This window comes from Isoptericola sp. NPDC055881, assembly GCF_053615895.1.
On sequence record NZ_JBSHCR010000023.1, the window covers coordinates 1 to 55,205 of the forward strand.

The window sequence follows — 55,205 nt, forward strand, 5'->3', positions numbered from 1 at the left end:
GGGCGGGAATCCGAGGCCGGATTCCCGCCCTTTTCGTACCCACAACAGGGCCGGGTCTGGTGGCGGGCCGGTACGGTGTCGCCATGACCGACGTCACACCTGCCTCGTTCGCGCCCGGCCTCACCCCCGACGACCTCGTGGGGACGGTGCCGGACCCGCGCACGGCGCCCGCCGTGCGCTGGGGCGTGCTCGGCGCCGGCAACATCGCCGGGTCGTTCTCCGACGGCGTCCGCGAGCACACGGCTTCGGCCGTCGTCGCCGTCGGGTCGCGCGACGTGACGAAGGCCGAGGCGTTCGCCGCCGCGCACGCGCCGGGCGCCCGGACGCACGGCGGCTACGAGGAGCTCGTGACCGACCCCGAGGTCGACGTCGTGTACGTCGCGACGCCGCACAGCCACCACCACGAGCACGCCCTGCTCGCGGTGCGCGCCGGGAAGCACGTGCTGGTGGAGAAGGCGTTCACGCAGGACGCCGCCCAGGCGCGCGAGGTCCTCGGCGCCGCCCGCGAGGCCGGCGTCTTCGTCATGGAGGCGATGTGGACGCGCTTCCTGCCGCACGTGGCGGCGCTGCGCGGCGTCCTCGCCCGAGGCGAGATCGGGCGTGTGGTCAGCGTGATCGCGGACCACGGCCAGCACTTCCCGTTCGCCCCCGAGCACCGGCTGTACGCCCCCGGCCTCGCGGGCGGCGCGCTTCTGGACCTCGGTGTGTACCCGGTGTCGTTCGCCCACGACCTGCTCGGCGCGCCCGAGTCCGTCACCGCCGTCGGGGCGCTCACCGAGACCGGCGTGGACGGGCAGGTCGGCATGGTGCTCGGCTACCCGGAGGGCGTGCAGGCCACCCTCTCGACCACCCTCTGGTCGCGGACCGCCAACACGGCCGTGATCTCCGGGACGGAAGGCCGCATCGAGGTGGCGCGCACCTTCTACGCGCCCACGTCGTTCACCGTCGAGCGGCACGACGGCGCCACGTGGTCCTACGACGGCTTCCGCGGCGAGGGCAAGCAGTTCCAGGCCGCCGAGGTCGCGCGGCGCGTCGCGGCGGGGGAGCAGCAGTCCCCCCGCATGTCGTGGGACGGCACGCTGGAGGTCATGGACACGCTCGACGCCGTGCGGCGCCAGGTGGGCGTCGTCTACCCGGGGGAGTGAGGCCGGCGGGCCGCCCGCGCGTCAGCGGGTGAGCCGTCGCCCGCTGACGTCGGACGGGGTGATGCTCACCCAGACGTTCTTGCCGTCGTCCTGGAAGCTCGTCAGGCCGGTGGCACCGGCTGCGGCGAGCTCCGCGTCGGTCTCCAGGATCCGCGCGGTGCCCTTCACGACGACGCTCGTCGCTACGGCCTCGCCCCACTCGTCGGCCTCGAACGCCACCCGCGAGTTCACCGTGAGCTCGACCAGCTTGGTGCCCGGGCGGGTGCGGAAGTACACGACCCCGTCCGCGGCGGCGAAGTTGACGGGGAAGATCTCCGCCTCCCCGCCCACCGCCGTGGCGAGCCGGCCGACGGACTGCGTGCTCAGGAACTCCCAGCAGGCGTCCTCCGTGAGCAGGGTGACGGACGGCGTGGACGACGACTCGGCAGGCATGCGACCTCCAGGGGCGACGGGCGGTGTCCCTCCCATCGTCACGCCGCCGGGCGCCTACCGCGCGTCGGGCCGGGGTGGGGCTGGTCACGCAGCGGCACCGCGGAGCAGGAGTGCCGCCGGGCGCACGCTCCCGGCACTGCGCGGCCGGGTGTCGCCGCCACCGACTACCGTGTCTGCGTGAGCAGCGCACCTGGGTACTTCGTCTCGTTCGAGGGCGGCGACGGCGTCGGCAAGACGACGCACGTGCGCCTGCTGGGCGACTGGCTGCACGAGGTGACCGGGCGCGAGGTGGTCGTGACGCGCGAGCCGGGTGGCACCCCCCTGGGTGCCGAGCTGCGGCGTCTCGTCCTGCACGGCGACCACATGGACGCCCGCACCGAGGCGCTGCTCTACGCGGCCGACCGCGCCCACCACGTGGCGACGGTCGTGCGGCCGGCGCTGGAGCGCGGCGCGGTGGTCCTCACGGACCGCTACCTGGACTCCTCGGTGGCGTACCAGGCCGGGGGGCGCGAGCTGTCCGAGGAGGAGATCGAGGCGCTGTCGTCGTGGGCCACCCGCGACCTGCTCCCCGACGTGACGGTGCTGCTCGACCTCGACCCCGTCGTGGGTGCCGCCCGCCTGTCCGGGGAGCCGGACCGGCTGGAGCAGGCGGGCGACGAGTTCCACCGCCGCACGCGCGACACGTTCCTGCGGCGCGCCGCCGCCGAGCCGGAGCGCTGGATGGTGGTGGACGCGTCCGCGCCGCTCGACGACGTGCAGGCCCAGGTGCGGGTGGACGTCGCCGCCCGCCTCGACCTGACGCCGGTGGTCGAGGAGGCGGTGTCCGAGCCCGTCGCAGAGGCCGACGAGGACTCCCCGGCGGTTGCGCAGGACCGGACCGGCGGGGGGCGGCCATGAGCGTGTGGGACGACGTCGTCGGGCAGCCGGACGCTGTCGCGCTGCTGCGCCGGGCCGCGACCGACCCGGCCGCGATGACGCACGCGTGGCTGCTCACGGGACCGCCGGGCTCGGGCCGGTCCGTCGCCGCGCGCGCCTTCGCGGCAGCGCTGCAGTGCACGGGCACGGACGGCGAGACCGGCGGTTGCGGGCGGTGCCACGCGTGCACGACGACCCTCGCGGGCACGCACCCGGACCTCACCGTGGTGGCCACGGACAAGGTGGTCATCACCATCGACGAGGTGCGCGACCTCATCATGACCGGCGCGCGCACGCCGTCCTCGGGCCGCTTCCGCGTGATCGTCGTCGAGGACGCCGACCGCATGGCCGAGCGCACCACGAACGTGCTGCTCAAGGCCATCGAGGAGCCGCCGCCGCACACCGTGTGGGTGCTCTGCGCCCCGAGCGCGCAGGACGTGCTGCCCACCATCCGGTCCCGCTGCCGCGGCGTGGTGCTGCGGGTGCCGCCGCCCCAGGACGTCGCGGACCTGCTGGTGCGCCGCGACGGCGTGGACCCCGGCGTGGCGCTGACCGCGGCCCGCGCCGCGCAGTCCCACGTCGGGCTGGCGCGCCGCCTCGCGCGCGACGACGACGCACGACGGCGGCGCGACGCGGTGCTGGAGATCGCACGCCGCATCCGCGGGGTGGGCGACGCCGTCCTCGCGGCGGGCGAGCTCGTGGACGTCGCCAAGGCGGAGGCCGTGGCGACGACGGCCGAGCGCGACGCCGTCGAGAAGGCGGAGCTGCTGCGTGCCCTCGGCGTGCACGAGGGCGACACGCTGCCCCCGCGGCTGCGCTCGCAGCTCAAACAGCTCGAGGACGACCAGAAGCGCCGTGCCACGCGCCGCCAGCGCGACGTCCTGGACCGGTCGATGGTGGACCTGCTGTCCCTCTACCGCGACGTGCTCGTGGTGCAGCTCGGCGCCACCGTCGACCTCGTCAACGCGGAGCACGACGCGACCGTGCGGGCGCTGGCCGCCGACTCGACACCGGAGCAGACGATCCGCCGGATGGACGCGATCGGCACGGCGCGCGAGCGGCTCGAGGGCAACGTCGCGCCCCTGCTGGCGCTCGAGGCCATGACGGTCGCGCTGCGCCCGCAGGGCTGACCTGCGCGGCGACGACTCCGGGCGACAGTTGCCTGATGACCCCTTCATGCGGTGAGGTGTTCCGCGGCGGGGGCCACGGGGGCCCCGTGCCTGACTGGGGGTTGGCATGAGGATCCTGCTGCTCGTCTCGGCGTTCAACGGCCTGACGCAGCGCGTGTGGGGGCATCTGGTGGACCGGGGGCACGACGTCGGCGTCGAGCTGGCTCCCGCGTTCGGGTCGCCGGAAGAGCTCACCGCGCGCGTCGAGGAGATCGGTCCGGACCTGATCCTGGCGCCGTTCCTCAAGCACCGTGTGCCCGAGGACGTGTGGCGGCGCTGGACGACCGTCGTCGTGCACCCCGGGCCGGTCGGAGACCGGGGGCCGTCGTCGCTGGACCACGCGATCCTCGACGGGCGCGAGCGCTGGGGCGTGACCGCGCTGTCCACGGTGGAGGAGATGGACGCCGGCCCGGTGTGGGCGACGTCGACCTTCGCGATGCCGTCGCCGCCGGTCGCCAAGAGCGCCCTGTACAACGGGCTCGTCGCGGACGCCGCGATGGAGTGCGTCGACGAGGTGCTGCGGAAGCTGGCGGACGGCGAGGAGCCGGTCCCGGCGGACGCGGCGGAGCGCGAGGTGCCGGGCACGGGCGAGCTGCCGCTGCTGCGCCGGGTCGCGTTCGAGCTCGACCTGTCCCGGCCGGCGGCCGAGCTGGCGCGCATCGTCGCCGCGGCGGACGGCGCACCCGGGGCCCCCGCGACGGTGGGGGGGGCGCTGGTCTGCCTGTTCGACGCCGTGGCGACGGCCGGCTCGCTCGTCGCGGACGCCGCGCCCGGCACGGTGGTGGGCCGCGACGAGGACGCGGTGGCGCTCGCGACCGGGGACGGGACGCTCTGGGTGGGGTACGCCGCCACGCTGGCCGACAAGCGGGGCACCAAGCTGCCCGCGGCGTGGGTGCTCGACGTGGCCGGCGTGCCGTTCCATCCCGCGCCGCAGGAGCTCGCCGAGTCCGTCTACGAGCGCGACGGCGACGTCGGTTACCTGACGATCCGCTCGTACAGCGGGGCGATGCACACCGAGCAGTGCCGCCGTCTGACCACCGCCGTCGAGAAGGCGCTGACGGAGGACACGAGGGTGCTCGTGGTGCGCGGCACCGAGCACGCGTTCTCGAACGGCATCCACCTGGGCGCGATCGAGGCCGCCGACGACCCGGCCGCGGAGGCGTGGGCCAACATCCAGGCCATCGACGACCTGTGCGAGGCGATCGCGCGCGCCGACCAGCTCACCGTCGCCGCCTTCACGGCGAACGCGGGTGCGGGCGGCGTGATGACGGGCCTGTGCGCCGACGTCGTGCTCGCCCGGGACGGCGTGGTCCTCAACCCGTACTACGACATGGGCATCTTCGGGTCCGAGCTGCACACGTGGACGGTGGCGTCCCGGCTCGGCGAGGTCGACGCCGACCGGCTGCTGGGTGCGAAGCTGCCCGTGTCGGTGGCGGAGGCCGCCCGCCTCGGGCTGGTGGACGCCGTCGGGCCGCGCGACCCGCAGCAGTTCGCCGCGTGGCTGGCCGACCGCGCCGCCGCGCTGACGTCCGGGGAGGAGCGGGAGGAGGCCGTCGCCGCTGCTCGCGTGCGAGCGCCGCGCCGCCCGTTGTCCTACTACCGCACCGTCGAGCTGGCGGAGATGGCGCGCGACCTGTTCGACGACCGGCGGGGGTTCGCCGCCAAGCGCCGCGACTTCCTGCGCAAGGCCGCACCTGCCGCGACGCCGGAGCGGTTGCGGTTCGCGGACCTCCGCGAGACCGTCGCCGGGTGACCGTCCCTGTGCCTCGCGGCGCCCGTCGGCTCCTGCTGGCGGGCGTCCTGGGCGTGCTCGCCCTGGGTGTGACGGCGGCGTGCGCGTCCGGCACGCCGGGCGGCGGCGCGACGTCCGGCTCGCCGTCGGCCCCGTCCTCGGGGACGGGGGAGGAGCCGGCCGCCCCGGAGCCGGGCGAGCACGTACGCGGTCTGCCCGAGGGCGTCCAGGGCACGATGGACAGCCCTGCGGGTGCCGCCTGGTCGCCCACGCCCGGCGTGCTGCTGGTGGTGACCTACGGGTCGAGCTCGTGCCCGCTCGTCGCGGAGCCGGAGGGGCGGTGGGACTCGTCCGGCGGCACGGTGGTCGTGCCGTTCGAGGACCGGTCCGACGGGCCGTGCACGATGGACTACACGCCCACGACCAGCGCCGTCGCCCTGCCGGCTGCCGCCGACTCGGGCGAGCCGGTGTCCGTGCGGCTCGGCGACCAGGGCACGGTCGACGTCGCGCCGCGGGCCGCGGACGGCCGGACCGGGCCGGTCTCCTGGGTGGCGCGCAACGGCTGACCGGTCCCTGGACGTACCACGTGGGGGGCGACGGTAGGTTGGGCGGGTGAACTTCGACGAGCGCCGCCCGACCGCCCGCCGCACGACCACTCTTCGCCGCACCTCTCGCCGTCCGGCCGCGGTGCGCGCGTCCGCCGCCCTCGTCGCCGGGCTGCTGCTGCTCGCCGGGTGCACGACGACCCCCGCGAAGGAGCAGGCGCCCGCGGGGTCTGCGTCGGGACCGGCCGCGTCGCAGGCGCCGGACGGGTTCGAGAAGTTCTACGGGCAGACGCTGGAGTGGACCGACTGCAAGGACGGTCTGCAGTGCGCGACCGCCGCGGCGCCGCTGTCGTGGCAGGACGCGGGGGCGGGCAGCATCGAGCTCGCGCTGGTCCGCAACCCCGCCGACGGCAAGGACCCGCAGGGTTCCCTGCTGGTGAACCCGGGCGGGCCGGGGGCTTCCGGCGTCGACTTCGTGCGCAGCGACGCCTCGAACAACGGCTCGACGTTCGGCAAGAAGCTTCGCGACGCGTTCGACATCGTCGGCTTCGACCCCCGCGGCGTGCAGGACTCGACGGCGGTGAAGTGCTTCGACGACGCGCGCAAGGACGAGTCGCTCGCGAAGGACTTCGACCCGAGCACCGACGACGGGCTGGCCGCCATGGAGGCGGAGTCCCGCGCCTGGGGCGAGGCGTGCGCGAAGAACAGCGGCGACGTGCTCGGGCACGTCGACACGCAGAGCGCCGCCCGTGACATGGACATGCTGCGCGCCGTCCTCGGCGACGACCAGCTGCACTACCTCGGGTACTCCTACGGCACCCAGCTCGGGGCGACGTACGCGGGCCTGTTCCCGGACCGTGCGGGGCGTCTGGTGCTGGACGGCGCCATCGACACGACGCTCTCGTCGGACGAGATCTCCGCCGGGCAGGCGGTCGGCTTCGAGAACGCCCTGCGCGCGTACGTCGCGGACTGCCAGGCCGGGCAGGACTGCCCGCTGCCCGGGTCGGTGGACGACGGCATGCAGCGGATCCATGCGCTGTTCGACCAGACGCACGAGCGGCCCCTGCCGACGTCGGACCAGGACCGCCCCCTGACGAGCACGCTCGCGTTCTACGGCGTCGCGCTCACGCTGTACAACCAGGCGAACTGGCCGGTGCTCACGCAGGCGCTCGACGAGGCGATCAACAGCGGCACGGGCGACACCCTGCTCTACCTGGCCGACACGTACAACGACCGGAACGCGGACGGCTCGTACTCGACGAACTCGTCCGAGGCGTTCCGGGCGGTCGGCTGCCTGGACGACCGTGGCACGACCGACCCGGACGAGATGCGCGCCGAGGCGGCCGAGATCGAGAAGCAGGCGCCGACGGTGGGGGAGTTCTTCGCGTACGGGGGCACGTCGTGCGCCGACTGGCCCGTCCCGATGGCGAAGAAGGAGTACGACGTGCACGCGAAGGGCGCGGCGCCCATCGTCGTCGTCGGCACCACCAACGACCCGGCGACCCCGTACAAGTGGGCCGAGGGGCTGGCCAAGACGCTCGACTCCGGCGTGCTCGTCACCTACGAGGGCGAGGGGCACACCGCGTACTCGCCGTCGCGCCCGTGCGTGGCGGACGTCGTCGAGTCCTACCTCGTGGACGGTGACGTGCCGAAGGAGGGCACGACCTGCTGACCTCGCCCGCGGGCGGTGTCAGGCGAGCTGCTCGACCGGACGGCGCGCGCGGGACCAGTGCCGCAGGGCCAGGACGCCGAGCACGGAGATGACGGCGAGCCCCACCACGTAGAACACGGTGGACCAGGTCGACGCGTTGTCGGACGTGGCGGGCAGCAGCTGCCCGTACGCGAGCACGTAGTGCAGACCGCCGGTGACCTTGACGGCCAGCCACGCGGAGAGGAAGCCCATCGAGTCCCACAGGGCGTGCAGGCCGACGACGGTCAGGTAGGCGAGCAGCACGCCGCCGGTGAACCGGTACTTGCCGGCGGCCGAGGCGGCGCCGAAGATCGCGGCGCCCAGGATCGCCGTCCACAGCACGTGGCCGACGGGGGTGAGCAGGCCGCGCACGGCCTCAGTCTGGAGCAGCGAGTTCAGGTCGATCTGGCCGAGGCGGGTCAGGCTGGCGTTGAACGCGTAGCCGGCCGACTCGAACGCCGCGAACCCGGCGCCGACCACCGCGCCGAGCAGCGCGCCCTTGAGCCCCGTCTTCTCGGCGACGCGCGCCCCGACGACGAGGAACACGACCGCCTTGACGAGCTCCTCGATCGCGCCGACGCCCACGTAGATCCACCACGACGGCGACAGGTGCGACTCGAGGATGGACGCGCCCAGCACGCCGAAGATGCCGCCGAAGAAGAACGCCGCCAGCAGCAGCATGATGTCGATCGACCCGTAGGCCCGCTCGACGACGAACAGCACCACCGTGAACGGCACCAGGAAGCTGCCGAGCAGGATCACCGTGGGGATGAGGTTCGAGTTCTGCGTGCCGAACGTGACCGCCGCCGTGATGACCCACAGCAGCACACCGATGATGAGCGACTTCCACCACCAGCCCCGGCCTGTCGGCACGGGGACCGCCTGCGGCGCGGGGGTGGGGTGCATGGTCGTCCTCCAGACGGTTCGGCCGGGTGCCCGGCGTACGGCGGTGCGCGTGCTGGGCACGAGTATGCGGAGGTCAGCGCACGATGTCGCGTCGAAGCGGGCGTCGTGCCCGTCGTCGGTTTGGAACCCGCCGCGCACGTCAGGTACTGTGGGCGCGCTCGTTGATCCGGCAGCAGCCGGTCAGGAGCGCGCCGCCTTAGCTCAGTCGGTAGAGCGATTCACTCGTAATGAATAGGTCATCAGTTCGATTCTGATAGGCGGCTCCGACACAGAGGCCCCGGATTCTCAACGATCCGGGGCCTTCGTCATGCTCGGCGTCTGGGCCCCAGCGGGGTGCAGGTGGAACAAGTGGTGGAACATCTGCGCCGGGCGCGCCGGACCCCCACGATCTGACGGGACCTCCGGTCGGGCGTCGGGGAGCGAGTCGACAGATCCTGTAGGTCGTACAGGTCCTTGAGCGCCATCACGCGGACTTTTCACGGGTCGGGGGGAGGGTCTCGACGTGCGCGCGCAGGGTCACGACCAGATCCTAAGCGGCTCCACCGGCCGACCAGTTTCACCCAGCGGGCCGCTCGCCGGCGGTTCTAGCCTGCGACTTATGACCGACGTCGGGTTCAGCTTCCGACTCCGCTTCCGCCTGGCTGCGCCGGCGTTCGCTTATGACACAAGGTCGTTCGACCTTGGGGAGGCCCTCGGGCTAGAGGCAGGTCAGCTCGTGGTCGAGACGCTCGGGCATGGCACCAAGTTGTCGCTCGCCCGCGACCTTGTGCTGATAGGGCACGGCTACGTTGACGAGGCCGAGGCCGGGGCCGCAGGGGAGGCCTGGGCCGACACGCTGCTGGTGGCTCTGGCGTCACTCGGACTGGGCGCAGATCTTGGCGCGCGAACGACACCGATGAGCGGCGGCCTCACACGCGAGGGGTACAAGATTCTCGCGCCGCACTTCGGCTACGAGTATGACCCGGACACTCCGATCGAGGCCGAGCACCTTGGCGTGCACACGTTCAGGTCCGCCAGCCGGCCGCGGTACACGTCCGGGTCGGCAACCGCATACGTTCCGACCACGATCGAGGCGCTCGCCGAGTCGGTAGCGGCGGCCAGGCCGCCGTCGCAGAGCATCGACGACGAGATCCGAACGTCGTACGCGATGTTCTCGGCGGCAGCGACTATCGAGGACCTTGACGCTCGGCTGCTGATGCTCTCATCGGCGTTCGAGGTCCTCGTGACCCGGGCCCCTCGCTCTCCCGAGACTGTCGCCTACCTGGAAAAGTTGATCGACCAGACCCGCAAAGCAGAACTCGACCCTGAGGAGCGGGCGCTCCTGATGAGTGGTCTGAGCAGCCTCAAGACGCAGTCGATCAACCGCGCGGGGCAAGACCTGGCAGCCACACTTCGCGAGAGCGACGACGAGCGCGAGCTGGTGCGCAGGTCGTTTAAGGATGCCTACGGTGTCCGCAGCAAGCTCACGCACGGGAGCGGCACCACACGGGACCAGGTTGCAGGGGCTTGTGCTGTGCTCGAGGGCCTCCTTCGCGAGTTGCTCGGTGACCGTCTCTCCCACAAGTCGGAGGTCTAGGCCCGGCCGCGACGAACTCGTGTCACATGCGCTCCACGTCCGCTGGCAGCAGCCATGCGCCGCCGACGCCGAACCGCCGCGAGTCCACCTCGACGAGCACGAGCCGCGGCGTCCACGCGAACGCGAGCGTCTCCCTGGTCTCCTCGCCGTCGAACTCCCACACGACTCACGCGCGCACCCGGACGTGGCAGTCGCGCTGCAGGCCGCGCCGGGGGATGGGGTGCGCGTTGAGGATGCGCTGCAGTGGGTGGTCCCAGTGTTGGGCGTCCCGCCGCGCGAGGTCGCGCTCAAGGTCGTACCCGGGTTCGGTGCTCGAGGCCGTGCATGCGGCCAGCATCGCGCGAGGGCCGACAGGCGTCTGGGCTGCCGTGTGGAGAGTCGCCTGGGCCGCGGCGTTCGACCGCCCAGTTACCGGACCGGCTCCTGGTACGAGTGACGGCAGTCTGGGTTGGTGCATTCGAAGTGCATGGTCCCGACCCTGCCCGGGTCCACCAGTCGCTGGTCGTTGAGGAACGTCTTCCGCATCGGGCGACCGCAATTCGGGGGGCGCCGTAGCACCGGACCGCCGAGCCATGCCGCGGCGTACCCCAAACTACCTTGGGATTGGAGACCCATATCACATTGCAGATGTCGTACGCGGGCCCGGCGCACGGTGCAGGGTCTTGTCGCGTCGGGGATGATCTGAGATTGCACCCCGGGCCGGTGTTTACCAGGCGCGTTGTTACCAAGGACCTTTGAGGAGAATGCATTGAGGGGCCAGACCGCACTTCAACCAGCGAAGACGATCAGGGCGTCCCAGGTGACGCTCTACCTCGCAGCGGCGGGGGCGTTGGTTGCAGCGATGAACCATTTCGGCGTTGCGCACGGGTACGCCGACGGGGCTCGAAGCCTGGAGGATCTCGCGCTGGCGCTGGCAAACCAGTCGATCGGGCTTCGGTGGGCCGCTTTTTCTGGCACGCTTGCCCTCGTTTCCGCTGCTCTCGGAAAGTGGCCGATGCGAGGATCGAAGAGGAGTTGAGCTGCGCATGAGTAAAGTGATCAATCGTCACTACACCCCGATCCTTGCGGGAATGATGTCGGCAGCGTTGATAGCGGCTACCCCGGTCGCGAGCGTGGCGGCAGCCGAGGGGCATAACGGGCACCGGGGCGCCGCAACTTCGGCCGAGGTTGCGCTCGGGCAGGCGCCTGCGCATTCGGGTGACCGCATCATTGGCGGGACGACGCAGTCTACCGATCCCACCCGGGACGACTATGTGGGATCACCCGAGGTCGCATCCCCTCAGGACGGGATGCTCGGCTCGGCATACGGAAAAGGACTTACGGGGAAGTTCTCTTTCAACCTGGGCGGGATCACTTGGAGGGTCCCGACCGGCCTGATCGCACATTCAATTAAGGGTTCCGGATGCCGCATAACCCGCGAATCGGCGCGCTGGGAGCCGGTAGGCGGTATCGTCTTCGGCATGTGTAACTGGCGGATCACTTTTCAGAACCGGTATGGCTCGAAGATCTATTCGACAGTGCGGTCAAAGGTCCATGACGGATGCTCGTACATCAGGCGACCCTACTTCGCGTACGAGCCGAACAGGACGGTCAAGCGAGGGCTTCAGTGTGCACGGCTTTACGTGAACGGCTACTTTCGCGGCGAACAGTGCCACTCGATGAGCAAGTAAGGCGTCTGCACCTGCGCACTAGGCTCTCATGCGCCGGGCCTCGGCAAGGTTCATTCCCGGTCGGACCCTCCGCCAGGGGTGGCGCCCTTGTCGGTCCGCGGGCAAAGTGCGTCAGGTGAGCGGTTCCAAGGCTGGCATGCCCCGGTACCGGCGCGCCATCATCTCGGGCTTCGCGGGGGTCGTGGCGCTGTGCGTGGTCCAGTGGGACTCCCAGGACGTCGTGGCGTCCATCCGCACCATGGTGGTCTGCGCGGTGGGTGGAATCGTGGGAGTCGCGCTCGTCGTCAGCGTCATCTACATCTTCGATCGTCGCGCCGAAACACACGGGTTCCGTCGCAGCAAGCGCCTTTGAGGTACCTGTCATGAGGGTGATGAGTCTCGGCGGCACCGCGCTCCTGACCTGCTGCCGCTCACCCTGGGGGTGACGGAACGGCGATCCTCTGCTCTGGTGATGGGGTTCTTCGTGGAGGCGGCCGTTGGATTCTTCTTCTCGCCGCTGTGGGCACCCGCCCCGTACCGGCGTCAGCCGCCGATCCGACAGACGAGTGAGTTCTGCGCCGCCCTCTCTCACGCACGCATCTCGACCAGGGCGGCGGACCGTTCCCACAGCTCTCGCGCGACCCGGACGTCCCCGACCTCTCGGCTGACCTTCGTCGCGACCTTGCGGGACTCGTAGTAGGCGCCGGGCAGGAAGTCGGTGCCGGGTGCTCCTTCGGAGAGCCAGACGAGCTGGTCGGCACCCTGGTCGGCGGTAATGGTGAAGAGCCGCTTGAGGGGCCCGTGGTAGAGGTACCGCATGGCGTGGGTGGTGTCGCTGGCGAAGCCGCTCGCCACGACACCGGGGTGGAACGCGACGGCGCTGATGCCCTGGTCGCCGTACCGGCGCTGCAGCTCCTCGGTGAAGAGGATGTTGGCGAGCTTGCCGTTCCCGTAGGCCCGCAGCGGCGAGTAGCCGTGCGCGTTCTGGAGGTCGTCGAGGTCGAACCTGGCGAACCGCTTCGCCGCCACGCTCGCGGTCTGGATGACTGTCGCGCGGCTCGCGACGAGGGTCGGCACGAGCAGCGTGGTCAGCAGGAACGGTGCGAGATGGTTGACCTGGAAGGTCTTCTCGTGGCCGTCGACCGTGAGGGCGCGGTCGCCCATCATCCCGCCGGCGTTGTTGGCCAGCACGTCGATCCTCGGATGGTCGGCGGAGAGCCGGGCGGCGAGCTCGCGGACCTGTGCCAGGTCCGCGAAGTCGGCCACGAGGTGCGGTGCGCCCAGCTCGTCCGCGACGGCCCTGGTCTTGGTCGCGTTCCGCCCGACGATCACGACCTCGTGGCCGTCGCGATACAGCTGGCGCGCAGCAGCCGCGCCGATACCGTCGCTGGCTCCCGTGATGACGATGGTCTTCCGCATGGGTGTTCTCCGTCAGCCCGTTCCGGGCAAGGTCGTCGGGGTCAGGCCAGGTCGTGCCGGGGCCGGTGTCGTGCCGGTGCCGGTGCCGGTGGGGAGCCTCAGCGGAGGCGGTGAACGCCTCCACGGGAGTCGATGGCGAATTGCCCCGACCGCCGCCAGTTCAGCGTCCGGTCGCTCGCGACGACCTCCCACGGCGTCCATCCGTCGTTGTCCCGCCGACGCACGACGGCACCCGACCTGAGGCCGGCAAGCGCGATCTCCGACAAGCCCATGACGCGGTCGGGCCTGAGGCCGTTCCTGAACTGCGACTTGCGGACGCCGGCCTCGCGCAGCCGCCCCACGGCCGCCGCCTTGTCGGGGGCGACCACACCGAGCTCGGCGCGCCAGCAGGCTGCGTCCGCGTCCTCGACCGCGAAGACGAAGATCTGGTCCATCGCCGGAGTCTGCCACGCGCAGGTGAGCGACCACGAGCGCCCCACTGTCCGGGACAGGAAGTGGGGCGCTCGCGCCTCGACTGGGTGTGATCGAGGTGACCGGCCCGGGTGGCGCTGGTCCGCGACGACGACGGGCTGGCCGCCGGTACTGGGGTGAGCCGCACCGGCTCGACCACGGTAGCCCCGCAGACGACGCTCGCCGGGCTGCGTGCAGATTCTGCACGGCGGGCCGCGCACCGCGCCTCGACGTTGCCCATTGACAGCCCGCGGCGCCGGTCCCAGAATGGCGAAACTGCTTTCACAACGGTCGTGGAAGTCACTTCGGAAGTGGGTTCAAGGATGTCTGCCATCGACGTGAAGCTCGTCGCCCAGTGCCTGGCGAGCCTGCGCGACCTGGAGCGGGCGACCATCGCGGACCTCGCCGAGAGCACCGGGCTGTCGCGACCGACGGTCACCGCGGCGCTGGGCGAGCTGATGGAGTCCGGGCTGGCGGTCGAGCACGAGGCGCGGGTCGCGTCGGGCCGCCCGGCCCGCACGTTCTCGCCCGTGGCGGGCTCTCCGGTGGTCGTGGGCATCGACCTCACCCGCAGCGCGGTGCGCATCGTCGTCGCCGACCGCACCGGACGCGTGCTGGGTCGGCAGGACTCCGCGGTCGCCCCGCCCACCACCGCGCAGCCGTCGCTCGCCCCCGTCCGCGCCCTGCTGCAGCAGACCTTGGAACGGGCCGGCCACCGCCAGTCGAACGTCGCCGCCATCGGCGTCGCCATCGCCGGCCTGATCGACGAGGACGGCATCCTCGTCTCCGCCCCGCAGATCACCGAGTGGAACGGCCGCAACCTCGCCGCGATGCTCACCGAGTACTTCGGCGCGCCGGTCGTGGTGGACAACGACCTGTCCCTCGCGGCCGAGGCCGAGTCCCGCGGCGGCGCCCTCACCGACGCGGAGACCGGCGTGTACGCGCTCACCTGGCACCACGTGTCCGCGCGGGTCACGGCGGACGGCCACGTCGTGCGCGGGCGCCGGGGCCGCGCCGGGGAGGTCGGCCTGCTCCGCGCCTTCAGCGACGTGGAGGTGCCGGCCGGCCCCATCCTCGAGGCCGCGCCGAAGGTGGGCGCCGAGCTGCGCAAGCTCCGCGACGACCCGGCCGACCTGTCCGGCCTCACGGCGCTGGAGGGCCTCAGTGCCGCGATGGCGCCCGCCCTGGCCGCGCTGCTGCTCACCGTCGACCCCGACGTCATCGTCCTCGGCGGCGAGCTCGGCGAGTTCGCCGACCTCGTTGCCGGGCCGCTCGCCGACAACATCCGCACCGCCGTCACGGGCGTGCAGCCCGGCCCCCGGCTGATCCGCGGCGGCGAGCTCGGCGCGGACGCGACCGTCCTCGGCGCCCTCGGCCTGGCCTTCACCAAGCACTCCACCCGCATCTACGGGGTGCCGGACGTCCCGGCACCCGTCGTCACCATCGATCCGGAGAACGAACAGATGAGCACCGACAGCGTCGCCGAGACGACACCGTTCCGAGCCGCCGCGATCGGCATCGGCGCCCGCGCCGGCGTCGCGCTGCACGTGCAGGAGGCGGGCGGCAGCGTCGTCGCCGCCGTCGACCCCGACCCGCGCACCCACGCGCGGGCCGCGCGCCTGTTCGGGGACGTCCCCGTGTTCGCCTCCGTCAAGGAGCTCATCGCCTCCGGCCTCGAGATCGACGGCGCGTTCGTCACCACCCCGGACTTCACGCACGCCGACGTCGCCGTCGAGCTGCTCGAGGCCGGCATCGCCACCTACATCGAGAAGCCCCTCGCCATCTCCATCGAGGACGCCGACCGCATCCTCGAGGCGGGGCACCGCACCGGCACCAAGGTCTACGTCGGCCACAACATGCGGCACATGCAGGTCGTGCGGATGCTGAAGGACATCGTCGACCGGGGCGAGATCGGCGAGGTCAAGGCGATCTGGTGCCGGCACTTCGTCGGCCACGGCGGTGACTACTACTTCAAGGACTGGCACGCCGAGCGCGACAAGGCCATGAGCCTGCTCCTGCAGAAGGGCGCGCACGACATCGACGTCATGCACTGGATCGCCGGGACCTCCACCCGGTCGGTCGTCGGCGTCGGCGACCTCGCCGTCTACGACAAGGTCGACTCGCGCCGCGACAACTCCGACCGGCGGATGGGCGACTGGTTCTCCATGCAGAACTGGCCGCCGCTGGCCCAGCAGGACCTCAACCCCGTCATCGACGTCGAGGACATCTCGATGATCATGATGCGCACCGACTCGGGCGTGCTGATGAGCTACCAGCAGTGCCACTTCACCCCGGACTACTGGCGCAACTACACGGTGATCGGCACCGAGGGCCGCATCGAGAACTTCGACGACGACGCCGGCGGCGAGATCCGGGTGTGGAACCAGCGCAGCGACTACCTCGAGAAGGGGCACGTGCGCTACCCGATCGAGGACGGCGGCGATGGCGGCCACGGCGGCGCCGACCCGCTCACGGTCGCCGAGTTCGTCGAGTTCGTGCGCCGTGGCACCCCCACCGACACGAGCCCGGTCGCGGCGCGGGACGCCGTCGCCGCGGGCGTCGGCGGCGCGCTGTCGATCCGCGCGGACTCCACGCCGTTCGAGATCCCCCAGCTCCCCGCCGAGCTGCTCGACTACTACGCGGCGCACCAGCCCGCCCGGCGCTGATGGGGCGGTACGCGCTGCGGCGCATCCTCATGATGGTCCCGACGCTCGTCGGGTCGACGTTCCTGGTCTACCTGCTGGTGTTCCTCATCCCGGGTGACCCGGTCACCCGGCTGGCCGGCGGCGAGAAGCGGCTCTCGGACTCGACGATCGCCGCCATCCGCGACCAGTACAACCTGGACGACCCGTTCTTCGTCCAGTACGCGAAGTACCTGTGGGGCGTGCTGCACGGCAACTTCGGGCACGACTTCAACGGCAACTCCGTGTCCGCCCTGATCGCGACGGCGCTGCCCTACACCCTGGTGCTCGCGCTGACCGCGTTCGTGCTCAAGCTCGTCATCGGCGTGTGCCTGGGCGTCTGGGCCGGGCTGCGGCAGGGGAAGCTGCCGGACAAGTTCAACCTGTTCTTCACGATCTTCTTCCTGGCGGTGCCCGGCTTCATCATCGCGTACTTCTCGCAGTACGTGTTCGGCATCAAGCTGCACTGGCTACCGATCTCCGGGGTGCAGGCCGGGTTCCCGCTCGCGTTCGTCATGCCCGCCCTGGTCCTCGCGCTGGAGACCGCGTCCCCGCTCGCGCGGCTGAGCCGTACGAGCCTCGTCGACACGATGCGGTCCGACTACATCGTCACGGCCACCGCGAAGGGGATCGGACCCCACCGGATCATGTGGGTGCACGCGCTGCGCAACGCCTTCATGCCGGTCGTGACCTACCTCGGGCTGAGCATGGCGGCCCTGCTGGGCGGGTCGGTGCTCATCGAGACGATCTTCAACCTGCCCGGCCTCGGCGGCACGCTCGCCCGCGCCATCGACACCCAGAACGGCCCGGTCGTCGTCGGTGTCTCCGTGTTCCTCCTGCTGTTCTACCTGGTCGCGGCCCTCGTCGTGGACCTGCTCTACCCGATCATCGACCCGAGGGTGCGTCATGTCTGACCCCACCATCGCGCCGCCCGCGGCAAGGACGCGCCAGGGCCGCCCGCGCAGCGGCCTGCGCACCCTGTGGAAGAGCCCCTGGTTCGACCTCGCGGCGCTCATCATCGTCGTCGTCGTGCTCATGGCGCTGTTCCCGTCGCTGTTCACGCAGCTCGACCCCCGCGACTGCGACCTGTCGCAGTCCCGCCTCGGCCCGGCGCCGGGACACCCCATGGGCTTCGACATCCAGGGCTGCGACTACTGGTCGAACGTCGTCCACGGCGCGCGCACCTCGCTCGAGGTCGGCGTCTACACCGCGGCGATCTCGTTCCTGATCGCGCTCGTCGCGGGGTCGCTCGCCGGCTACTTCGGCGGGGTCGTGGACACGGTCATCTCGTGGACGTCGAACGTGATCCTCGGCATCCCGGTCGGCATCGCCAGCCTGGTGATCCTGTACCAGTTCCGCTCGCGCACGGTGTGGACGATCGTCCTCGTCCTCGTGCTGTTCAGCTGGGCCGCGACCATGCGCTACATGCGCAGCTCGGTCATGCAGGTCAAGAACCTGGAGTTCATCCAGGCGGCCCGCGGCCTGGGCGTCGGTCCGTGGCGCATCCTCGGCTCCCACGTCATTCCCAACGCCGTCACGCCGCTGATCGTCATGACGACGCTGTCGGTCGGTGCGGGCATGGCCGCCGAGGCCGGGTTCTCCATCCTGGGCGTCGGGCTCAAGCTGCCCGCCTTCTCCTGGGGCATCCAGATCGCGCTCGCGAGCCAGGACGGCAACTGGCAGATCGCGCCGCTGCTGATGTTCTTCCCCGCGCTGATGCTCGGGCTCACCACGCTCGCCTTCGTCGTGCTCGGCGAGAGCCTGCGCGACGCCCTCGACCCGAAGGCCCGCCGATGACCCCGCTCCTCGACGTCCAGAACCTGTCCCTCGAGTTCCGCTCGCCGGGCAACCCGCCGGTCGCGGCGCTGCAGGACGTGAGCTTCACGCTCCACCGTGGCGAGACGCTCGCCGTCCTCGGCGAGTCCGGGTCCGGCAAGAGCATCACCGCCAAGGCGATCATGGGCATCCTGCCCAAGCCGGCGTCGCGCATCACCGGCGGCCGGATCATGTTCGACGGCGACGACCTGCTCACCCTCCCCGCGCCGCGCCTGCGCCGCGTGCAGGGCGCCCGCATCGCGATGGTGTTCCAGGACGCGCTGAGCGCGCTCAACCCCGTGCAGACCGTGGCCACCCAGATCGCCGAGCTCTACCGCGTGCACCGCGGGATGGGGAAGAAGCAGGCGCACGCCGCCGCCGTCGACATGATGCGCGCGGTGCGGATCCCCGACGCGGCGCACCGCGCCGACGACTACCCCTTCCAGTTCTCCGGCGGGATGCGCCAGCGCATCATGATCGCGATGGCGCTCGCGCTCGACCCCGACATCCTCATCGCGGACGAGCCGACGACCGCCCTCGACGCCACCGTGCAGGCGCAGATCCTGGACCTGCTCGGGGAGATCACCGAGCGGCGCCAGATGGCGCTGCTGATGATCACCCACGACCTCGGCGTCGCCGGACAGCTCGCCGACCGGGCGCTCGTCATGTACGCGGGACGGGTCGCCGAGTCCGGCCCCATCGACACCCTGTTCGACCACCCCGCGCACCCCTACACCCAGGGCTTGCTGGGTTCCATCCCGAGCGCCGCGCACCGCGGCGGCGACCTGCCGACGATCCAGGGGCTGCCGCCCGACATCGCCCGCCGGCCGCCCGGTTGCAGCTTCAACCCGCGCTGCGGGTACGCCACCGACCGGTGCCGCACCGCGCTGCCCGTCCTGGACGCCTTCACGCCGGACCGCGCCGCGGCCTGCCACCACAAGGAGGAGGTGATCGCCCGTGCCGTTGTTGGAGCTTGAGTCGGTGCGCCGCTTCTACAAGCAGAAGCACACGATGTTCTCGCGCGGGGCGCACGGGCAGGTCCGGGCCGTGGACGGCGTGGACTTCACGGTCGCCGAGGGCGAGACGGTCGGCCTGGTGGGCGAGTCCGGGTGCGGCAAGTCCACGCTCGCGCGCATCATCTGCGGCCTGGAGGCGCCCAGCGAGGGCACCGTCCGCTGGAACGGCGCCGACGTCGGTGCGATGTCGCACGCCGACCGCAAGACGCTGCTGCACCGCGAGGTGCAGATGGTGTTCCAGGACCCGCACGCCTCGCTGGACCCGCGCCGTTCGGTCGGGCAGTCGATCGCGGAGGGCGTCACGACGCACCGGCTGCTGCCCGCGTCGAAGGTCGACGCCCGGGTGGGCGAGCTCCTCACCCAGGTCGGCCTGAACCCCGAGCACGCGCACCGGTACCCGCACGAGTTCTCCGGCGGCCAGCTGCAGCGCATCGGCATCGCGCGGGCGCTCGCCGTCGAGCCGAAGCTGCTGGTGTGCGACGAGCCGGTCTCGGCCCTCGACATCTCGGTCCGCGCGCAGGTGCTCAACCTGCTGAACCGCCTCAAGCGGGAGCTCGGGCTGTCGATCATCTTCATCGCGCACGACCTCGACGTCGTCCAGCACATGTCCGACCGCATCGTGACGATGTACCTCGGCAAGGTCGTCGAGCAGGGGGACTGCGACGACGTCTACGGCGCCACCGCCCACCCGTACACGCGGGCCCTGCTCTCGGCGATCCCGCGCAAGCTCGCGCCGGGGGAGCACCTCGAGCGGGTGGTGCTCGAGGGCGACCCGCCGTCGCCGATCGACCCGCCGCCGGGCTGCCCGTTCCACACCCGCTGCTACGCGGCGGTCGAGCGGTGCGCCACCGACGTGCCCGACCTGCGGTCCGTCCCGGGCGGACGCCCGGCGCACCACGCCTCCTGCCACCTCGCTGAGCAGATCACGCGCTCCCGCGTCGGCATGGTCACCACGCTTCCCTCCTCCCTCACCCTGTCCGAAAGGAACCACTGATGAACCGTAGGAGCAGCCGCATCGCGGTCGGCATCGTCGCCGCCGCTGCGTGCGCCTCGATGCTGTCCGGCTGTCTCGGCGAACCCGCCGAGACCGCCGACGGGACGACGTCCATCGTCGCCGTGAACAACGGCGAGATCGGCCGCATCACCGGCGCCCAGAACCCCGGCAGCCAGATCGCGATGGCGCTCTGCGAGCCGCTGACCGGCATCGACGAGGACGGCAAGGTCTTCATGCGCGGCGCCGAGTCGCTCGAGAGCGACGATCAGGTCACCTGGACCGTCAAGGTGGCCGCCGGCCACACCTTCTCGGACGGCACGCCGATCACGGCGAAGACGTACGTCGACACGTTCAACTTCGTCGGCGCCGGCGCCAACGCGATGCCCTCGAACTACGCCTACGGCCCGATCAAGGGCTACGACGAGCTGAACCCCGCGAAGGGCAAGGCGAAGGCGACCGAGTTCTCCGGCATCACGCTCGTGGACGACAGCACGTTCACGATCGAGATGAAGTCGCCCAACAACGACGTGCCGTACATCCTGTCGCAGCTGGCCTTCTGCCCGATGCCCGAGAGCGCGTTCGCCGACCCCGTCGCCTACGACAAGAAGCCGGTCGGCAACGGCGTCTACACGCTCGAGAAGCTCGACCCGCAGGTCGAGGCCGTGCTGAAGAAGGACCCGAAGTACCAGGGCTGGGTGCCCGACGGCGCGGCCGACCAGATCACCTTCCGCGTCTACACCGACACCAACACGGCCTACCAGGACGTCGTCGCCGGCAACGCCGACGTGCTGCGCAGCCTGCCGCCGGGGCTCATCGCGCAGGGGCGCAACTCGCTCGGCGAGGAGGGGCTCACCGCGATCGACCGCAACACGCTGGAGACCTACTTCACCTGGCCGACCTACCTCGACGACACGTTCCCGAAGGAGGTGCGCCAGGCGTTCTCGATGATCGTCGACCGCGAGACCATCTCGAAGGACCTGTTCAAGGACGCGACCGTCCCCGCCGGCTCCCTCATGCCGAACTCGGTGTCCGCCTACCGGGAGGACGCCTGCGGCCAGTACTGCACCTACGACCCGGAGGCCGCCAAGGCGCTCGTCAAGAAGTCGGGCTTCACGGGGACCATCCCGCTGAGCTACTCCTCGGAGAACACCACCGACGCCGCGACGGCCCTCGCCGTGTCCAACTCCGCCAAGGAGATCGGGCTCACCGTCGAGCCGAAGCCGGTGCCCGCGGCCGCCCTGTCCGAGACGATCAACTCGTACAAGCTCGACGGGCCCGTCATCCAGCTGTGGGGCTCGTCGTTCCCCGCGGCGTCCGAGTGGATCGCGTCAGTCTACGTCGACGCGAACTACCGCCTGAAGTACAGCGACCCCGTGGGCCAGGCCGCCGTCGACGCCGCGCTCGCCGCGCCGACCCAGGACGCCGCGGACGTCCTGTGGAAGAAGGCGGAGGACCGCATCCTCGCCGACCAGGTCATCCAGCCGCTCTACCAGCAGGTGATGTACGTCGCGCACACGAAGTGCGCGACCCCGCACGCCGCGGGCGGCGACATGCAGATCTACCGCACCGAGGTCACCTGCTCCTGAGCGGGCGACCGCCGAAGGGCCGGACGGGGTTCCCGTCCGGCCCTTCGGTCGCGCTCAGCGCGCGCGGCGCGGGCCGGCGAGCTTGTCGAGGACGACGAGGTAGCGGCACGGCGCGCCCGACGCGTTGACGAAGGTGCAGTCGGCGGGAGGCCCCAGCTGGAGGCAGTCGCCCGCGCCCAGCTCGTGCACCGTGCCGCCCTCGACGAACCGCAGCGCGCCGTCCAGCACCCAGATCTGCTGGTCGGCGAAGCGGTAGGCCTCGGCGGGGTAGGCGACCTCCGCGCCGGGCGGGAGCTCGACCTCGACGAGCTCGAGCGAGGCGCTCGCCGGCGGGGAGACCGCGCGGCGCACGTACCCGGTCTCGCCGTCCGTCCAGACGGGCTGCTCGGCGCGGCGTGCCAGGCGGCGGGTGTCGCCCTCGGCACGGGCGACGAGCTCTGAGAGCGTCATGCCCAGCGCGGCCGAGAGGCGCCCGAGCAGCGCGGCGGTGGGCTGCGCCTCGGCGCGCTCGACGCGGGAGATCATCGCCCGCGAGACGCCGGAGGCCTCCGCGAGCGCCGCGACGGTCATCCCGCGGGCGACCCGGGCGGACTGCACGGTGCCGGCGAGCGCGGCGCCGAGGTCGTGGTCGGCCGTCATACGGCCCCGCCGGATACGATAAGAAGCACGACGTCTACTATATGCGCATGATCCTTCGCGACGCGCGCGACACCGACCTCGACGGCATCCTGACCATCCACAACGCCGCCATCCGCTCGTCGACGGCGATCTGGACGGACGACGAGGTGCCGCGCGACGAGCGTGCCGCCTGGTTCGCGGCGCAGCGCGCCGCCGGCAACCCGGTCCTCGTGGCGGACCACGACGGCGCCGTGGCCGGGTACGCCACCTACGCCCAGTGGCGCGCCAAGGCCGGGTACCGGCACACCGTCGAGGACTCGGTCTACGTCGCGGACGGGTTCCAGGGCCGCGGCCTGGGCCGGGCGCTCATGACCGAGCTCGTCGCCCGGGCGCGGGCCGCGGGCCACCACGTGATGCTTGCCGACATCGAGGCGGGCAACGCCGCCTCGGTCCGGCTGCACGAGTCGCTCGGGTTCACCCACGTGGGGCGCCTGCCGGAGATCGGCACCAAGTTCGGACGGTGGCTCGACCTGGCCGTCCTCGCCCTGCCGTTGCAGGGCGGTGGGAAGGTGGACCCATGGCGAGCAACGAGGTGAAGTTCCAGATCGACGTGCCCTCCGACCTGGAGGGCGGGGTCCCGGCGGACTTCGCGTCCCTGTGGCACACGTCGACGTCGTTCGTCATCGACTTCGTGGCGGCGACGAAGCCGCCGCAGCCGGTGACCGACCCGGAGACGGGGGCGGTCACCGGCCGGGTGGTGCCCGGGCGGGTGGTGTCGCGCGTGCGCATCCCGCCGCAGCAGGTGTTCGAGCTCGCGCGGGCGCTCACCCAGCAGCTCGACGCCTGGGAGCGGGAGACGGGCAAGAAGACCGACGGGGGAGCCTGACCCCCGCCGGCCGGCCCGTCAGAGCGCGCGCTCGGGCCGGGCGAGGATGCCCGGCACGAGCCGCGCGCTGAGCGCCGCAGCCCCGCGCACCGCGAGGAAGCCGAGCGCGAACACGGCCAGCGCGGTGACCACGGCGACCGGCTGGATGAACACCGCCATCCCGACCAGCGGGAAGATCAGCACGGCCGCGCACAGCGCCGAACCGCCCGCCACCATCCACAGGGCCGACATCACGGCGCGGCGGGACGCCTCGCTCATCACCGAGCGCGGCACGCCGAGCCGGTCGAGCGACACGTGCACCGCGGCCCGGTCGAGCGTCGCGGCGGCCTGGTTGATGGCCACCGAGCAGGCCACCATGAGGAACGACCCGGCCACGGTGACGAGCACGCCCGTCGAGATGTCGTGCATGAGCCAGCGCGCGTCGTCGTCCATCTCGACCGTCGTCCCTTGGTTCGCGAGCGCCAGGCCGACCGCGCCGAACACGCCGACGAAGCTCGTCATGGCGACCCCGCTGACCTGACGCCACGCCGCCTTCGGGTCCTCCAGGATCATGCGCGCGGCGAGCAGGCGCGGCACCGTGGCCGCCTTGCGCGCCTGCCGGCGGGCGCGCACCCGCACGAACCAGGGGCCCAGGGCGTCGAGGGCCAGCAGCATGCCGCCGAAGATCGCGGCGAGGGTGCCGACGATGGCGACGATGCCGCCCAGCTCCCCGAGCGTGCCCAGCACCTGCATGAGGGCGAGACCGCCGAGGAGCACGCCCACCGCGATCACGACGCGCACCCAGTGCGCGGTGCCCGGGCGCTGCCGGGTGCGGACGCCGAGCGGCGTCACGACGACGGCCCGCAGGCCGACGACGGCGCTCCCGGCGGCCAGCAGCGCGACGGCGAGCACGGCGAGCGGCAGCCACCACCACGGCACCCACATCTGCGACCCGAGCGCCTCGCCACGGAAGTGCAGCAGGCCCACCAGCGGCGCGGTGACCGCGTAGACGACGACGCCGAGCACGGCACCCACCAGGGCCGTCACGGCCGCCTCGAGCACGGTGAGCACGGTGATGGTGCCGGTGGTGGCACCCAGCAGCCGCAGCGACGCGAGGCGCTCGTCGCGGCGTCGGGCCGCCAGGCGCGCGGCGGACGCCCCGACGGTGGCCAGCGGCACGAGGAGCAGCACGACGGCGATGACGGCGAGCGTCGCGTACGTCGAGGCGAGCTCGTCGTGCCAGCCGAAGAACGCCTGCGCGCCGCCCAGCACGATGAGCAGCAGGGCGGTGACGACGGCGAAGCTCACCACGGGCAGCGCGGTCGCGAGGCGGTCGCCGTCGCGGCGGCGCGCGAACAGGGGCGCGAGGTGGACCGCCGTGGTGAACGGGCCTGCCGCGCGGGCACCGGGGACGGCGGGGGCGGCGGTCATCGGGCGACCTCGGTGGCGTCCGCCGGGGCGGCGGCAGGGGAGCCCGTGTCCGAGACGACGCGCCCGTCGCGCAGCACGACGGTGCGGGCGCAGCGGCGCGCGACGTCGGCGTCGTGCGTGACGACGACGAGGGTGCGGCCGGCCTGCGTGGCCGAGAGCAGCAGGTCGAGGACCTCGACCGACGTGGCCGAGTCGAGCGCCCCGGTGGGCTCGTCCGCGAAGATGAGGCGGGCGCCGGTGACCTGGGCGCGCGCGATCGCGACGCGCTGCGCCTGCCCGCCGGACAGCTCGCCCAGCCGTCGCTGCTCCAGCCCGGCCAGACCCAGGTACTGGAGCCACTGCGCGGCCTCCGCCTCGGCCTGGCCGCGCGGCACCCCGCCCAGCATGCGGGCCACGGCCACGTTCTCCAGCGCCGTCAGCTCGTCGAGCAGCAGCCCCTGCTGGAAGACGAACCCGAGCTCTTCGCGCCGCAGCCGGGAGCGGCCCGCGTCGTCGAGCGACTCGACCCGCACCGGGCCGCCGGCGGACGCGAACGTCACCGAGCCGCCCGTCGGCCGCAGGATGCCGGCGAGGCAGTGCAGCAGCGTCGTCTTCCCGGAGCCGGAGGCGCCCATGACGGCGACCGACTCGCCCGCGGCGATGTCGAGGTCCACCGCGTCGAGGGCGGGCGTGACCCCGCCGGGGTACTGCATCGTCAGGCCGCGCGCGCTCAGCAGAGGTGTCATGTCACCACCCTCGCGCCCAGCCGCGGCCCGGCGCGTCGGACCAGGAGCGGATCCGCGGTCGTCGCGGGTCCCCCTGCGGTATGACATGCGCTCAGGGTGCCCCGCGGTCAGGTGTCACGAGCCGCCCGCGCGGCGGTCGCGAGGTCCGCGACCAGGGCGGCGAAGGCCTCGTCCCAGCCGGACCGGTCCCGCAGGCGCAGCAGCGCCGACGGGTGGGTGGTCACGACGACGGCCGCACCGTCCTCCGGCGCGTCCAGGACACGACCGCGCAGCTCGCCGACCCGGGCCGGCCGGCCCAGCACCGCGCGGGCCGCCGTCGAGCCGAGGGCGACGACGACGCGCGGGCGGACGGCGGCCAGCTCCGCCTCGAGCCACGGCAGGCAGGCGCGCACGTGCGCGACGGCCGGGGTCTTGTGCAGCCGGCGCCGGCCGCGCTCGGGCAGCTCGACGTGCCGGAAGTGCTTGACCGCGTTGGTCAGGTAGACGGTGCCCACGTCGATCCCGGCGGCCTCGAGCGCGTCCTCGAGGACCCGGCCGGCGGGTCCGACGAACGGCTCGCCCTCCCGGTCCTCGCGGTCGCCGGGCTGCTCGCCCACCAGCACGAGCGCCGCGTCGGGCGGGCCGGACGAGAACACGATCTGGGTGGCGTCGTGCCACAGCTCGCACCCCCGGCACTCCCGCGCCGCGCGGGCGAGCCGGCCGACGTCGGGCGCGTCGCCGGGCACCCAGCGCCCGGCGCCGGGACGGTCGGTGGGGCGGGCCACGGGTTCCTCCGGGGGTCGACGGCGGCGGCACCGCCAGGATCGCGCCCGCGCCCGGTGCTCGCCCCTCGCCGCCCACGGCCGGCGCGGGTGCCCCCCGACCTGAAATAGGCTCGGCGGCATGGCTTGGAGCTTCGGTCGTCGTCGGCCCACCACGTACCTGCTGGGCGAGCCGGTCGACCCGTACCCCGCTCAGGCGCCCGAGGCCGCGCGCGGCCGGGTGCTGCGGATCACCGAGATCGGGGAGCCCGTGCTGCACGCCCCGGCCGCGACGGTCGAGGAGTTCTCGACGCCGGAGCTCGCGCGCCTGATCGACGACATGTTCGCCACGATGGAGAACGCCGAGGGCGTGGGCCTCGCAGCCCCGCAGGTCGGCGTCGGGCTGCGCCTGTTCGTCTACGACGTCACCGACGAGAGCGGCGACCGGCACGTGGGGCACGTCGTGAACCCGGTGCTCGAGGTCGACACCGAGGCGGAGCCCGAGACCGAGGACGAAGGGTGCCTGTCCGTGCCGGGCGCGTACGAGCCGCTGGAGCGGCCGGGTGCTGCGACCGTGCGGGGCGTCGACCAGCACGGCGGGCCGGTGCAGCTCTCCGGCAGCGGGTTCCTGGCCCGCGCGTTCATCCACGAGGCGCAGCACCTGGACGGCACCCTGTACTGGGACCACCTGTCGCCCGACCTGCAGGCCGACGCGCTGCGCCAGCGCGACGAGGAACGGCCCGACATCCTCGCCGGCCGCCACGAGCTCGCCGTCGAGCTGGGCAAGAAGCCGGCCGACTACCCCGAGCGGCCCGCCGGCGGCCGCTGAGCCGCCGGGCAGCGCGTCAGGGGGCGCTCGCCCAGTCCGCGACCGCGGCCGCGACGTCGGCGTCCTTGCCGCGCAGGTCGTGCGCGCCGGGCAGGATGACCGTCGTGACGGGCCCGGGGATCGTCGCGGCGTGCTCGGCCAGCTCGGCGGGGGTGCCGAACGGGTCGCGGTCGCCCGAGACGAGCAGCACCGGCACCTCGAGCTGCGGCAGGTGCTCGACGCGCAGCTTCTCCGGCTTGCCCGGCGGGTGCAGGGGGTAGCTGAGGAGCACCAGACCTGCGGCGGGCAGCCCCTCGGCCACCGCCATCGAGCACATCCGCCCGCCGTACGACCGCCCGCCCAGCAGCAGCCGGTCCGTGCCCACGCCGAGCGCGGCGGCGAACCGCTCCGCCTCCGCGCGCAGGTGCGCGACCGCCACCGGCGGCCGGTCCGGCATCCGCTTGCCCGCCAGCCGGTAGGGGAAGTCGACCCGCTCGACCGGCAGCGGCGGGTCCAGCTCCGCGAGCCGCTCCTCCACCGCGACGAGCGTGTGGTGGTCGCGGCTCGCGCCCGCGCCGGGAGTCAGGATGAGGCCGCGCGGCGGCGTCGACCGGGGCGTCGTCGTCTCTGGCACGAGACCAGTGTCCCCCGCCCCGCTGCGTCCTGCGGCGAGGTAGCACGAGCCCTGCCGAGGTAGTACGCAACGCGGCGAGGTAGTGCGCAGCGCGGCGAGGTAGCAGGGGGCGTGCCGAGGTAGTCGGGGGCGTGCCGAGGTAGTGCGCACCGCGGCGAGGTAGTGCGCACCGCGGCGAGGTAGTGCGCACCGCGGCGAGGTAGTAGGGGGCGCGCCGAGGTAGTTCCACAACGGGCGAGGTAGTGGGCCCTCTTCCGAAGTTTGTCCGGTGTGAGGGAGGTTGCCGTCCTGCTGCGCGGAGGGTTTCACCTCCTTCGTCCCGGAGGGACTACCTCACCGAGGGTTGAACTACCTCACTGGGGGTTGAACTACCTCGCGGTGGGGTGGCCTACCTCGGCCGCCCTGTAGGCGCCTCGCCGACGAGCGGCTTCGGGACGACGACGGCGGGTGTCCGCGGTCCCGGCTAGCGTCCGGGGGGTGAGCGACATCGAGGCGGACGGCATCGGACCGGGCGACGTCGAGCCGGGCAGCACGGTCCGGGGGGAGGACTGGTACGGCAGGGACCTGTCAGGGCTGGTGCTCCAGGACGTCGAGCTGGTGGAGGTGGACCTCACCGAGGCGACCGCCACCGGCGCGACGTTCGACCGGTGCACGTTCCGGGGGGTGCGGTTCAACGCGTCGGTGTGGACGGAGTGCGCGTTCACGGGCTGCACGTTCGGCCGGGCGAACCTGTTCGACGCGCGGTTCGAGCGGTGCAAGCTCGTCGGCTCGCGGTTCGACGACTGCCGGTTCGACCTGCTGCGCGCGGAGCGCGGCGACTGGTCGTTCGTCTCGCTGCGACGGGCGGCGCTCGACGGCGTGCACCTCGAGGGCCTGCGGATGCGGGAGGCCGACCTCGACGGCGCGCGCCTGTCCGGCGCCTCCGTGCTGGGCGTCGACCTGTCGGGAGCGGAGCTGGGCGACGTCGACCTGAGCGGCGCCGTCCTGCGCGGCAGCGACCTGTCGGCGCTGGACCCGCGATCGGCACAACTGTCCGGTGCCGTGGTCGACCCGGCTCAGGCGGTCGTCGTCGCCGAGGCGCTCGGGCTCGTCGTCACGCCCTGACCGTCGACCGGCCCGTCGTCCCGACGTGGTCCTCGTCACACTGTCGCCACCTTCCCCCAGGTCATCGCGCCGATCTCGCTCTCGGAGGTTCGGACGTCTCCGCAACAGTCCGTTTACATCGTTTACATTCTTTGTGGAGCAGCGCCCGCTGAGCCGACGCCGGACCAGTGCAGGACACCGGAGGATGAGACAGCCAATGACGGACCAGGTCACGGTCAACCCGATCGTGCTGCAGCGCGCCGACCCGTGCGTGCTCCGGCACGAGGGCACCTATTACTTCACGGGATCCCATCCGCAGTACGACCGCATCGTGCTCCGCCGGGCCGAGCGGCTGGAAGACCTGCAGGCGGCCGACGAGGTCACCATCTGGGAGCGGCACGCCGACGGCCCGCAGTCCCACCTCATCTGGGCGCCCGAGATCCACCGCGTCGACGGCGCGTGGTACGTCTACTACGCCGCCGCCCCCGACGAGTCGGTCACCGTCGACGTGCCGGGCACCGACGACACCTTCAACCACCGCGTCTTCGTCCTGGAGAACACCGCCGACGACCCGTTCGAGGGGGAGTGGGTGGAGCGCGGCCAGGTCGACACCGGCTGGGAGTCGTTCGCGCTGGACGCCACGAGCTTCACCCTCGACGGCGCGCAGTACCTCGTGTGGGCGCAGCAGCACCCGGACGTCAAGGGCCACTCCAACCTCTACATCGCCCGCATGGCGAACCCGTGGACCCTCGCGACGCCCGCCGTCGAGCTCACGCGCCCCGAGTACGACTGGGAGACGAGCGGCTTCTGGGTCAACGAGGGCCCGTCCGTCCTCGTGCGCGACGGCCGCGTCTTCCTCACGTACTCCGGTGCCGCCACCGGCATCGACTACGCGATGGGCCTGCTCACCGCCGACGCGGGCGCCGACCTCCTCGACCCGGCGTCGTGGACCAAGAGCGCCGACCCCGTCTTCGTGAGCGACCCGGCCGCCGGCCAGTACGGACCGGGCCACAACTCGTTCACCCAGACGCCCGACGGCGACGCCGTGCTCGTCTACCACGCCCGCACCTACACCGAGATCACCGGCGACCCGCTGCGGGACCCGAACCGGCACGCCCGCGCGCAGGTGCTGCCCTTCGACGCCGACGGGAACCCCGTGTGGGGCACGCCCGTCCCCGACACCCGCCCGGTCCCCACCTCCACCGAGATCCTTCCCGCCGACGGAGCATTCTGATGAGCACCACCACCACGGCCACCACCCCGGACGACGGCGTCGCCAAGCCCCGCGCCCGCGACTCGCTGCGCAAGCCCGCGTTCTGGAACTTCGGCGGCCTGTTCTTCTTCTACTTCGCCATCTGGCAGCTCGCGTTCACGTTCCTCAGCCGCTGGCTGGAGACCGAGGCCGGGATGTCGCACGGCAACATCGGCCTCCTCAACTCGGTGATGGCGTTCACGGCCTTCTGCCTCCAGCCGTTCTACGGCTTCATCCAGGACAAGCTGGGCTTCCGCAAGAACCTCTTCGCGTTCGTCGTGCTCGTCGGCGCCATGATGGGGCCTTTCTTCGCGTTCGTCTTCACCCCGATCGTCAACGCGAACCAGGTGCTCGGCGCCGTCGTCGGCGGTGTGTTCCTGTCCCTGACCCTCAACGCCGGCGTCGGGATCGTCGAGACGTTCAACGAGCGCAACGCGCGCGCCAACGGCTTCGAGTACGGGCACGTGCGCCTCTTCGGCTCGGTCGCGGGCGCCACCGCTTCGCTCGTCGGCGGGTTCATCTGGGCGTCCAACCCGGACAACATCTGGTGGGCCGGCACCTTCTCCGCGATCGTGCTCGGGGTGCTGCTCCTCGTGGCACGCACGCCGAAGCCCGGGGAGCCCGGGTACGCGGCCGTGAGCGGAGACGCCACCGGCGAGTCCCGCACGAAGGTGTCGCTCAGCACGGTCAAGGAGCTGCTCCGGAACCGTTCGTTCGTCGGCTTCATGGTCCTGATGTTCGGCACGGCGGCCCTCTACGACGTCTTCGACCAGCAGTTCCCGAACTACTTCGCGCAGTTCGTGACCGGCGGCATCGACTCGCAGGTGCTGTTCTCGCGCGTCGTCTTCGTGCAGATCCTCGCCGAGGCGCTCGTCATGATCGTGACGCCGTTCCTCATCAACCGCATCGGGGCCAAGAACGGCCTGCTGCTCTTCGGGCTCGTCCTCGTGGTCCGCGTCCTGGGCTCCGCGTTCTTCACCTCGACGGAGATGCTCATCGTCTGGCGCCTGCTCGCGGCCATCGAGATGCCGCTGATGCTCATCTCGGTGATGAAGTACCTGACGCGCATGTTCGACGTCCGGATCTCCGCCACCGCTTACATGCTCGGTTTCAACATGGCGAAGCAGATCGGCATCGTCATCTTCTCCTGGGCGTTCGGCGCGGCGTACGACGCGATCGGTTTCGGTCACTCGTACCTCGTGATGGGCGCCGTCGTGGTCGTCGTGACCGTCGTGGCCAGCGTCCTCATGCGCGACGACCGGCGTCATGCGCTGTCGGACGGCGCCTCGCCCGCGCTTCTCGCCGAGGCCCGCTGACGCAATCGCGCCGACGCGCGCGGCACCCGGGAGGGAGATCGGGTCCGGCAGGGCCCGATCTCCGTCGGCGGAATCGGCGTACCAGTGCCAGGGTGGGCCCATGACCGCACCGCTCGTCGTCCGCGCCCTGGCGCTGGGCCTCGCCGCGGGGTCCCGCGCGACGCTCGGTGTCGCTGCCCCGCTGCTCGGCCCGGCCCCCGCCCACCGGGCGCCCACCCACGGTCTGCGCCGCCCCGCCGGGGCGCTGCGCCTCGTCGGCGGGCTCGCCGTCGCCGGGGAGATCGTGGGCGACAAGCTGCCCGCCACGCCCAGCCGGCTCGACCCGCCGGGACCGAACGTCCGAGCCGGGAGCGGGGCCGCAGGCGGCCTGCTGCTCGCCGTCCGCCACCACGCGACCGCCGGGTCCACGATCGCGGCCGGTCTGGCGGGAGCCGCGGGAGGCGTCGTCGGGACGGGCGCGGGTGCCGCCTGGCGAGCGGCCTTCGCGAAACGCGGCTGGCCCGACCTGCCCGCGGCGCTCGCGGAGGACGTCGTCGCCCTCACGCTCGCCGCGTGGGCCACGCGCTCCTGACCTGCGCCGTCCCCACCCACGCCGCCCCACCCGCGCCGTCCCCAACCGCCGTCGAGCGCCGAACAGGTGGTTGCGCACGTTCTGAACGCTCAGAACGTGCGTAACCACCTGTTCGGCACGACGGCGCTCCTCGCTGGCGCGCTGTGTCTCCGTCGTTCAGCCGCGCACCACGGTGACGGGGCAGGGGCCGAAGTCGAGCACCTGACGGCTCACGGACCCGAGCAGGAGCCGGTCGAAGCCGCCGAGACCGCGCGCCCCGACGACCAGACGCTCAGCACCCTGCGCGGCGAGCACGAGCTGCTTGGCCGCCTGCCCGTGCACGACGCGCCGCACCAGGCGTTCAGGCGGGAGCGTCGCACCGGCGGCACGGACCGCCTCGGCGAGCGACTCCGCGGCGAACTTCTCGTAGTCGTCGATCGGTGGGGCCCAGCCCCACGAGCCGGGCAGCGGCGCCAGGGTGGTGATCTGCCACGCGAAGATCGCGTCGACCGACGCGCCGGTGCGCGCCGCGACCTCGCACGCGTGCTTCAGCGCGGCCACGCTGGGGGCCGACGTGTCGACGCCGACGACGATGCGCGGCGTGTCGCCCTCGGTCTCCGTCCCGTCCTCGGGAGCGCCGTCCGGGTCGCCGTGGCGCACGACGGTGACGGGCACGCGGGCATGCTCGACGACCGTCGTCGACACCGAGCCGAGCACCGCGCGGCCGAGCCGGCCGCGGCGTCGCCGGCCGAGGACCAGCATGTCGGCGTCCGCGCCGAGCTCGAGCAGCGCGTCGGCGGCCGGGCCCGGCGCGGCGACCACGGACCCCTCCACGTCGAGGCCGGTGCGGGCACGGGCCGCGTCGAGCATCCCCTGCGCCTCCGCGCGCACGGGAGCGAGCGCCACCTCGTGCGCCGCGGCGTCCGCGCCCTTGCCCGCCCCGGCGGCGACCATCACGACCGTGAGCGGCACGGACGCCGACGCGGCCTCGCCCATCGCCCAGTCCAGGGCCTCGTCCGACTCCGCCGACCCGTTCACCCCGACCACGATTCCGCGCATCGGTCACCCCGACTCTCTCGTCGCGTGGCGCCGCCCGTCGCGGGACGACGCGCCCTCGGTTGCAGGATAGGTCCGGCCCTGCGGCGCGTCAGGGCGGGGCTCTGCGGCATCGATCACGCACCCGCGTCGTGACCGGGCGGCCGGTCGTGCGTGGTCGGCCGTGCGCGGTCGTCCGTGCGCGTCAGTCCTCGGCGGGCGGTGGTGCGTCGTCGGCGGGCCGGCGGGGGCCCTGCTGCCCGGTGAGCAGGTCGTCCACGGGCTGCGTCACGACCTCCACCAGGTCGACGAGGTCCTGCGGTCCGGTGATGACGAGGGCCCGGTCGGCTGCCGCGACGTACACGGCGGCGGTCTCGCGGGCCGTGACGCGGACGCACGGGGTGTCCGCGCCGTCGACGGCGAACGTGCCCGTGCGCAGCGGTGCCTTGTCGACCTCGGCGACGAGGGCGCGCATGGCGCTGCGGTAGTCCTGGAAGGAGTCGGCGAAGTCCGGCGTCCCACCGGCGGGGCCGCCGGGGGCGTCGGTCGGGTCGGCGTCCACGGGCGCGGCGATGTCGGCGTGCAGGGGAGCGGCGAGCGCGCCGCTGCACGCCGCGCGCACGACGTCCTCGACGTCGTCGTCCGGGACCGGGCCGCGCAAGGTCTCGACCTCGAGGGCCTCGCCGGTGAAGGAGCGGTAGGCGCGCACGAAGCGCTCGCAGGTCGGGTCGTCGGTGTCGGCAAGCCCGGTGAGCGACTCGTCCTCCAGGTCGAGACCCCAGGTGAGCGGGTCGCGCACCTCGCCCACGACGCCGGAGAACCGGGCCAGGCGGGCGTCGTCCCCGTTCCAGGCCCGAGGGCCCCGGGCTCCCGACGTCCCTGGCTGCTGCTCGATCTCGTCCATCGGTACCCCCTTGGTCGGCCACGGCCACCTTTCTCCGAGCGTGGACGCCCTGCCCCCGGCTGGCAACGCGGCACGCCGTCACGCCCCTGGCGAACATGGGCTTACCGAGGGGGGTCGGCGAGTTGGGAGCGCATAGAGTCGTAGCGGTCAGGCTGTAGCCGTCATTCCGACGGGGTGCAGGTAACGCCGCTCGTGAGGGAGCAGCAGATGTTCGAGAGATTCACCGACCGAGCCCGTCGGGTGGTCGTCCTTGCTCAGGAAGAGGCAAGGATGCTCAACCACAACTACATCGGCACCGAGCACATCCTGCTCGGTCTCATCCACGAGGGTGAGGGCGTCGCCGCGAAGGCCCTGGAGTCGCTGGGGATCTCGCTCGACGGCGTCCGCACGCAGGTCACCGAGATCATCGGTGAGGGCCAGCAGGCCCCGAGCGGGCACATCCCGTTCACGCCGCGCGCCAAGAAGGTGCTGGAGCTGTCGCTCCGCGAGGCGCTGCAGCTCGGGCACAACTACATCGGCACCGAGCACATCCTGCTCGGCCTCATCCGTGAGGGTGAGGGCGTCGCGGCCCAGGTGCTCACCAAGATGGGTGCCGACCTGAACAAGGTGCGCCAGCAGGTCATCCAGCTGCTGAGCGGCTACCAGGGCAAGGAGCCCGTGGCCGCCGGCGGCCCGCAGGAGGGGCAGCCGTCCGGCTCCGCCGTCCTCGACCAGTTCGGCCGCAACCTCACCCAGGCCGCACGCGAGGGCAAGCTCGACCCGGTCATCGGCCGCTCGACGGAGATCGAGCGCGTGATGCAGGTGCTGAGCCGCCGCACCAAGAACAACCCCGTGCTGATCGGTGAGCCGGGCGTCGGCAAGACGGCCGTCGTCGAGGGCCTCGCCCAGGACATCGTGCGCGGCGACGTGCCCGAGACGCTGAAGGACAAGCAGCTCTACACGCTGGACCTCGGCGCCCTGGTCGCCGGTTCCCGGTACCGCGGTGACTTCGAGGAGCGCCTGAAGAAGGTGCTCAAGGAGATCCGGACCCGCGGCGACATCATCCTGTTCATCGACGAGATCCACACGCTCGTCGGGGCGGGGGCCGCCGAGGGCGCGATCGACGCGGCGAGCATCCTCAAGCCGATGCTGGCCCGTGGCGAGCTGCAGACCATCGGCGCGACCACGCTCGACGAGTACCGCAAGTACGTCGAGAAGGACCCGGCCCTGGAGCGCCGCTTCCAGCCGATCCAGGTCAACGAGCCGTCGCTCGAGCACGCCATCGAGATCCTCAAGGGCCTGCGCGACCGCTACGAGGCGCACCACCGCGTGTCCATCACGGACTCCGCGCTGGTCTCCGCCGCGCAGCTCGCCGACCGGTACATCAACGACCGGTACCTGCCGGACAAGGCGATCGACCTGATCGACGAGGCGGGCGCGCGGCTGCGCATCCGCCGCATGACGGCGCCCCCGGAGCTCAAGGCCCTGGACGAGCAGATCGCCGAGGCTCGCCGCGACAAGGAGTCGGCGATCGACGAGCAGGACTTCGAGAAGGCCGCCGGGCTGCGCGACAAGGAGAAGCAGCTCACCGCGCAGCGGGCCGACAAGGAGAAGGCCTGGAAGTCGGGCGACCTCGACTCCGTCGCGGAGGTCGACGACGAGCTCATCGCCGAGGTGCTGGCGATGTCGACCGGCATCCCGGTCGTCAAGCTCACCGAGGAGGAGTCCAGCAAGCTCCTGCACATGGAGGACGAGCTGCACAAGCGGGTCGTCGGCCAGAACACGGCGATCAAGGCGCTGTCGCAGGCGATCCGTCGCACGCGCGCCGGGCTCAAGGACCCGAAGCGCCCCGGTGGCTCGTTCATCTTCGCCGGCCCCACGGGCGTCGGGAAGACGGAGCTGGCCAAGGCGCTCGCCGAGTTCCTGTTCGGGGACGAGGACGCGCTCATCCAGCTCGACATGTCCGAGTTCTCGGAGAAGCACACCGTGTCGCGGCTGTTCGGCTCGCCCCCCGGGTACGTCGGCTACGACGAGGGTGGGCAGCTCACGGAGAAGGTGCGTCGCAAGCCGTTCTCGGTCGTCCTGTTCGACGAGGTCGAGAAGGCGCACGCGGACATCTTCAACTCGCTGCTGCAGGTGCTCGAGGACGGTCGCCTGACCGACTCGCAGGGCCGGGTGGTCGACTTCAAGAACACCGTGATCATCATGACCACGAACCTCGGCACGCGGGATATCGCCAAGGGCGTCCAGACCGGCTTCAACGCCGGCGGCGACCTGGTGACCTCGTACGAGCGCATGAAGGCGAAGGTCAACGAGGAGCTCAAGCAGCACTTCCGGCCCGAGTTCCTCAACCGCGTCGACGACGTGGTGGTCTTCCCGCAGCTCTCGCAGGACGAGATCATCGAGATCGTCGACCTGGAGATCGCCAAGCTGGACAAGCGTCTGCGCGACCGCGACATGGCGATCGAGCTCACGCCCGCCGCGAAGAACCTGCTGGCGGAGAAGGGTTACGACCCGGTGCTCGGCGCCCGTCCGCTGAAGCGGGCGATCCAGCGGGAGATCGAGGACACCCTGTCCGAGAAGATCCTGTTCGGCGAGCTCAAGGCGGGCGACCTCGTGCTGGTCGACGGCGAGGGCGAGGGCATCCTCGGCGAGTTCACGTTCCGCGGGATGCCGAAGAGCGAGCACGAGCGTGGGCCGGTCTCGGTCGGCGCGACGGCGGCGCTCGACGCCCCCACCGGCGTCTCGGTGCACGACCTGCCCCCGACGGGCCAGATGCAGGCCGGCGCGGAGTGACGCTGACCCGCTGACCTGGCGGTCGACGACGAGGGCCCCGGATCCACCAGGATCCGGGGCCCTCGTCGCATGTGCGCTGCCGCCGCCGGAAGCTGTCAGAACCACGGCGGGGTATGGCAGGTCCTGGTTCTGACAGCTCGGAGCGTCCTGGAGTTGTCAGAACCAGGAGCGGGTATGGCGGGGCGTGGTTCTGACAGGTCGGGGTCAGGCGGCGAGCTGCGTGAGGACGGCGCCGGCCAGGTCGGGCACGGCGTCGACCAGCGCGACGGCGCCGGCCTCCTCGAGCTCTCCGGGTGCCGCATAGCCCCAGGTGACGCCCAGGCAGCGGATGCCGTGCTCGGCGGCACCGTGCACGTCGTGCTCGCGGTCGCCCACCATGAGGACGGGACCGTCGGCGGGGTCCACGGGCGACGTGCGCCCGAGCGTGGCGAGCGCCTTCGCGATGACGTCGGCCTTCGTCGAGGTGCCCTCGTCGAGCGGAGCGCCGAACACGCCGTCGACCAGCTCCGTCAGCCCGAAGCGGTCGCAGATCGGCCTCGCGTAGACCTCCGGCTTGGAGGTCGCCACGGCCAGGGTGCAGCCGGCCGCCCGGAGGGCACGCAGCACGTCCGGGACGCCGTCGAACACCCGGTTGTCGTACATGCCGCCGGCGGCGAAGACGTCGCGGTAGGCCCGCACGGCCTCCTCCACCCGGTCGGCGGGGACGCCGTGCGCGGCGAAGGACGCCGTGATCGGCGGGCCGACGAACGAGCGGAGCGTGGCGTCGTCGGGCACGGGCAGGCCGAGCACGCCGTACGCGTGCCGGATGCCCGCCACGATGCCGGGGGCGGAGTCGGTGAGCGTGCCGTCGAGGTCGAGCAGGACGAGCGGGGCGGGGGAGCGGGTCACCTCGGCAGGGTACGTGGCCCGTACGCGGCCCCGCTCAGACGGACCGCGCGTGCGCGACGAGCCGGTCGAAGGCGGCGTCGAGCGCGTCGTCGACCTGTTGCGCCTCGGGGTGCGCGTCGTACCAGGCGATCTGCTCGACGGCGGCCTGGTCGTAGGTGATCGTGGTGCCGAACTCGGGCACGAGGGCCTGGAGCTTGGCGCAGTCGAACAGCATGGTGTGCGCCTTGTCGCCGAGCAGGCCAGGCCCGACGTCGGGCAGGGCGCGCGCGATCGTCTCCGACGCGACGTGCACGAGCTCGGGCTCGTCGACGCCGGCCGCCGCCGCGAGCCACCGGTAGACCTGGTCCCAGGACGGGGCGTGCGTGCCCATGATCTGGAAGGTGTCGCCCACCGCACCCGGATGGCCGAGCAGCCCGACGAACCCGACCGCGAAGTCGTCGGTGTGCGTGAGCGTCCACAGGGAGGTCCCGTCGCCGTGCACGACGACGGGCCGCCCCGCCCGCAGGCGCGCGACGTCGGTCCAGCCACCGGTGGTGGGCAGGAGGGTGCGGTCGTAGGTGTGCGACGGGCGCACGATCGTCGCGGGGAACCCGTGGTCCCGCGACGCGCGCACGAGCACGTCCTCGCACGCGATCTTGTCGCGCGAGTACTGCCAGAACGGGTTGCGCAGCGGGGTGGACTCCGTCACGGGGAGGCGTGCGGGCGGCTTCTGGTACGCCGAGGCGGAGGAGACGAAGACGTACTGCCCGGTGCGCCCCGCGAACCGCTCGACGTCGTGCGCCACGTGGTCCGCACCGAAGGCGAGGAACTGGGCGACGACGTCGAACTCGCGGCCCGCGAGCGCGGCGTCCACGGCGTCGTCGTCGCGCACGTCCGCCACGAGCGTCTCGACCTCCGACGGCAGGGGCCGTGCGGTCGACGTCCCCCGGTTGAGGACCGTGACCCGGTGGCCGAGCCGGACGGCGCGGGCGACGCTCGCGGCGCTGATCACGCCGGTGCCGCCGATGAACAGGATGTCGCGCGGGGTGCGGGTGCTCATGGCGCCCATCGTGCCCGAACGGGGGCCCGGCCGCGCCCCACGTCAGGCCGGGACGGCCGGGACGGTCAGGCCGGTCGGGAGGACCGACGGCAGGAGGTCGCGCAACGCGGCGACGCGGGCGTCGCGGGCGGGGCCGGTCATGCGCTCGACCGGGGCCGTGATGCTCACGGCCCCGACGGGCCGGCCGCCGCGCAGCAGGGCGACCGCGACGCACGCGATGCCCGGCTCGTTCTCCTCGGTCTCGGCGGCGAACCCGTGGGCGCGCGCGTCGTCGAGGGCGGTGCGCAGCCGGTCGGCGGCCACCGGGTCGGCGCCGGCGGGGCCTGCCGCGGCATACCGGTCCACCTCGGCGTCGTCCGGCCGGGCGGCGGCGAGCAGCGCGCGGCCGAGGGCGCTCGTGGCCGCGGGGATGCGTCGTCCGACGGCGGACCACACGCGCAGGGGGCGTTGCGGCTCCACCTTGTCGAGGTAGACGACCTCCTGGCCGGCGAGGGTGCCGAGGTGCACCAGCTCGTCCACGTCGTCGCGCAGCGCCTCGAGCGCCGGGCGGAGCAGTCCGGGCAGGTTGTCCTCGGCGAGGTAGGCGGCGCCGAGGGACAGCACGGCGGGCCCCAGGGTGTAGGAGCCGTCGGGGCCCTGGTCGGCGTAGCCGCGGTGCCGCAGCGCGGCGAGGGTGCGATGCAGCGTCGACTTGTTGGCACCGACCTCGGCGGCGAGGTCCGCCAGCGCGGCGCCGCGGGCGCCTGCGCGGGCGAGCGCGTCGAGCGTGAGCAGGGCCTTGTCCACGCTGCCGAGCGGGCTGGGGTCGGTCATGTCGGTGCTCCACGGTGCGGGTCTTGTCGGTTATGGTGTTCCGTAGTGAACAACAGGCGTTCACCATAGCGAAACGGAGCACCGATGTCTTCCCCCGACACCCCGACCCCGGCGGCCGCAGGCGACGTCGTCGCCGCACTCGGAGCCCACCGACTCGTGCCCGTCGTCGTGGTCGACGGCGCGGACGAGGGAGCGCGCCTCGCCGACGCGCTCGTCGCCGGCGGCCTGCCCGTCGCCGAGATCACCCTGCGCACCGCGGGCGGGATCGACGCGATCCGCGCCGTCGCGCGCACCCAGCCCGACGTCGTCGTCGGAGCCGGCACCGTCACCACCGTCGACCAGGTCGACGCCGTCGTCGACGCCGGCGCGCGCTACATCGTGTCGCCCGGCCTGTCCGCGGCCGTCGTGCGCCGGGCGCAGGAGCACGGCGTGCCCGTCCTGCCCGGCGTCGCCACCCCCAGCGAGATCATGGCCGCCCTCGAGCTCGGGCTCGACGTCGTCAAGCTGTTCCCCGCCTCCGTCGTGGGCGGCCCCGCCGCGATCAAGGCGTTCTCCGCACCGTTCCCCGGCCTGCGCTTCGTGCCCACCGGCGGCGTGAGCGCCGCGAACCTCGACGACTACCTCGGGCTCGCCCCCGTGCTCGCCGTCGGCGGGTCGTGGATGGTCGAGAAGTCGCTCGTGTCCGCCGGCGACTGGGCCGAGATCACCCGCCGCACCGCCGAGGCCGTCGCCCTCGCCCAGCCGACCAGCAAGGAGTCCTGATGACGAACCCGTCCCTCACCACCCGCCCCGCGGCCGAGTGCCGGTACGACGTCGTCGCGCTGGGCGAGGTCATGCTGCGTCTCGACCCGGGCGACCGCCGCGTGCGCACCACGCGCTCGTTCGACGTCTGGGAGGGCGGCGGCGAGTACAACGTTGCCCGCGGCCTACGCCGGGCGTTCGGCCTGCGCGGCGCGATCGTCACGGCGCTCGCGGACAACGAGGTCGGCCGCCTCGTCGAGGACTTCATGCTCACCGGCGGGCTCGACACGTCCTGGGTGCAGTGGCGCGAGTACGACGGCATCGGCCGCACCGTGCGCAACGGCCTCAACTTCACGGAGCGCGGCTTCGGCGTGCGCGGCGCCGTCGGCGTGAGCGACCGTGGCAACACCGCCGTCTCGCAGCTGAAGCCGGAGGACGTGGACTGGGACGCGCTGTTCGGGTCCGGCGTCCGCTGGCTGCACACGGGCGGCATCTTCGCGGCGCTGTCGGAGTCCGCCGCGGACGTCGCCGAGGCGGCCATGAGGGCCGCCAAGAAGCACGGCACGGTCGTGTCGTACGACCTCAACTACCGCCCGTCGCTCTGGAAGGGCATCGGGGGCGTCGAGCGCGCCCGCGAGGTCAACCGCCGTCTGGCGCAGCACGTCGACGTCATGATCGGCAACGAGGAGGACTTCACCGCGTCGCTCGGCTTCGAGGTCGAGGGGGTCGACGAGAACCTCACCGACCTGGACACCGGCGCCTTCCGGACCATGATCGGCACGGCCGCCGAGGCGTACCCGAACTTCCAGGTCATCGCGACCACCCTGCGCGGCGTGCGCTCGGCGTCGCGCAACGACTGGGGCGCCGTCGCCTGGTCGCGCGCCGAGGGCTTCGTCGAGGCGACCCACCGCGCCGACCTGGAGATCTTCGACCGCGTCGGCGGCGGCGACTCGTTCGCCTCCGGCCTGGCCTACGGGCTCATGGAGCTCGGCTCCCTGCAGGAGGCCGTCGAGTACGGCGCCGCGCACGGCGCCCTCGCCATGACCACCCCGGGGGACACGACGACGGCGACCCTCGCCGAGGTCGCCAAGCTCGCCGGCGGCGGCAGCGCGCGCGTCCAGCGCTGACCGTCCGGTGGGGGCGCCGCCCGTCCTGCCGAGGTAGCTCTGGACCCCGCAAGGTAGTTGACCATCCCGCGAGGTAGTTCCAGCCGCGCCGAGGTAGTTCAGGATCCCGCGAGGTAGTTCCAGCCGCGCCGAGGTAGTCCGCCATCCGCCGGGACGTGACTACCTCGGCGCGGTTGGAACTACCTCGGCAGGGCTTGGACTACCTCGGCAGCTCCTGGGTGGGCGGGTGCACCAGGGTCGCGGGCACGACCAGGGCGGACAGGGTCGGGCGCCACAGCGGCGTCGTCGTCCAGGCGAGGTCGAGGCGCTCGCCGGGACGCCCCTCGGCGACGAGGCGGTGGGGCGACGTCGGGACGACGACGTCGAGCCGGACGCGACCGTCGTCGTCGGCGCGCCCGCGCAGGGCGAGCACGAGCACCGGGTCGGGCACGGGCACGGGCCGGTCGGCGTGGGACCCGCCGGAGGCGAGCGACCCGTCCGGCCAGGGCACGACGTGGGTGGTCCACGCGTCCGCGGTCGCCGTGAGGAGGTGGCCGCCGACGTCGACCTGCCAGGGCCCGGAAGGCTCGCCGGGGAGCAGGGTCCACGGCGCCGGGGAGATCCGCTCGGCCGGCGTGGGGACCGGGTCGGGTCCGACGCGCCCGGGCCACGTGTCCAGGGCGGCGAGCCGTGCCCGCAGCCGTGCGCCGTCACCGTCCTCCGGGGTCAGCGGCCCGTCGGTGAGCCGGTCGGCGAAGCGCCAGAAGGCGTCGAGCACCTGGTCCGTCGACCGGGTCGCGCCGAGATAGCCGATCGCGAGGCCGAGCTCGGGCACGGCCACGCCGAACTGCCCGTACGCGCCGTCCGCGCGGACGCCGTGCCGGCTCCGCCACACCTGGTAGCCGTAGCCGCGCGCCCAGTCGTGGTCCGCGCCAGGGGAGTCCGCGTTGTCCGACCAGGGCCGCCCCATCTCCGCCAGCCAGCCGGCGGGGATCACCTGGGCGCCGTCGTACCGTCCGCCGTCCGCCATGGCGACCGCGAGCCGCGCGACGTCCTCGACCGTCACGTGGAGCCCTGACCAGCCCTGGTCGATGCCGCGGTCGCCGTCGCGGTGCCCCACCCACCAGGGGTCCTGCACGCCCAAGGGGTCCAGCACGCGCGGGCGCAGGTAGTCCGTCAGACGCTCGCCGGTCAGGGTGGTCACGATCGACGACAGCACCATCGACGCCGACGAGTTGTACACGAAGTGGGTGCCGGGGGCGTGCTCCGGCACGACGGTCAGGAGGCGTGCGGAGTCGAAGCCGAGGTCGGCGACCTGCTCCGCGGTGTGCCCGGTGTTCATGGTGAGCAGGTGGCGCACCGTGATCCCGGTGTCCGTGGGCAGCCCCAGCAACGACCCGGCCAGGTCGTCCACCGTGAGCGCACCGTCGGCGACGAGGTGCCCCACCGCGATCGCGGTGAACGTCTTCGACACCGAGTACACGAGCCCGGGCAGGTCCGGGCGGTACGGCGCCCAGGTGCCGCGGACCACGGGGACGCCGTGCCGCGCGACGACCAGGCCGTGCGGGTCGAGGCCGGGAGCCTCCAGGTCGTCGAGCAGGTCCAGGACGGCGGCCGGGCGGATGCCGTGCGACTCCGGGGTGGTCATGGGGTCGTGCTCCCTCGGGGGTGGGCGGACGGAGGTGGACGGACGGTCAGCCGCGCACGCCGGGCGCGGTGTACCGGAACGCGTCCCAGGCGCCCAGCAGGTACTGGACGCCCAGCGCGCGGTCGTACAGCCCGTACCCGGGCCGGGGCTTGTTCGTGGTGTTCTCGTCCCACAGGTGGCGGCCGTGGTCCGGGCGCACGTACCCGGTGTACCCCGCCTCGGCGTACGCCTGCATGATCCCGGTGGTGTCGACGTCGCCCTCGCAGGCGCGGTGACCCACCTCGGTGAAGTCGCCGTTCGGGAAGTGCTTGATGTTGCGCACGTGGGTGAAGTGGATGCGGTCCACGAACCGGCGCACGGTGTCCACGGCCAGCGGCGCCTGGGCCGGGTTGGCGGAGAAGCTGCCGAGGCACAGCGTGAGCCCGTGGTACGGGCTCGGGTGCAGGTCCAGCACGCGCTGCAGGTCGTCCGGCGTGGACACGACGCGAGGCCACCCGAAGACGTCGAACGGCGGGTCGTCCGGGTGCACGCCGAGCTTGACGCCGGCCTCCTCGCAGGCGGGGACCACGGCGTCGAGGAAGTACCGGTAGTTCGCGTACATGTCCTCGTGCGTGACGCCCACGTAGGCGGCGTCGAGCTCGGCGAAGCCTGCCAGCCGCTCGGGCTCCCACCCGGGCAGCGTGAGGCCGTGCGAGCCGACCTCCATGTCCGCGATGACGGTCTGGGGCGTCATCCGGTCGACCACCGCCTTCTCGAAGTACAGGGCGGTGGACCCGTCGGGCAGCGGGTGCCACAGGTCCGTGCGCAGCCAGTCGAAGACGGGCATGAAGTTGTAGCAGACCACCTTGACGCCGGCCCGGCCCAGCCGCCGGATCGTCGTCACGTAGTTCTCGATCGCCTCGTCGCGGCCGAGCCCCAGCACCGTGCGGCCGAGCTTGATCGACTCGTGCACGTTGACCGACTCCACGACCTCGGCGTCGAGCGTCCGGGTGACTCCCCGTGCGCGCGCCTCGGCGGAGAGCCCGGAGATGCGCGCCACCTCCGCGTCGATCTCCTCCTGCTCCCACACCTCGCCCGCCTGCTTGCCGTGCAGGCTCCACACGACCGTCTCGACGCCGGGGATCTGCCGGATGTGATCCAGCGTCACCGTGTCGTTGCCCTCGCCGTACCAGCGGAACCCCATCTTCACTGCGCGACTCCTCGTGCTCGTCGTGTCTGCCCGCCCACCGCGCGTCAGGGGCGCGCGTAGGCCGCCAGGGGCAGGCGGTAGGCGAGGTCGGCGGCGACGTCGAGGGCCTCGTCGAGGTCCAGCCGGTGCTCGGCGACCAGCCGTGCCAGGTAGCCGGCGTCGATGCGCCGGGCGAGGTCGTGCCGGGCGGGGATGGAGCAGAAGGCGCGGGTGTCGTCGACGAAGCCGCTCATGTTGGAGAAGCCCGCCGTCTCGGTGGCGGACTCGCGGAACCGACGCATGGCGTCGGGCGCGTCGAGGAACCACCACGGGGCGCCGAGGCGCAGGGCCGGGTAGACGCCGGCCAGCGGGGCGAGCTCGCGCGAGTACACGTCCTCGTCCACCGTGAACGCGATGAGGCGCAGCCCCGGGTGGTGGCCGAACGCGTCGAGCACCGGGCGCAGCGAGCGGGTGAACTCGGTGACGACGGGGATGTCGTAGCCCTTGTCCGGGCCGAACGCCGCGAACGGCGCGCTGGCGTGGTCGCGCAGCACGCCCGGGTGCAGCTGCATGACGAGCCCGTCCTCGGCCGACATCGCGGCCATCTGGAACAGCATGTGCCCGCTGAACGCCTGCGCCTCGGCTGCCGTGACCGTCCCGCTGAGCGCCTTGTCGAAGATGCGCCGGGCGTCGGCCTCGTCCAGGGGCGTGGTGTCGGCGGACAGGTGGCCGTGGTCCGTGGCGCGGGCCCCGGCGGCGACGAACCGCTCGCGCTGCGTGCGCAGGGCCTCCAGGTAGCGGTCGTAGGACGTCACGTCGACGGCGGCGGCCGCGCCCAGGCGGACGACGTCGTCGCGCCACGTCGCGCGGTCGAGGTGCAGCAGCGGGTCGGGTCGGAACGTCGGCAGCACGCGCTCGCCGTAGCCGTCCGCGGCGAGCTTGGCGTGCGCGTCGAGCGAGGACCAGGCGGGGTCGGTGGTCGCGATGGTCTCGATGTCGAAGGCGTCCAGCAGCGCCCGGGGGCGGAAGTCGTGCTGGGCGATGCGGGCCGCGACCTGGTCGTAGAGCGCGTCCGCGGTCTCTGCCGACGGACGCTGCGTGACGCCGAGGATCTCGACGAGCACGTGCTCCAGCCAGTACCGGGTGGGCGTGCCGCGGAAGTGCTTCCACCCGGCGCAGAAGCGCCGCCAGATCTCGCGTGGGTCGGTCTCGGCGTCCTCGTCGGCCGTGGAGCCGACGCCGAGGCGGGGGAGCGTCTCGCCCTGGGAGACGAGCATGCGCGTGAGGTAGTGGTCGGGCACCACGACGAGCTGTGCGGGGTCGCCGAACGCCGTGTCGTCCGCGAACCACTCGACGGGCACGTGGCCGTGCATCGAGACGATCGGCAGGTCGCGCACCGATGCGTAGATCTCGCGGGCCACCGGCCGCGTGACCGGGTCGGCGGGCAGCGCCCGGTCGGCGTGCAGGGTCCAGGGCTCGTCCACGTACGTCTCCTCGTCGCATCGGGCCGGCAGGCCCGGCCCGCGACGTCGGCGTCGGGGCCGGCGCGGGTCCCGGGGGACCCGCATGCCTTGGGATCGATTGCAGCCATCGTGCCGTCTGGCCCTACGACGACGCAACCCCTGCTCACATCTCGGGGTTGACGCGTCCCGGGATCGTTTGCAGACTGACCCGGGACGACGACGCACGAGGGAGCGGCGATGGCGAACGCGCACGAGGTGGCCCGGGCTGCGGGGGTCTCCGTGTCGACCGTCTCCCGGGCGCTCACCGCCCCGGCGCAGGTCTCGGCCGCCACCCGCGCACGGGTGCTCGAGGCCGCCGAGCGCCTCGGCTACACGCCCGACCCGACGGCGCGCGGGCTGCGGCTCGGGCGCACGCACACGATCGGGCTGCTCGTGCCGGACCTCGAGAACCCCTACTTCGCCTCGGTGACGAAGGGCGTCCAGGCCAGGGCGCGCGCGGCCGGCTACCCGGTGTTCGTCGCCGACTCCGAGGAGGACCCGACCGCGGAGGCCGGCCTGATCGCGCAGTTCGCGCGGCGGGTGGACGGCGTCGTCCTGGCGTCGCCGCGCGCGGAGGACGACGTCCTGAGCCGCGCCGTCGACCGGCTGCCGGCCGTCCTCGTCAGTCGCGACATGCCCGACCTGCCGTCCGTCGCCGTCGACGACGCCGACGGGGTCGCGCAGGTGCTGGGCCACCTGCACGCCCTCGGCCACCGCCGCGTGGGTGTGGCCGCAGGCCCGACGACGTCCTGGTCCGGCGCCCGCCGGTGGGACGGGATGCGCACGGCGGCCGAGCGGCTGGGCGACGTCACCCTGGTCGAGCTCGGCTCGTTCCGCCCCTACTTCTCGGGCGGCCTCGCCGCCGCCGACCACGCCGTCGCGCAGGACGTCACCGCCGTCCTGGCGTTCAACGACCTCATGGCGCTCGGCATCATCGACCGGCTGCGCGGGCGCGGCATGCGGGTGCCCCACGACATGTCGGTCGTCGGGTTCGACGACGTGGACGTCGCGACGCTCGTGGCGCCGGCGCTGACCACGGTGCGCGTGCCGCGCACCGGGCTCGGCCGCCGCGCCGTGGACCTCCTGCTCGCGTGGCTCGACGTCGGGCACGCCGAGCCGTCGCTCGCGAGCGACCGGCACCGGCTGCCGGCCGAGCTCGTGATCCGCGACTCCACCGGTGTCCCGCCCGGATGACGACACCGCGCCTCGCCTGCCACCGACTCACCTGCCACCGATGGGCCGTCCTCGGCACGGGCGGCACCGGCGTCGTCCCGAGGTGCGCCACCCCGACCATGCTGGTCGCCGACATGAAGGAAGCCCGTGACGACTGACCGACTCCACCGCTCCGCCCTCCCTGCACGCCTCGACGCGCCGGTGACCCCCGAGCAGGTGGGCATCGTGCACCTGGGGATCGGAGCGTTCCACCGGGCCCACCAGGCCGTGTTCACCGAGCTGGCGGCCCGGGCGACCGGCGACCGCCGCTGGGGGATCCTGGGGGTGACGCAGCGGTCGGCGTCGGTGCGCGACCAGCTGCGGCCGCAGGGCGGGGTGTACTCGGTGCTGACGGCAGGCACGCACGAGAGCCGGCTGGACCTCGTGGGGTCGGTGCTCGACGTCGCGTGGCCCGCGGAGGAGACCGCGCGGGTGCTGGCCACCGTCGCGGAGGCCACGACCCACCTCGTGACGCTCACCGTGACGGAGAAGGGCTACGCGCGCGACGCCGACGGCGGGCTCGACGTCGGACGCGTGCGTGCCGACCTGGACGCCCTCGCCGCCGAGCACGTCGCCGACCAGGCGGTTGCGCACGGAATGACGTCTCAGAACGTGTACAACCCCCTGGTCGGCGAGGGGGTGGTGGCGGGGACGACGGCGGTCGGGCTGCTGGTGCGCGGGCTCGCGGCGCGGTGGAGGGCCGCCGAGGCGGCGGGGGAGCGGCGTCCGATCACGGTGCTGACCTGCGACAACATGGTGGACAACGGTCGCGTGCTCGAACGCCTGGTCGGTGCGGCCGTGGCCGCGGCGCTGCCCGGGCCGGAGGGCGACGGGCTGCGGTCGTGGCTCGCGACGGACGTCACCTTCCCGTGCTCGATGGTGGACCGGATCGTGCCCGCGACCACCCCGGCGCAGCGGGACGCCGTCGAGCGCGAGCTGGGTGCGCGCGACGAGGGCCTCGTCGTGGGCGAGCCGTTCCGCCAGTGGGTGATCGAGGACCGGTTCGCCGGCCCGCGCCCCGAGTGGGAGCGGGCGGGCGCGACGCTGACGACCGACGTCGCGCCGTGGGAGCAGGCCAAGCTGCGCATGCTGAACGGCACCCACTCGCTGCTCGCGTACGCAGGGCGGCTGGCCGGGCACGCGACGCTGGCGGAGGCCGTGACCGACCCCGCGCTGCACGAGCGGGCGCGCGCGTTCATGCTCGACGACGCGCTGCCCACCCTGACCCCGCCCGACGGCGCGGACCTGCGGGCCTACGGCGAGTCCCTGCTCGAGCGGTTCGCCAACCCCGCCACGGGCCACACCACCCTGCAGGTGTCGATGGACGGGACGCAGAAGATCCCGATCCGGTGGGGCGGGATCGTCGTCGACCGGCTGGCGGCCGGGACGGTGCCGGCCGGGGCGGCGTTCGCCCTGGCCGCGTGGTGCGAGGTGGTGCGGCGCGAGGCTGCCGCCGGTCGGCTGGTCGACGACCCGCGCGCCGCCGAGCTCGCCGACGTCGTCGCCAGGGTCGGCGACGGCGATCCTGCGGCGGCGGCGCCCGCCGACGTGGCCCGGGCGCTGCTCGCGCTCGGGGGGCTCCTGCCCGACGGCGCCGGGACGGACCCCCGGCTCGTGGACGCCGTCGTGGGCGAGGTGCCGGCGCTCGCCTCCGCCTGACGAGCCCCGGACCTGCGCGGATACTCGTCCGGACCGTCTGCGCGGGCATCCGTGCGGGCTGACCTGCATCGATACAATCCTCGGCGACGCAGCGGGACGACCGCGTCCGGCTGCGCCGCCGGACTCGTCGTACCCTCGTTGCCGGATCGTGATGTGAGCGGGTGCACTCCGGGGCTGGACAACGCTTACCGAGTCGTGTTTTATCGATTCAGTCGGCAGCGGGGCGGGGAGTCAACGGGGCTTCCTCGTCGCCGACGATCGTGGACGATCGACGAGCGAGGAGGCTCACATGAGGATCACGCGCAAGGCCGCCGGCGCGGCAGCGGCGATGCTGACCATCGCCCTCACCCTCACGGCCTGCGGTGGCGGGACCGAGGCCGCGGACCCGGGGTCCGCCGAGAAGGTCAGCACCGACGAGGACATCACCATCTCGCTCGCGTGGTGGGGCGAGCCGGCGCGTGCCGAGATGTACGAGAAGGCGGTGGACCTCTTCGAGAAGGACCACTCCAACATCACGGTGCAGACCCAGTTCCAGGACTGGGACGCCTACTGGACCGCCCGTGCCACCGAGGCCGCCGGCGGTGCGCTGCCCGACGTGATCCAGATGGACCTGTCCTACCTGCGCCAGTACGGCGGCACCGGACAGCTCCTGGACCTCACCGGCCAGGAGGGCGTCAACCTCGACGTGGACGGCATCGACGACTCGCTGCTGGACTCGGGGCAGGTCGACGACAGCCAGTACGGGGTGCCGACCAGCACCAACACCCTCGCGCTGTTCTACAACGCCGACGTGCTCAAGGACCTGGGCATCGACCCGCCGGCCGAGGGCTACACCTGGGACGACCTCAACTCCTGGATCGAGGAGGTCTCGAAGGCCGGCGCGGGCAAGGACCCCGTCATCTACGGCTCGGGCGACTACACCGGCACCTTCTGGTTCTTCCTGCAGTGGCTGGTCCAGCAGGGCGTGGAGCCGTTCACCGCCGACGGCCAGCTCAACTTCGACGAGGCGCAGATGACCGAGTGGCTGAACCAGGGCCAGTCGCTGCGTGACGCGCAGGCGTTCTTCCCGATCAAGCAGGCCAAGCAGCTCGAGCCGCTCGGCGGGTTCCACGTGAACCGGTCGGCAGCCGAGGCCACCTGGGACAACTTCCTCGCGGGCTACGTGGCGGAGTCGGGCGACGACATCGAGATGCTCCCGATGCCGTCCGGCGACGACGGCCCGCAGCAGTTCTGGAAGCCCTCGATGCTGCTGTCGGCGTCCGCGCAGACGAAGCAGCCGGCGGCCGCGGCGGCCCTCATCGACTTCCTCGTCAACGACCCGCGGGTCGGCGAGATCTTCGGCACGTCCAAGGGCGTGCCCGCCGTCCAGGACCAGATCGACGCGATGAACCTCGAGAAGGGCTCCGTGGACGAGAAGGTCGTGCAGTACGAGAAGGACGTGGCCGACGTCGTCACCGAGGCCGCGCCCGTGCCCGTCGAGGGCTTCGGCGAGATCGAGGCGGAGTACAAGCGCCTCGGCGAGGAGCTGCAGTACGGCAACATCACGGTCGACGAGTTCGTGACGCAGTGGTTCTCCTTCGCCGACAGCACGGTGAAGCAGTCGTGACTGCCGTGACGACGAGCAGCACGCTCGGCGCCGTTCGGGGGACGCAGGACGCGTCCCCCGAACGGGGGCGCGCCCGCCGCCGCCGCGAGGCGGGTGCGGGGTTCGCGTTCCTGTCGCCGTGGCTGGTGGGGTTCGTGGTGCTGACCGCGTTCCCCATGGTGGCGTCGCTGTACCTGGCGTTCACGGACTATGACCTGTTCCGCCCGCCGTCGTGGGTGGGGTTCGACAACTTCGTGGCGCTGTTCCACGACCCGCGGTTCTGGACGTCGGCCAAGGTGACGGCGATCTACGTGCTGGTGGGCACGCCGATCAAGCTCGCGGCGGCGCTGGCGGTCGCGATGGTGCTGAACATGAAGCACCGCGGGCAGGGCGCCTACCGCTCGATCTTCTACGCGCCGTCGCTGATCGGCGCCTCGGTGTCGATCGCCATCGTGTGGAAGGCGATGTTCATCGACGACGGCATCGTGGACCGCATCCAGCAGCTGTTCGGCTTCCCGGCCGGCGGCTGGGTGGGTGACCCGTCCAAGACGATGCCGATGTTCGTGCTGCTGGCGGTGTGGACGTTCGGCGCCCCGATGGTCATCTTCCTCGCGGGCCTCAAGCAGATCCCGGCCGAGCTGTACGAGGCGGCCGCCGTCGACGGCGCCGGCCCGGTCCGCAAGTTCTGGCGGATCACGATCCCGATGCTGAGCCCGGTGCTGTTCTTCAACCTGCTGCTGGAGACCATCGGCGCGTTCCAGGTCTTCGGGTCCGCGTTCATCATCTCCGGCGGCACGGGCGGCCCGGCCGACTCGACGCTGTTCTACACGCTCTACCTGTACATCAAGGGCTTCGCGCAGTTCGACATGGGGTACGCCTCGGCCATGGCCTGGGTCCTGGTGATCGTGGTCGGCGTCATCACCGCGATCCTGTTCAAGACCTCGAACGCCTGGGTCCACTACTCCGGAGACAACCGATGAGCGCGCACATCACGACACCGCCGCTGTCGAACCAGGCAGCCGCCGCGGGCATCCCCAGCGGGGCCGGCTCGTCCCGTCCCGAGGGTCCGGTCGACACGAGCCTGCGCCAGGCCGCGAAGCGCCGCAAGGGTGCCCGGTCGGTCGGGTTCCACGCGTTCATGGTCGCGTGCACGATCGTGGTGCTCTACCCCGCGGCGTGGATGCTGATGAGCTCGTTCAAGCCGTCCAGCGAGATCATCGGCAACATCAGCCTCTGGTCGGACCACCTGTCGCTGCACAACTTCGCGACCGCCCTGTCGGGCATCGGCGGCGTCGGGTTCTGGACCTTCTTCGGCAACTCGATGATCCTGGCCGTCGCGTCGGTGATCGGGGTGATCCTGTCCTCCACGGTCGCCGCCTACGCTTTCGCGCGGATCGACTTCCCCGGCCGTGGCCTGTTCTTCGCGATCATGATCGGCACGTTGCTGCTGCCGTTCCACGTGGTGATCATCCCGCAATACATCATGTTCAACGAGCTCGGCATGGTGAACACGTTCATCCCGCTGCTCGCGCCGAAGTTCCTCGCCGGCGAGGCGTTCTTCGTCTTCCTCATGGTGCAGTTCATGCGCAACCTGCCGCGCGAGCTCGACGAGGCCGCCCGCATCGACGGCGCCGGGCACGGCCGCATCTTCACCGCGATCATGCTGCCCCTGATGCGCCCCGCGATCATCACCAGCTCGATCTTCGCGTTCATCTGGTCCTGGAACGACTTCCTCGGCCCCCTGCTCTACCTGAAGAAGCCCGACCTGTACCCGCTGCCCATCGCGCTGCGCCTCTACGTCGACCAGACGTCGATCTCCGACTACGGCGCCCAGATGGCCATGGCCGTCCTGGCCCTGCTGCCCGTGATGATCTTCTTCATCCTCTTCCAGCGCTACATCGTCGACGGCGTCGCCACCCAGGGCCTCAAGGGCTGATCATGGGGCGCGGCACGACGACGGAGGGGGCGGTCATGGCGGCACGGTCCGGGCGCGAGCCCGGCCGCGGTGGGCGGAAGCGGCCGGCCGGTGGCGGCGAGACCCGCACGGGGGCTGCCCTCGGGCTGTTCGCGGAGGTGGTGCTCGCCGGTGTGCTGGTCGCACTCGGCAGCCTGCTGCTGGTCACTGCGGTCCCGTCCGTGGCGGCGGGAGTGGCGCACGTCCGCCGCCAGGTGACCGGCCACGACGTCGGCGTGGCCCGCTTCGCCCGCGACTGGTGGGCGGCGGTGCGGACCCTGTGGCCGCTCGGGCTCGCCGCCGTCGGCGTCGCGCTCCTGCTCGCCCTGGACTGGCAGCTCGCCCGCACGGACCTGCTGCCCGGCGCGAGCGTCGTCGCGGTGGTGGTCGCCGTCGCCGCCGCAGCCGTCGTCGCCGTGCTGGCCCGAGCGGCCGGTGCGTGGTCCGAGCCGGTCGACCCCGCCCGCGGCGAGGCTCGGCCGCGCACCGCGCGCGAGACGCTCGCCGAGGGCGTGCAGCGCACGCAGGACGACCTGACCGGGTCCGTGCTGCTCGCTGCCGCCGCCGCCCTGTGCGTCGTCTTCGTGTGGATGCTGCCGCCGCTCGCGCTCGTCGTCGGAGGGCTGCTCTCCCTGGCCGTGGTGGGCGTGGAGGCCCGCCGCGGCCGCACCGCCGTCTGACCCGTGCCTGCTGGACTACCTCGGTGCGAGATGAACTACCTCGGCATCTGCTGGACTACCTCGGCCTTCGTTGGACTACCTCGGCAAGGGCTGAACTACCTCGGCATGAGATGAACTGCCTCGGCGCGAGCTGGACTACCTCAGGGGAGCGGAACACATGAAGGTCACGATCCTGGGCGCGGGCGCCATCGCCGGCGCGCACGCGGAGGCGCTCGGTGCGCTGGCGGCGCACGGCGGGCCCGACGGCGTGGAGCTGACGCACGTCGTCGACGTCGACGCCGACCGGGCGGCGTCGTTCGCGGCCGAGCACGGCGTGCCGCAGCACGGCACGGACCTGCAGGCCCTGCTCGACGCGGGCGAGGTCGACGTCGTGCACGTCTGCACCCCGCCGTCGGTGCACCTGGCGGCCGCCACGGCCGCGCTGCGGGCGGGGGCGCACGTCGTCGTGGAGAAGCCCGCCGTGCTGTCGCTGGCCGAGGCCGACACCCTGGCGGCGGTCGAGCGGGAGGCCGCAGACGCCGGTCTCTCCGGCCGGTTCACGCAGATCGTGCAGCACCGGTTCGGCGCCGGGATCCGCCGCTTGCGCCGGTTCCTCGACGACGGCACCCTCGGGCCGGCCTACGTGGCGCAGTGCGACACGCTGTGGTTCCGCACCCCCGAGTACTTCGAGGTGCCGTGGCGGGGCCGCTTCGACACCGAGGGCGGCGGCACCACGATGGGGCACGGCATCCACCAGTTCGACCTGCTGCTGGCCGTGCTCGGCCCGTGGACCGAGGTGCGGGCGATGGCCGGGCGGCTCGCGCGGCACACGGACACCGAGGACGTCTCGACCGCCCTCGTGCGGTTCGCGAACGGCACGCTGACGACGATCACGAACTCCGCGATCTCGCCGCGCCAGACGTCGCGGCTGCGCTTCGACACCGCCGCCGCCACGGTCGAGCTGGAGCACCTGTACGGCTACGACGACTCCAGCTGGACCGTCACGCCCGTGGTGGGGCGCGAGGACGTGGCCGAGGCCTGGGCGGCCGACGCCGCGCGCTCGGTGGACGGGGGCGAGAGCGGCCACCTCGCGCAGCTCGTCCCCACGTACCAAGCCCTCGTGGCGGGCAGGACGCCGCCGGTGACGGTCGCCGACACGCGCGCCACGCTCGAGCTGGCCGCGGCGATCTACCGCTCCGCGTTCACGGGCGCCACCGTCCGTGCCGGCGACATCGTCGCGGGCGACCCGTTCCACGCCTCCATGGCGGGCACCGGCACGCCCTGGGCCCCGGTGAAGGCCGTCCCCGCCTGACGCCACCTGCCGGACCCCACCGGCCTGGCCTCCCGCACCTGACCCGTCCCGCCTGACACGCCCTGAGACGTGCGGACGAACCGGTCGGACCCGCTGTTAACGTGACCACGCTCACACGAGCCCGGGGCACGCGTCCCGGCCGACGTCACGACGAGGTGGGGACGGATGCGAGAGGTCACGAGACGAGAGCTCCTCGGCATGGGGCTCGCGGGAGGCGCGGCGGCGATGCTCGCGGGCTGCGCGACGCCCGGCACGACGTCGGTGAACGCCCAGCCGGTGGTGCCGGCCGCCGCGGGGGAGAAGGTCACGCTCACGTACTGGGCGTGGCTCAAGGACCTGCAGAAGGTCGCGGACGTCTGGAACGCCCAGCACCCCGAGGTCCAGGTGGAGGTGGCGTGGATCCCGGGCGGCAACTCCGGCGGCTACCAGAAGATGTACTCGGCGCTGGCGGCCGGCGGCGGGCCTGACCTGGCCCAGGTCGAGATGCGCACCGTGCCCGAGTTCATGCTGGTCAACGGCCTGGTCGACCTGGAGCGGTACGGGGTCTCCGAGCACGCCGACAAGTTCGACGAGACGCTGTGGAACCAGGTCAGCTTCGCCGGCGGGGTCTACGGCATCCCGCAGGACTCCGGCCCCGTGGGCATGTACTACCGCCCCGACCTGTACGAGCAGGTCGGCGCCGACGTGCCCACCACGTGGTCGCAGTGGGCGGAGGTGGCGCCCGCCTTCCGCAAGGCCGGGATCTTCATCGACGCGTTCCCGCTGGACGACACGTCCGTGTTCGCCGCGCACTCCATGCAGGCGGGTGCGACCTGGCTGCGCAGCTCCGACGACGGCTGGGTCATCGACATGGCCGACGAGATCACGCTCGACGTCGCGCGGTTCTTCGACCGGGCCATCGACGACGACCTGGTGACGACGTCGGCCAACCCGTACTCGCCCGGCTGGTTCGCCGCCGCCGCCGACGACAAGATCGCCTCCCTGGTGAGCGCGAGCTGGGGCGACGCCCTGCTCGAGGGCGTCAGCGGCGCCGAGGGCAAGTGGCGCGTGGCGCCCGCCCCGCGCTGGGAGCACGGCTACGGGTCGTCGTTCATCGGGGGCTCGACGTCGGCCGTGCTCGCCAACAGCAAGCACCCGAAGGAGGCGATGGAGTTCGCCGTCTGGCTGAACACCGACCCCGAGGGTATCGACGCGATGATCAAGTACTCGGGCATCGGCTGGTCGCCCGCCCGCGACTACATCGGGGCCGCGCGCGAGGAGCCGAGCAAGTTCTTCGGTGGGCAGCGGTACAACACCGAGGTCTTCCAGCCCGCCACGAAGGAGCAGAACCCGGACTGGCAGTGGTGGCCGATCACGCAGCAGACGTTCAACATCCTCGGCGACGGGTTCCGGCGCAAGGCCACGGGCGGCACGCTCGTGGACGCCGTCGTCGCCGCGGAGGCGCGGACCATCGAGGTCTTCCG

53 protein-coding genes and 1 tRNA gene (1 of these 54 running past the window's edge) are annotated in these 55,205 nt (G+C 72.5%); 36 read left to right on the forward strand and 18 right to left on the reverse strand.

Annotation, left to right across the window (positions count from 1 at the left end; genetic code table 11):
• Positions 1-83: 83 nt before the first annotated feature.
• Positions 84-1,145 (forward strand): Gfo/Idh/MocA family protein, encoded by a 1,062-nt coding sequence (locus ACWGKI_RS09080; protein WP_452186400.1) that lies wholly within the window; start codon positions 84-86, stop codon positions 1,143-1,145.
• Positions 1,146-1,166: 21 nt separating this feature from the next.
• On the opposite strand, the gene ACWGKI_RS09085 is transcribed toward ACWGKI_RS09080, so the two are convergent.
• The gene (locus tag ACWGKI_RS09085) at positions 1,167-1,577 is read right to left on the reverse strand and encodes a pyridoxamine 5'-phosphate oxidase family protein (RefSeq protein WP_380240591.1); all 411 of its coding nucleotides are present in this window, start codon (positions 1,575-1,577) and stop codon (positions 1,167-1,169) included.
• 177 nt (positions 1,578-1,754) lie between these two features.
• On the opposite strand from ACWGKI_RS09085, the gene tmk reads away from it, so the two are divergent.
• The 5 genes from tmk to ACWGKI_RS09110 all read left to right on the forward strand — a co-directional run bounded on the left by tmk (position 1,755) and on the right by ACWGKI_RS09110 (position 7,610).
• Entirely contained in the window at positions 1,755-2,474 is a 720-nt protein-coding gene (gene tmk, locus ACWGKI_RS09090) for a dTMP kinase (RefSeq protein ID WP_452186402.1), read from the forward strand.
• Positions 2,471-3,622, forward strand: coding sequence for a DNA polymerase III subunit delta' (locus ACWGKI_RS09095; RefSeq protein ID WP_452186404.1), 1,152 nt, complete (start codon positions 2,471-2,473; stop codon positions 3,620-3,622). The genes tmk and ACWGKI_RS09095 overlap by 4 nt, the downstream gene beginning before the upstream one ends.
• A 106-nt stretch (positions 3,623-3,728) precedes the next feature.
• Positions 3,729-5,414, forward strand: coding sequence for an enoyl-CoA hydratase-related protein (locus tag ACWGKI_RS09100; protein ID WP_452186406.1), 1,686 nt, complete (start codon positions 3,729-3,731; stop codon positions 5,412-5,414).
• Entirely contained in the window at positions 5,411-5,959 is a 549-nt protein-coding gene (locus tag ACWGKI_RS09105) for a hypothetical protein (protein ID WP_452186408.1), read from the forward strand. Before ACWGKI_RS09100 ends, ACWGKI_RS09105 begins: the two co-directional genes overlap by 4 nt.
• Before the next feature lie 46 nt (positions 5,960-6,005).
• Positions 6,006-7,610, forward strand: a complete 1,605-nt coding sequence (locus ACWGKI_RS09110) for an alpha/beta hydrolase (protein WP_452186410.1) — start codon at positions 6,006-6,008, stop codon at positions 7,608-7,610.
• Positions 7,611-7,628: 18 nt separating this feature from the next.
• Here the strand turns inward: ACWGKI_RS09110 and ACWGKI_RS09115 are convergent, their stop codons facing one another.
• On the reverse strand, positions 7,629-8,534 hold the full coding sequence (locus ACWGKI_RS09115) for a PrsW family intramembrane metalloprotease (protein ID WP_380240578.1): 906 nt from the start codon (positions 8,532-8,534) through the stop codon (positions 7,629-7,631).
• A 190-nt stretch (positions 8,535-8,724) separates the two neighbouring features.
• On the opposite strand from ACWGKI_RS09115, the gene ACWGKI_RS09120 reads away from it, so the two are divergent.
• Both ACWGKI_RS09120 and ACWGKI_RS09125 read left to right on the forward strand, forming a co-directional pair.
• Positions 8,725-8,797: transfer RNA gene (locus ACWGKI_RS09120), tRNA-Thr, on the forward strand.
• Between the two features lie 335 nt (positions 8,798-9,132).
• Positions 9,133-10,110, forward strand: coding sequence for a hypothetical protein (locus tag ACWGKI_RS09125; RefSeq protein WP_452186412.1), 978 nt, complete (start codon positions 9,133-9,135; stop codon positions 10,108-10,110).
• Between the two features lie 22 nt (positions 10,111-10,132).
• Here ACWGKI_RS09125 and ACWGKI_RS09130 read toward each other — a convergent pair whose 3' ends face one another.
• Positions 10,133-10,273, reverse strand: a complete 141-nt coding sequence (locus ACWGKI_RS09130; RefSeq protein ID WP_452186414.1) for a hypothetical protein — start codon at positions 10,271-10,273, stop codon at positions 10,133-10,135.
• A gap of 636 nt (positions 10,274-10,909) precedes the next feature.
• Here ACWGKI_RS09130 and ACWGKI_RS09135 point away from each other — a divergent pair.
• The 3 genes from ACWGKI_RS09135 to ACWGKI_RS09145 all read left to right on the forward strand — a co-directional run bounded on the left by ACWGKI_RS09135 (position 10,910) and on the right by ACWGKI_RS09145 (position 12,132).
• A complete protein-coding gene (locus ACWGKI_RS09135) occupies positions 10,910-11,128 on the forward strand; it encodes a hypothetical protein (protein ID WP_452186416.1) in 219 nt (72 codons plus the stop codon).
• A gap of 7 nt (positions 11,129-11,135) precedes the next feature.
• Positions 11,136-11,780: a hypothetical protein gene (locus tag ACWGKI_RS09140; RefSeq protein ID WP_452186418.1), complete on the forward strand. Its 645-nt coding sequence runs from the start codon at positions 11,136-11,138 to the stop codon at positions 11,778-11,780.
• A 115-nt stretch (positions 11,781-11,895) separates the two neighbouring features.
• Positions 11,896-12,132, forward strand: coding sequence for a hypothetical protein (locus ACWGKI_RS09145; RefSeq protein WP_452186420.1), 237 nt, complete (start codon positions 11,896-11,898; stop codon positions 12,130-12,132).
• Positions 12,133-12,347: 215 nt separating this feature from the next.
• Here ACWGKI_RS09145 and ACWGKI_RS09150 read toward each other — a convergent pair whose 3' ends face one another.
• Positions 12,348-13,178, reverse strand: coding sequence for an SDR family NAD(P)-dependent oxidoreductase (locus ACWGKI_RS09150; RefSeq protein WP_452186422.1), 831 nt, complete (start codon positions 13,176-13,178; stop codon positions 12,348-12,350).
• A gap of 98 nt (positions 13,179-13,276) precedes the next feature.
• Positions 13,277-13,612, reverse strand: a complete 336-nt coding sequence (locus ACWGKI_RS09155; RefSeq protein ID WP_452186423.1) for a hypothetical protein — start codon at positions 13,610-13,612, stop codon at positions 13,277-13,279.
• A 339-nt stretch (positions 13,613-13,951) separates the two neighbouring features.
• On the opposite strand from ACWGKI_RS09155, the gene ACWGKI_RS09160 reads away from it, so the two are divergent.
• The 6 genes from ACWGKI_RS09160 to ACWGKI_RS09185 are packed head-to-tail and all read left to right on the forward strand — an operon-like array spanning position 13,952 to position 21,720.
• Positions 13,952-16,294: an ROK family protein gene (locus tag ACWGKI_RS09160; protein ID WP_452186425.1), complete on the forward strand. Its 2,343-nt coding sequence runs from the start codon at positions 13,952-13,954 to the stop codon at positions 16,292-16,294.
• The gene (locus ACWGKI_RS09165; protein WP_380240566.1) at positions 16,294-17,223 is read left to right on the forward strand and encodes an ABC transporter permease; all 930 of its coding nucleotides are present in this window, start codon (positions 16,294-16,296) and stop codon (positions 17,221-17,223) included. The genes ACWGKI_RS09160 and ACWGKI_RS09165 overlap by 1 nt, the downstream gene beginning before the upstream one ends.
• Positions 17,216-18,106: an ABC transporter permease gene (locus ACWGKI_RS09170; RefSeq protein ID WP_380240564.1), complete on the forward strand. Its 891-nt coding sequence runs from the start codon at positions 17,216-17,218 to the stop codon at positions 18,104-18,106. Before ACWGKI_RS09165 ends, ACWGKI_RS09170 begins: the two co-directional genes overlap by 8 nt.
• Positions 18,103-19,101, forward strand: coding sequence for an ABC transporter ATP-binding protein (locus tag ACWGKI_RS09175; protein WP_380240562.1), 999 nt, complete (start codon positions 18,103-18,105; stop codon positions 19,099-19,101). Before ACWGKI_RS09170 ends, ACWGKI_RS09175 begins: the two co-directional genes overlap by 4 nt.
• Positions 19,082-20,134, forward strand: a complete 1,053-nt coding sequence (locus ACWGKI_RS09180; RefSeq protein ID WP_452186428.1) for an ABC transporter ATP-binding protein — start codon at positions 19,082-19,084, stop codon at positions 20,132-20,134. Before ACWGKI_RS09175 ends, ACWGKI_RS09180 begins: the two co-directional genes overlap by 20 nt.
• Positions 20,134-21,720 (forward strand): ABC transporter substrate-binding protein, encoded by a 1,587-nt coding sequence (locus ACWGKI_RS09185; protein WP_452186430.1) that lies wholly within the window; start codon positions 20,134-20,136, stop codon positions 21,718-21,720. Before ACWGKI_RS09180 ends, ACWGKI_RS09185 begins: the two co-directional genes overlap by 1 nt.
• A 54-nt stretch (positions 21,721-21,774) precedes the next feature.
• Here the strand turns inward: ACWGKI_RS09185 and ACWGKI_RS09190 are convergent, their stop codons facing one another.
• Positions 21,775-22,359 (reverse strand): helix-turn-helix domain-containing protein, encoded by a 585-nt coding sequence (locus tag ACWGKI_RS09190; protein WP_452186432.1) that lies wholly within the window; start codon positions 22,357-22,359, stop codon positions 21,775-21,777.
• A gap of 47 nt (positions 22,360-22,406) precedes the next feature.
• Between ACWGKI_RS09190 and ACWGKI_RS09195 the strand changes: the two genes are divergently transcribed.
• Entirely contained in the window at positions 22,407-22,934 is a 528-nt protein-coding gene (locus ACWGKI_RS09195) for an N-acetyltransferase family protein (RefSeq protein WP_452186434.1), read from the forward strand.
• Entirely contained in the window at positions 22,916-23,224 is a 309-nt protein-coding gene (locus ACWGKI_RS09200; protein ID WP_380240552.1) for a DUF3467 domain-containing protein, read from the forward strand. Before ACWGKI_RS09195 ends, ACWGKI_RS09200 begins: the two co-directional genes overlap by 19 nt.
• An 18-nt stretch (positions 23,225-23,242) precedes the next feature.
• On the opposite strand, the gene ACWGKI_RS09205 is transcribed toward ACWGKI_RS09200, so the two are convergent.
• The 3 genes from ACWGKI_RS09205 to ACWGKI_RS09215 all read right to left on the reverse strand — a co-directional run bounded on the left by ACWGKI_RS09205 (position 23,243) and on the right by ACWGKI_RS09215 (position 26,123).
• Entirely contained in the window at positions 23,243-24,634 is a 1,392-nt protein-coding gene (locus ACWGKI_RS09205; protein WP_380240550.1) for an FtsX-like permease family protein, read from the reverse strand.
• Positions 24,631-25,359 (reverse strand): ABC transporter ATP-binding protein, encoded by a 729-nt coding sequence (locus tag ACWGKI_RS09210; RefSeq protein ID WP_452186437.1) that lies wholly within the window; start codon positions 25,357-25,359, stop codon positions 24,631-24,633. Before ACWGKI_RS09210 ends, ACWGKI_RS09205 begins: the two co-directional genes overlap by 4 nt.
• A 107-nt stretch (positions 25,360-25,466) precedes the next feature.
• Positions 25,467-26,123, reverse strand: a complete 657-nt coding sequence (locus tag ACWGKI_RS09215) for a UdgX family uracil-DNA binding protein (protein WP_452186439.1) — start codon at positions 26,121-26,123, stop codon at positions 25,467-25,469.
• Between the two features lie 118 nt (positions 26,124-26,241).
• Between ACWGKI_RS09215 and def the strand changes: the two genes are divergently transcribed.
• Entirely contained in the window at positions 26,242-26,928 is a 687-nt protein-coding gene (gene def / locus ACWGKI_RS09220; RefSeq protein ID WP_452186441.1) for a peptide deformylase, read from the forward strand.
• Positions 26,929-26,944: 16 nt separating this feature from the next.
• On the opposite strand, the gene ACWGKI_RS09225 is transcribed toward def, so the two are convergent.
• Complete coding sequence (locus tag ACWGKI_RS09225; protein ID WP_452186443.1) at positions 26,945-27,541, reverse strand: alpha/beta hydrolase family protein; 597 nt, start codon at positions 27,539-27,541, stop codon at positions 26,945-26,947.
• A gap of 477 nt (positions 27,542-28,018) precedes the next feature.
• On the opposite strand from ACWGKI_RS09225, the gene ACWGKI_RS09230 reads away from it, so the two are divergent.
• From ACWGKI_RS09230 to ACWGKI_RS09245, 4 genes are all read left to right on the forward strand, one after another.
• Positions 28,019-28,645 carry a pentapeptide repeat-containing protein gene (locus tag ACWGKI_RS09230; RefSeq protein WP_452186445.1) on the forward strand — a complete coding sequence of 209 codons (627 nt, stop codon included), beginning with the start codon at positions 28,019-28,021 and terminating at the stop codon, positions 28,643-28,645.
• 196 nt (positions 28,646-28,841) lie between these two features.
• Positions 28,842-29,858, forward strand: a complete 1,017-nt coding sequence (locus tag ACWGKI_RS09235; protein WP_452186447.1) for a glycoside hydrolase family 43 protein — start codon at positions 28,842-28,844, stop codon at positions 29,856-29,858.
• Positions 29,858-31,192 (forward strand): oligosaccharide MFS transporter, encoded by a 1,335-nt coding sequence (locus ACWGKI_RS09240; protein ID WP_380240536.1) that lies wholly within the window; start codon positions 29,858-29,860, stop codon positions 31,190-31,192. Before ACWGKI_RS09235 ends, ACWGKI_RS09240 begins: the two co-directional genes overlap by 1 nt.
• A gap of 100 nt (positions 31,193-31,292) precedes the next feature.
• Positions 31,293-31,763 (forward strand): hypothetical protein, encoded by a 471-nt coding sequence (locus ACWGKI_RS09245; RefSeq protein ID WP_380240533.1) that lies wholly within the window; start codon positions 31,293-31,295, stop codon positions 31,761-31,763.
• 156 nt (positions 31,764-31,919) lie between these two features.
• Here ACWGKI_RS09245 and ACWGKI_RS09250 read toward each other — a convergent pair whose 3' ends face one another.
• Together ACWGKI_RS09250 and ACWGKI_RS09255 are read right to left on the reverse strand one after the other, a co-directional pair.
• Positions 31,920-32,801 carry a universal stress protein gene (locus tag ACWGKI_RS09250; protein ID WP_452186450.1) on the reverse strand — a complete coding sequence of 294 codons (882 nt, stop codon included), beginning with the start codon at positions 32,799-32,801 and terminating at the stop codon, positions 31,920-31,922.
• Positions 32,802-32,982: 181 nt separating this feature from the next.
• Positions 32,983-33,681, reverse strand: coding sequence for a hypothetical protein (locus ACWGKI_RS09255; RefSeq protein WP_380245432.1), 699 nt, complete (start codon positions 33,679-33,681; stop codon positions 32,983-32,985).
• Between the two features lie 207 nt (positions 33,682-33,888).
• On the opposite strand from ACWGKI_RS09255, the gene ACWGKI_RS09260 reads away from it, so the two are divergent.
• The gene (locus tag ACWGKI_RS09260) at positions 33,889-36,456 is read left to right on the forward strand and encodes an ATP-dependent Clp protease ATP-binding subunit (protein WP_380245431.1); all 2,568 of its coding nucleotides are present in this window, start codon (positions 33,889-33,891) and stop codon (positions 36,454-36,456) included.
• A 204-nt stretch (positions 36,457-36,660) separates the two neighbouring features.
• Here the strand turns inward: ACWGKI_RS09260 and ACWGKI_RS09265 are convergent, their stop codons facing one another.
• From ACWGKI_RS09265 to ACWGKI_RS09275, 3 genes are read right to left on the reverse strand one after another with little or no spacing between them, the layout of a single operon-like run.
• Positions 36,661-37,344 (reverse strand): HAD hydrolase-like protein, encoded by a 684-nt coding sequence (locus tag ACWGKI_RS09265; protein ID WP_452186452.1) that lies wholly within the window; start codon positions 37,342-37,344, stop codon positions 36,661-36,663.
• Positions 37,345-37,378: 34 nt separating this feature from the next.
• The gene (locus ACWGKI_RS09270; protein WP_452186454.1) at positions 37,379-38,383 is read right to left on the reverse strand and encodes an NAD-dependent epimerase/dehydratase family protein; all 1,005 of its coding nucleotides are present in this window, start codon (positions 38,381-38,383) and stop codon (positions 37,379-37,381) included.
• Positions 38,384-38,425: 42 nt separating this feature from the next.
• Positions 38,426-39,196, reverse strand: a complete 771-nt coding sequence (locus ACWGKI_RS09275) for an IclR family transcriptional regulator (protein WP_452186456.1) — start codon at positions 39,194-39,196, stop codon at positions 38,426-38,428.
• 84 nt (positions 39,197-39,280) lie between these two features.
• On the opposite strand from ACWGKI_RS09275, the gene eda reads away from it, so the two are divergent.
• Both eda and ACWGKI_RS09285 read left to right on the forward strand, forming a co-directional pair.
• Positions 39,281-39,958, forward strand: coding sequence for a bifunctional 4-hydroxy-2-oxoglutarate aldolase/2-dehydro-3-deoxy-phosphogluconate aldolase (gene eda / locus ACWGKI_RS09280; RefSeq protein WP_452186458.1), 678 nt, complete (start codon positions 39,281-39,283; stop codon positions 39,956-39,958).
• Positions 39,958-41,064, forward strand: coding sequence for a sugar kinase (locus ACWGKI_RS09285; RefSeq protein ID WP_452186460.1), 1,107 nt, complete (start codon positions 39,958-39,960; stop codon positions 41,062-41,064). The genes eda and ACWGKI_RS09285 overlap by 1 nt, the downstream gene beginning before the upstream one ends.
• A 199-nt stretch (positions 41,065-41,263) precedes the next feature.
• Here the strand turns inward: ACWGKI_RS09285 and ACWGKI_RS09290 are convergent, their stop codons facing one another.
• The 3 genes from ACWGKI_RS09290 to uxaC are packed head-to-tail and all read right to left on the reverse strand — an operon-like array spanning position 41,264 to position 45,343.
• Positions 41,264-42,691: a serine hydrolase domain-containing protein gene (locus ACWGKI_RS09290; RefSeq protein ID WP_452186462.1), complete on the reverse strand. Its 1,428-nt coding sequence runs from the start codon at positions 42,689-42,691 to the stop codon at positions 41,264-41,266.
• A 46-nt stretch (positions 42,692-42,737) separates the two neighbouring features.
• Positions 42,738-43,874: a mannonate dehydratase gene (locus tag ACWGKI_RS09295; protein WP_452186485.1), complete on the reverse strand. Its 1,137-nt coding sequence runs from the start codon at positions 43,872-43,874 to the stop codon at positions 42,738-42,740.
• 50 nt (positions 43,875-43,924) lie between these two features.
• Positions 43,925-45,343, reverse strand: a complete 1,419-nt coding sequence (uxaC, locus tag ACWGKI_RS09300; RefSeq protein WP_452186464.1) for a glucuronate isomerase — start codon at positions 45,341-45,343, stop codon at positions 43,925-43,927.
• A 216-nt stretch (positions 45,344-45,559) separates the two neighbouring features.
• Between uxaC and ACWGKI_RS09305 the strand changes: the two genes are divergently transcribed.
• From ACWGKI_RS09305 to ACWGKI_RS09345, 9 genes are all read left to right on the forward strand, one after another.
• A complete protein-coding gene (locus ACWGKI_RS09305) occupies positions 45,560-46,555 on the forward strand; it encodes a LacI family DNA-binding transcriptional regulator (protein ID WP_452186466.1) in 996 nt (331 codons plus the stop codon).
• Positions 46,552-46,692, forward strand: a complete 141-nt coding sequence (locus ACWGKI_RS09310; protein WP_452186468.1) for a hypothetical protein — start codon at positions 46,552-46,554, stop codon at positions 46,690-46,692. The genes ACWGKI_RS09305 and ACWGKI_RS09310 overlap by 4 nt, the downstream gene beginning before the upstream one ends.
• A complete protein-coding gene (locus tag ACWGKI_RS09315; RefSeq protein ID WP_452186470.1) occupies positions 46,682-48,232 on the forward strand; it encodes a mannitol dehydrogenase family protein in 1,551 nt (516 codons plus the stop codon). Before ACWGKI_RS09310 ends, ACWGKI_RS09315 begins: the two co-directional genes overlap by 11 nt.
• 289 nt (positions 48,233-48,521) lie before the next feature.
• Positions 48,522-49,838 carry an ABC transporter substrate-binding protein gene (locus ACWGKI_RS09320; protein ID WP_380243411.1) on the forward strand — a complete coding sequence of 439 codons (1,317 nt, stop codon included), beginning with the start codon at positions 48,522-48,524 and terminating at the stop codon, positions 49,836-49,838.
• A 5-nt stretch (positions 49,839-49,843) separates the two neighbouring features.
• A complete protein-coding gene (locus ACWGKI_RS09325) occupies positions 49,844-50,797 on the forward strand; it encodes a carbohydrate ABC transporter permease (protein ID WP_380243421.1) in 954 nt (317 codons plus the stop codon).
• Complete coding sequence (locus ACWGKI_RS09330; protein WP_452186472.1) at positions 50,794-51,753, forward strand: carbohydrate ABC transporter permease; 960 nt, start codon at positions 50,794-50,796, stop codon at positions 51,751-51,753. The genes ACWGKI_RS09325 and ACWGKI_RS09330 overlap by 4 nt, the downstream gene beginning before the upstream one ends.
• Positions 51,754-51,788: 35 nt before the next feature.
• Positions 51,789-52,451 (forward strand): hypothetical protein, encoded by a 663-nt coding sequence (locus tag ACWGKI_RS09335; protein WP_452186474.1) that lies wholly within the window; start codon positions 51,789-51,791, stop codon positions 52,449-52,451.
• A gap of 157 nt (positions 52,452-52,608) precedes the next feature.
• Positions 52,609-53,742: a Gfo/Idh/MocA family protein gene (locus tag ACWGKI_RS09340; protein WP_452186477.1), complete on the forward strand. Its 1,134-nt coding sequence runs from the start codon at positions 52,609-52,611 to the stop codon at positions 53,740-53,742.
• A 165-nt stretch (positions 53,743-53,907) separates the two neighbouring features.
• Positions 53,908-55,205: the 5' portion of an extracellular solute-binding protein gene (locus ACWGKI_RS09345; protein WP_380243407.1), read on the forward strand. It continues 40 nt past the right edge of the window; the window shows 1,298 of its 1,338 coding nt (coding positions 1-1,298); the start codon lies at positions 53,908-53,910; its stop codon lies beyond the right edge, outside the window.

What these genes read in the sequence shown, in the direction of transcription:
- ACWGKI_RS09080 (WP_452186400.1), top strand. Translation starts at nt 84, where the DNA reads ATGACCGACGTCACACCTGCCTCGTTCGCGCCCGGCCTCACCCCCGAC.
- ACWGKI_RS09085 (WP_380240591.1), bottom strand. Translation starts at nt 1,577, where the DNA reads ATGCCTGCCGAGTCGTCGTCCACGCCGTCCGTCACCCTGCTCACGGAG.
- ACWGKI_RS09095 (WP_452186404.1), top strand. Translation starts at nt 2,471, where the DNA reads ATGAGCGTGTGGGACGACGTCGTCGGGCAGCCGGACGCTGTCGCGCTG.
- ACWGKI_RS09100 (WP_452186406.1), top strand. Translation starts at nt 3,729, where the DNA reads ATGAGGATCCTGCTGCTCGTCTCGGCGTTCAACGGCCTGACGCAGCGC.
- ACWGKI_RS09115 (WP_380240578.1), bottom strand. Translation starts at nt 8,534, where the DNA reads ATGCACCCCACCCCCGCGCCGCAGGCGGTCCCCGTGCCGACAGGCCGG.
- ACWGKI_RS09125 (WP_452186412.1), top strand. Translation starts at nt 9,133, where the DNA reads ATGACCGACGTCGGGTTCAGCTTCCGACTCCGCTTCCGCCTGGCTGCG.
- ACWGKI_RS09140 (WP_452186418.1), top strand. Translation starts at nt 11,136, where the DNA reads ATGAGTAAAGTGATCAATCGTCACTACACCCCGATCCTTGCGGGAATG.
- ACWGKI_RS09150 (WP_452186422.1), bottom strand. Translation starts at nt 13,178, where the DNA reads ATGCGGAAGACCATCGTCATCACGGGAGCCAGCGACGGTATCGGCGCG.
- ACWGKI_RS09155 (WP_452186423.1), bottom strand. Translation starts at nt 13,612, where the DNA reads ATGGACCAGATCTTCGTCTTCGCGGTCGAGGACGCGGACGCAGCCTGC.
- ACWGKI_RS09160 (WP_452186425.1), top strand. Translation starts at nt 13,952, where the DNA reads ATGTCTGCCATCGACGTGAAGCTCGTCGCCCAGTGCCTGGCGAGCCTG.
- ACWGKI_RS09165 (WP_380240566.1), top strand. Translation starts at nt 16,294, where the DNA reads ATGGGGCGGTACGCGCTGCGGCGCATCCTCATGATGGTCCCGACGCTC.
- ACWGKI_RS09170 (WP_380240564.1), top strand. Translation starts at nt 17,216, where the DNA reads ATGTCTGACCCCACCATCGCGCCGCCCGCGGCAAGGACGCGCCAGGGC.
- ACWGKI_RS09175 (WP_380240562.1), top strand. Translation starts at nt 18,103, where the DNA reads ATGACCCCGCTCCTCGACGTCCAGAACCTGTCCCTCGAGTTCCGCTCG.
- ACWGKI_RS09185 (WP_452186430.1), top strand. Translation starts at nt 20,134, where the DNA reads ATGAACCGTAGGAGCAGCCGCATCGCGGTCGGCATCGTCGCCGCCGCT.
- ACWGKI_RS09190 (WP_452186432.1), bottom strand. Translation starts at nt 22,359, where the DNA reads ATGACGGCCGACCACGACCTCGGCGCCGCGCTCGCCGGCACCGTGCAG.
- ACWGKI_RS09195 (WP_452186434.1), top strand. Translation starts at nt 22,407, where the DNA reads ATGATCCTTCGCGACGCGCGCGACACCGACCTCGACGGCATCCTGACC.
- ACWGKI_RS09200 (WP_380240552.1), top strand. Translation starts at nt 22,916, where the DNA reads ATGGCGAGCAACGAGGTGAAGTTCCAGATCGACGTGCCCTCCGACCTG.
- ACWGKI_RS09205 (WP_380240550.1), bottom strand. Translation starts at nt 24,634, where the DNA reads ATGACCGCCGCCCCCGCCGTCCCCGGTGCCCGCGCGGCAGGCCCGTTC.
- ACWGKI_RS09210 (WP_452186437.1), bottom strand. Translation starts at nt 25,359, where the DNA reads ATGACACCTCTGCTGAGCGCGCGCGGCCTGACGATGCAGTACCCCGGC.
- def (WP_452186441.1), top strand. Translation starts at nt 26,242, where the DNA reads ATGGCTTGGAGCTTCGGTCGTCGTCGGCCCACCACGTACCTGCTGGGC.
- ACWGKI_RS09235 (WP_452186447.1), top strand. Translation starts at nt 28,842, where the DNA reads ATGACGGACCAGGTCACGGTCAACCCGATCGTGCTGCAGCGCGCCGAC.
- ACWGKI_RS09240 (WP_380240536.1), top strand. Translation starts at nt 29,858, where the DNA reads ATGAGCACCACCACCACGGCCACCACCCCGGACGACGGCGTCGCCAAG.
- ACWGKI_RS09245 (WP_380240533.1), top strand. Translation starts at nt 31,293, where the DNA reads ATGACCGCACCGCTCGTCGTCCGCGCCCTGGCGCTGGGCCTCGCCGCG.
- ACWGKI_RS09250 (WP_452186450.1), bottom strand. Translation starts at nt 32,801, where the DNA reads ATGCGCGGAATCGTGGTCGGGGTGAACGGGTCGGCGGAGTCGGACGAG.
- ACWGKI_RS09255 (WP_380245432.1), bottom strand. Translation starts at nt 33,681, where the DNA reads ATGGACGAGATCGAGCAGCAGCCAGGGACGTCGGGAGCCCGGGGCCCT.
- ACWGKI_RS09260 (WP_380245431.1), top strand. Translation starts at nt 33,889, where the DNA reads ATGTTCGAGAGATTCACCGACCGAGCCCGTCGGGTGGTCGTCCTTGCT.
- ACWGKI_RS09270 (WP_452186454.1), bottom strand. Translation starts at nt 38,383, where the DNA reads ATGAGCACCCGCACCCCGCGCGACATCCTGTTCATCGGCGGCACCGGC.
- ACWGKI_RS09275 (WP_452186456.1), bottom strand. Translation starts at nt 39,196, where the DNA reads ATGACCGACCCCAGCCCGCTCGGCAGCGTGGACAAGGCCCTGCTCACG.
- eda (WP_452186458.1), top strand. Translation starts at nt 39,281, where the DNA reads ATGTCTTCCCCCGACACCCCGACCCCGGCGGCCGCAGGCGACGTCGTC.
- ACWGKI_RS09285 (WP_452186460.1), top strand. Translation starts at nt 39,958, where the DNA reads ATGACGAACCCGTCCCTCACCACCCGCCCCGCGGCCGAGTGCCGGTAC.
- ACWGKI_RS09290 (WP_452186462.1), bottom strand. Translation starts at nt 42,691, where the DNA reads ATGACCACCCCGGAGTCGCACGGCATCCGCCCGGCCGCCGTCCTGGAC.
- ACWGKI_RS09295 (WP_452186485.1), bottom strand. Translation starts at nt 43,874, where the DNA reads ATGGGGTTCCGCTGGTACGGCGAGGGCAACGACACGGTGACGCTGGAT.
- ACWGKI_RS09305 (WP_452186466.1), top strand. Translation starts at nt 45,560, where the DNA reads ATGGCGAACGCGCACGAGGTGGCCCGGGCTGCGGGGGTCTCCGTGTCG.
- ACWGKI_RS09310 (WP_452186468.1), top strand. Translation starts at nt 46,552, where the DNA reads ATGACGACACCGCGCCTCGCCTGCCACCGACTCACCTGCCACCGATGG.
- ACWGKI_RS09320 (WP_380243411.1), top strand. Translation starts at nt 48,522, where the DNA reads ATGAGGATCACGCGCAAGGCCGCCGGCGCGGCAGCGGCGATGCTGACC.
- ACWGKI_RS09330 (WP_452186472.1), top strand. Translation starts at nt 50,794, where the DNA reads ATGAGCGCGCACATCACGACACCGCCGCTGTCGAACCAGGCAGCCGCC.
- ACWGKI_RS09335 (WP_452186474.1), top strand. Translation starts at nt 51,789, where the DNA reads ATGGCGGCACGGTCCGGGCGCGAGCCCGGCCGCGGTGGGCGGAAGCGG.
- ACWGKI_RS09340 (WP_452186477.1), top strand. Translation starts at nt 52,609, where the DNA reads ATGAAGGTCACGATCCTGGGCGCGGGCGCCATCGCCGGCGCGCACGCG.